General features: G+C 40.4%; 58 protein-coding genes (2 of these 58 cut by a window edge). 15 read left to right on the forward strand and 43 right to left on the reverse strand.

Translation table 11 applies throughout. The annotated features are described in order from the left end of the window. From BTR25_RS08400 to leuD, 4 genes are all read left to right on the forward strand, one after another. Nucleotides 1-1,185: the 3' portion of a 2-isopropylmalate synthase gene (locus BTR25_RS08400; RefSeq protein ID WP_075687619.1), read on the forward strand. 357 nt of this gene lie to the left of the window's left edge; the window shows 1,185 of its 1,542 coding nt (coding positions 358-1,542); the start codon falls outside the window, past its left edge; the stop codon is at nt 1,183-1,185. 95 nt (nt 1,186-1,280) lie between these two features. Continuing rightward, complete coding sequence (gene leuB, locus BTR25_RS08405) at nt 1,281-2,387, forward strand: 3-isopropylmalate dehydrogenase (RefSeq protein WP_075687620.1); 1,107 nt, start codon at nt 1,281-1,283, stop codon at nt 2,385-2,387. A 716-nt stretch (nt 2,388-3,103) separates the two neighbouring features. Then, nucleotides 3,104-4,522 (forward strand): 3-isopropylmalate dehydratase large subunit, encoded by a 1,419-nt coding sequence (gene leuC / locus BTR25_RS08410; RefSeq protein WP_075687621.1) that lies wholly within the window; start codon nt 3,104-3,106, stop codon nt 4,520-4,522. 2 nt (nt 4,523-4,524) lie between these two features. Next, nucleotides 4,525-5,109: a 3-isopropylmalate dehydratase small subunit gene (leuD, locus tag BTR25_RS08415; RefSeq protein WP_075687622.1), complete on the forward strand. Its 585-nt coding sequence runs from the start codon at nt 4,525-4,527 to the stop codon at nt 5,107-5,109. Nucleotides 5,110-5,135: 26 nt separating this feature from the next. Here leuD and BTR25_RS08420 read toward each other — a convergent pair whose 3' ends face one another. The 5 genes from BTR25_RS08420 to BTR25_RS08445 all read right to left on the reverse strand — a co-directional run bounded on the left by BTR25_RS08420 (nt 5,136) and on the right by BTR25_RS08445 (nt 8,477). Further along, a complete protein-coding gene (locus tag BTR25_RS08420; RefSeq protein ID WP_075687623.1) occupies nt 5,136-5,564 on the reverse strand; it encodes a hypothetical protein in 429 nt (142 codons plus the stop codon). Nucleotides 5,565-5,681: 117 nt separating this feature from the next. Continuing rightward, a complete protein-coding gene (locus tag BTR25_RS08425; RefSeq protein WP_075687624.1) occupies nt 5,682-6,257 on the reverse strand; it encodes a GNAT family N-acetyltransferase in 576 nt (191 codons plus the stop codon). Nucleotides 6,258-6,488: 231 nt separating this feature from the next. Then, nucleotides 6,489-6,779, reverse strand: coding sequence for a DUF2085 domain-containing protein (locus tag BTR25_RS08430; protein ID WP_254842665.1), 291 nt, complete (start codon nt 6,777-6,779; stop codon nt 6,489-6,491). 411 nt (nt 6,780-7,190) lie between these two features. After that, entirely contained in the window at nt 7,191-7,505 is a 315-nt protein-coding gene (locus tag BTR25_RS08440) for a DUF3892 domain-containing protein (RefSeq protein WP_075687626.1), read from the reverse strand. Nucleotides 7,506-7,583: 78 nt separating this feature from the next. Then, complete coding sequence (locus tag BTR25_RS08445) at nt 7,584-8,477, reverse strand: hypothetical protein (RefSeq protein ID WP_075687627.1); 894 nt, start codon at nt 8,475-8,477, stop codon at nt 7,584-7,586. A 161-nt stretch (nt 8,478-8,638) separates the two neighbouring features. Between BTR25_RS08445 and BTR25_RS08450 the strand changes: the two genes are divergently transcribed. Next, complete coding sequence (locus BTR25_RS08450; RefSeq protein ID WP_083652299.1) at nt 8,639-10,207, forward strand: glycosyl hydrolase family 28-related protein; 1,569 nt, start codon at nt 8,639-8,641, stop codon at nt 10,205-10,207. Between the two features lie 15 nt (nt 10,208-10,222). Here BTR25_RS08450 and BTR25_RS08455 read toward each other — a convergent pair whose 3' ends face one another. Then, a complete protein-coding gene (locus BTR25_RS08455) occupies nt 10,223-10,813 on the reverse strand; it encodes a DUF1836 domain-containing protein (protein ID WP_075687628.1) in 591 nt (196 codons plus the stop codon). A 131-nt stretch (nt 10,814-10,944) separates the two neighbouring features. On the opposite strand from BTR25_RS08455, the gene trhA reads away from it, so the two are divergent. Next, nucleotides 10,945-11,592: a PAQR family membrane homeostasis protein TrhA gene (gene trhA / locus BTR25_RS08460; RefSeq protein ID WP_075687629.1), complete on the forward strand. Its 648-nt coding sequence runs from the start codon at nt 10,945-10,947 to the stop codon at nt 11,590-11,592. A gap of 67 nt (nt 11,593-11,659) precedes the next feature. Here the strand turns inward: trhA and BTR25_RS08465 are convergent, their stop codons facing one another. The 17 genes from BTR25_RS08465 to BTR25_RS08545 all read right to left on the reverse strand — a co-directional run bounded on the left by BTR25_RS08465 (nt 11,660) and on the right by BTR25_RS08545 (nt 26,735). Further along, nucleotides 11,660-12,163 (reverse strand): hypothetical protein, encoded by a 504-nt coding sequence (locus BTR25_RS08465; protein WP_075687630.1) that lies wholly within the window; start codon nt 12,161-12,163, stop codon nt 11,660-11,662. Between the two features lie 358 nt (nt 12,164-12,521). Next, complete coding sequence (locus tag BTR25_RS08470) at nt 12,522-12,752, reverse strand: excisionase family DNA-binding protein (RefSeq protein WP_075687631.1); 231 nt, start codon at nt 12,750-12,752, stop codon at nt 12,522-12,524. A gap of 14 nt (nt 12,753-12,766) precedes the next feature. Further along, nucleotides 12,767-13,786, reverse strand: a complete 1,020-nt coding sequence (locus BTR25_RS08475) for a DmpA family aminopeptidase (protein WP_075687632.1) — start codon at nt 13,784-13,786, stop codon at nt 12,767-12,769. After that, complete coding sequence (locus BTR25_RS08480; protein WP_075687633.1) at nt 13,783-14,718, reverse strand: dipeptidase; 936 nt, start codon at nt 14,716-14,718, stop codon at nt 13,783-13,785. Before BTR25_RS08480 ends, BTR25_RS08475 begins: the two co-directional genes overlap by 4 nt. 124 nt (nt 14,719-14,842) lie before the next feature. Next, complete coding sequence (locus BTR25_RS08485; RefSeq protein ID WP_075687634.1) at nt 14,843-15,661, reverse strand: urease accessory protein UreD; 819 nt, start codon at nt 15,659-15,661, stop codon at nt 14,843-14,845. Beyond that, nucleotides 15,661-16,272, reverse strand: coding sequence for an urease accessory protein UreG (gene ureG / locus BTR25_RS08490; RefSeq protein WP_075687635.1), 612 nt, complete (start codon nt 16,270-16,272; stop codon nt 15,661-15,663). The genes BTR25_RS08485 and ureG overlap by 1 nt, the downstream gene beginning before the upstream one ends. 26 nt (nt 16,273-16,298) lie before the next feature. After that, entirely contained in the window at nt 16,299-16,985 is a 687-nt protein-coding gene (locus tag BTR25_RS08495) for an urease accessory protein UreF (protein ID WP_075687636.1), read from the reverse strand. Further along, nucleotides 16,978-17,424: an urease accessory protein UreE gene (gene ureE, locus BTR25_RS08500; RefSeq protein WP_075687637.1), complete on the reverse strand. Its 447-nt coding sequence runs from the start codon at nt 17,422-17,424 to the stop codon at nt 16,978-16,980. Before ureE ends, BTR25_RS08495 begins: the two co-directional genes overlap by 8 nt. 12 nt (nt 17,425-17,436) lie before the next feature. Next, nucleotides 17,437-19,149 carry an urease subunit alpha gene (ureC, locus tag BTR25_RS08505; protein ID WP_075687638.1) on the reverse strand — a complete coding sequence of 571 codons (1,713 nt, stop codon included), beginning with the start codon at nt 19,147-19,149 and terminating at the stop codon, nt 17,437-17,439. After that, nucleotides 19,146-19,475, reverse strand: coding sequence for an urease subunit beta (locus BTR25_RS08510; RefSeq protein WP_075687639.1), 330 nt, complete (start codon nt 19,473-19,475; stop codon nt 19,146-19,148). The genes ureC and BTR25_RS08510 overlap by 4 nt, the downstream gene beginning before the upstream one ends. Nucleotides 19,476-19,506: 31 nt before the next feature. After that, nucleotides 19,507-19,809, reverse strand: coding sequence for an urease subunit gamma (locus tag BTR25_RS08515; RefSeq protein ID WP_075687640.1), 303 nt, complete (start codon nt 19,807-19,809; stop codon nt 19,507-19,509). A 140-nt stretch (nt 19,810-19,949) separates the two neighbouring features. After that, the gene (gene allB / locus BTR25_RS08520) at nt 19,950-21,350 is read right to left on the reverse strand and encodes an allantoinase AllB (RefSeq protein ID WP_075687641.1); all 1,401 of its coding nucleotides are present in this window, start codon (nt 21,348-21,350) and stop codon (nt 19,950-19,952) included. Next, entirely contained in the window at nt 21,347-21,904 is a 558-nt protein-coding gene (locus tag BTR25_RS08525) for a (2Fe-2S)-binding protein (RefSeq protein ID WP_075687642.1), read from the reverse strand. Before BTR25_RS08525 ends, allB begins: the two co-directional genes overlap by 4 nt. Beyond that, nucleotides 21,895-24,165 carry a xanthine dehydrogenase subunit D gene (gene pucD, locus BTR25_RS08530; protein WP_075687643.1) on the reverse strand — a complete coding sequence of 757 codons (2,271 nt, stop codon included), beginning with the start codon at nt 24,163-24,165 and terminating at the stop codon, nt 21,895-21,897. The genes BTR25_RS08525 and pucD overlap by 10 nt, the downstream gene beginning before the upstream one ends. Further along, nucleotides 24,149-25,057: an FAD binding domain-containing protein gene (locus BTR25_RS08535; protein WP_075687644.1), complete on the reverse strand. Its 909-nt coding sequence runs from the start codon at nt 25,055-25,057 to the stop codon at nt 24,149-24,151. The genes pucD and BTR25_RS08535 overlap by 17 nt, the downstream gene beginning before the upstream one ends. After that, a complete protein-coding gene (locus BTR25_RS08540) occupies nt 25,054-25,692 on the reverse strand; it encodes an NTP transferase domain-containing protein (RefSeq protein WP_075687645.1) in 639 nt (212 codons plus the stop codon). The genes BTR25_RS08535 and BTR25_RS08540 overlap by 4 nt, the downstream gene beginning before the upstream one ends. After that, on the reverse strand, nt 25,689-26,735 hold the full coding sequence (locus BTR25_RS08545) for an XdhC family protein (protein WP_075687646.1): 1,047 nt from the start codon (nt 26,733-26,735) through the stop codon (nt 25,689-25,691). Before BTR25_RS08545 ends, BTR25_RS08540 begins: the two co-directional genes overlap by 4 nt. 448 nt (nt 26,736-27,183) lie before the next feature. On the opposite strand from BTR25_RS08545, the gene BTR25_RS08550 reads away from it, so the two are divergent. The 3 genes from BTR25_RS08550 to BTR25_RS08560 all read left to right on the forward strand — a co-directional run bounded on the left by BTR25_RS08550 (nt 27,184) and on the right by BTR25_RS08560 (nt 30,204). Next, a complete protein-coding gene (locus tag BTR25_RS08550; RefSeq protein WP_075687647.1) occupies nt 27,184-27,654 on the forward strand; it encodes a nucleoside deaminase in 471 nt (156 codons plus the stop codon). Nucleotides 27,655-27,656: 2 nt separating this feature from the next. After that, the gene (gene ade / locus BTR25_RS08555) at nt 27,657-29,435 is read left to right on the forward strand and encodes an adenine deaminase (protein ID WP_254842658.1); all 1,779 of its coding nucleotides are present in this window, start codon (nt 27,657-27,659) and stop codon (nt 29,433-29,435) included. A 379-nt stretch (nt 29,436-29,814) separates the two neighbouring features. Continuing rightward, the gene (locus BTR25_RS08560) at nt 29,815-30,204 is read left to right on the forward strand and encodes an SET domain-containing protein (RefSeq protein ID WP_075687648.1); all 390 of its coding nucleotides are present in this window, start codon (nt 29,815-29,817) and stop codon (nt 30,202-30,204) included. Nucleotides 30,205-30,238: 34 nt separating this feature from the next. Here BTR25_RS08560 and htpG read toward each other — a convergent pair whose 3' ends face one another. The 5 genes from htpG to BTR25_RS08585 all read right to left on the reverse strand — a co-directional run bounded on the left by htpG (nt 30,239) and on the right by BTR25_RS08585 (nt 35,500). Then, nucleotides 30,239-32,119: a molecular chaperone HtpG gene (gene htpG / locus BTR25_RS08565; protein ID WP_075687649.1), complete on the reverse strand. Its 1,881-nt coding sequence runs from the start codon at nt 32,117-32,119 to the stop codon at nt 30,239-30,241. A gap of 148 nt (nt 32,120-32,267) precedes the next feature. Then, the gene (locus tag BTR25_RS08570) at nt 32,268-32,630 is read right to left on the reverse strand and encodes an ArsR/SmtB family transcription factor (protein ID WP_075687650.1); all 363 of its coding nucleotides are present in this window, start codon (nt 32,628-32,630) and stop codon (nt 32,268-32,270) included. Next, nucleotides 32,631-33,050, reverse strand: a complete 420-nt coding sequence (locus tag BTR25_RS08575) for an SRPBCC family protein (RefSeq protein ID WP_075687651.1) — start codon at nt 33,048-33,050, stop codon at nt 32,631-32,633. A gap of 154 nt (nt 33,051-33,204) precedes the next feature. Continuing rightward, a complete protein-coding gene (locus BTR25_RS08580) occupies nt 33,205-34,518 on the reverse strand; it encodes a purine/pyrimidine permease (RefSeq protein WP_075687652.1) in 1,314 nt (437 codons plus the stop codon). 19 nt (nt 34,519-34,537) lie between these two features. Then, nucleotides 34,538-35,500, reverse strand: coding sequence for a bile acid:sodium symporter family protein (locus BTR25_RS08585; RefSeq protein WP_075687653.1), 963 nt, complete (start codon nt 35,498-35,500; stop codon nt 34,538-34,540). Between the two features lie 191 nt (nt 35,501-35,691). Between BTR25_RS08585 and BTR25_RS08590 the strand changes: the two genes are divergently transcribed. The 3 genes from BTR25_RS08590 to BTR25_RS08600 all read left to right on the forward strand — a co-directional run bounded on the left by BTR25_RS08590 (nt 35,692) and on the right by BTR25_RS08600 (nt 38,180). After that, a complete protein-coding gene (locus tag BTR25_RS08590) occupies nt 35,692-36,648 on the forward strand; it encodes a DMT family transporter (protein ID WP_483295244.1) in 957 nt (318 codons plus the stop codon). A gap of 159 nt (nt 36,649-36,807) precedes the next feature. Continuing rightward, entirely contained in the window at nt 36,808-37,656 is an 849-nt protein-coding gene (gene liaG / locus BTR25_RS08595; RefSeq protein WP_075687747.1) for a LiaG family protein, read from the forward strand. A gap of 110 nt (nt 37,657-37,766) precedes the next feature. Then, nucleotides 37,767-38,180 carry a YuzC family spore coat inner layer protein gene (locus tag BTR25_RS08600; protein WP_083652301.1) on the forward strand — a complete coding sequence of 138 codons (414 nt, stop codon included), beginning with the start codon at nt 37,767-37,769 and terminating at the stop codon, nt 38,178-38,180. Between the two features lie 77 nt (nt 38,181-38,257). On the opposite strand, the gene BTR25_RS08605 is transcribed toward BTR25_RS08600, so the two are convergent. From BTR25_RS08605 to BTR25_RS08640, 9 genes are all read right to left on the reverse strand, one after another. Continuing rightward, the gene (locus BTR25_RS08605) at nt 38,258-39,595 is read right to left on the reverse strand and encodes a putative bifunctional diguanylate cyclase/phosphodiesterase (protein ID WP_254842660.1); all 1,338 of its coding nucleotides are present in this window, start codon (nt 39,593-39,595) and stop codon (nt 38,258-38,260) included. 77 nt (nt 39,596-39,672) lie between these two features. Next, nucleotides 39,673-40,290: a PAS domain-containing protein gene (locus BTR25_RS28090; protein ID WP_254842661.1), complete on the reverse strand. Its 618-nt coding sequence runs from the start codon at nt 40,288-40,290 to the stop codon at nt 39,673-39,675. A gap of 151 nt (nt 40,291-40,441) precedes the next feature. After that, entirely contained in the window at nt 40,442-41,929 is a 1,488-nt protein-coding gene (locus BTR25_RS08610; RefSeq protein WP_075687655.1) for a glycoside hydrolase family 32 protein, read from the reverse strand. A 208-nt stretch (nt 41,930-42,137) separates the two neighbouring features. Further along, nucleotides 42,138-43,808, reverse strand: coding sequence for a glycoside hydrolase family 13 protein (locus BTR25_RS08615; RefSeq protein ID WP_075687656.1), 1,671 nt, complete (start codon nt 43,806-43,808; stop codon nt 42,138-42,140). A 24-nt stretch (nt 43,809-43,832) separates the two neighbouring features. Next, entirely contained in the window at nt 43,833-44,801 is a 969-nt protein-coding gene (locus BTR25_RS08620; protein WP_075687657.1) for a sugar phosphate isomerase/epimerase family protein, read from the reverse strand. Further along, the gene (locus tag BTR25_RS08625) at nt 44,798-45,817 is read right to left on the reverse strand and encodes a Gfo/Idh/MocA family protein (RefSeq protein ID WP_075687658.1); all 1,020 of its coding nucleotides are present in this window, start codon (nt 45,815-45,817) and stop codon (nt 44,798-44,800) included. Before BTR25_RS08625 ends, BTR25_RS08620 begins: the two co-directional genes overlap by 4 nt. Continuing rightward, a complete protein-coding gene (locus BTR25_RS08630) occupies nt 45,814-46,848 on the reverse strand; it encodes a Gfo/Idh/MocA family protein (protein WP_075687659.1) in 1,035 nt (344 codons plus the stop codon). Before BTR25_RS08630 ends, BTR25_RS08625 begins: the two co-directional genes overlap by 4 nt. A 2-nt stretch (nt 46,849-46,850) precedes the next feature. Continuing rightward, a complete protein-coding gene (locus BTR25_RS08635) occupies nt 46,851-47,573 on the reverse strand; it encodes a ThuA domain-containing protein (RefSeq protein WP_075687660.1) in 723 nt (240 codons plus the stop codon). A 130-nt stretch (nt 47,574-47,703) separates the two neighbouring features. Next, nucleotides 47,704-48,462 (reverse strand): sugar phosphate isomerase/epimerase family protein, encoded by a 759-nt coding sequence (locus tag BTR25_RS08640; protein ID WP_075687661.1) that lies wholly within the window; start codon nt 48,460-48,462, stop codon nt 47,704-47,706. A gap of 127 nt (nt 48,463-48,589) precedes the next feature. On the opposite strand from BTR25_RS08640, the gene BTR25_RS08645 reads away from it, so the two are divergent. Then, nucleotides 48,590-49,375, forward strand: a complete 786-nt coding sequence (locus BTR25_RS08645; RefSeq protein WP_075687662.1) for an AraC family transcriptional regulator — start codon at nt 48,590-48,592, stop codon at nt 49,373-49,375. A 62-nt stretch (nt 49,376-49,437) separates the two neighbouring features. Here the strand turns inward: BTR25_RS08645 and BTR25_RS08650 are convergent, their stop codons facing one another. The 3 genes from BTR25_RS08650 to BTR25_RS08660 all read right to left on the reverse strand — a co-directional run bounded on the left by BTR25_RS08650 (nt 49,438) and on the right by BTR25_RS08660 (nt 52,640). Then, nucleotides 49,438-50,742, reverse strand: a complete 1,305-nt coding sequence (locus BTR25_RS08650) for an ABC transporter substrate-binding protein (RefSeq protein ID WP_075687663.1) — start codon at nt 50,740-50,742, stop codon at nt 49,438-49,440. A 102-nt stretch (nt 50,743-50,844) separates the two neighbouring features. Then, nucleotides 50,845-51,672 (reverse strand): carbohydrate ABC transporter permease, encoded by an 828-nt coding sequence (locus tag BTR25_RS08655; protein WP_075687664.1) that lies wholly within the window; start codon nt 51,670-51,672, stop codon nt 50,845-50,847. After that, complete coding sequence (locus BTR25_RS08660) at nt 51,672-52,640, reverse strand: carbohydrate ABC transporter permease (RefSeq protein WP_075687665.1); 969 nt, start codon at nt 52,638-52,640, stop codon at nt 51,672-51,674. The genes BTR25_RS08655 and BTR25_RS08660 overlap by 1 nt, the downstream gene beginning before the upstream one ends. 219 nt (nt 52,641-52,859) lie before the next feature. Between BTR25_RS08660 and BTR25_RS08665 the strand changes: the two genes are divergently transcribed. Next, complete coding sequence (locus BTR25_RS08665; protein WP_075687666.1) at nt 52,860-54,680, forward strand: sensor histidine kinase; 1,821 nt, start codon at nt 52,860-52,862, stop codon at nt 54,678-54,680. Further along, on the forward strand, nt 54,677-56,260 hold the full coding sequence (locus BTR25_RS08670) for a response regulator transcription factor (protein WP_075687667.1): 1,584 nt from the start codon (nt 54,677-54,679) through the stop codon (nt 56,258-56,260). Before BTR25_RS08665 ends, BTR25_RS08670 begins: the two co-directional genes overlap by 4 nt. A 97-nt stretch (nt 56,261-56,357) precedes the next feature. Here the strand turns inward: BTR25_RS08670 and BTR25_RS08675 are convergent, their stop codons facing one another. The 3 genes from BTR25_RS08675 to BTR25_RS08685 all read right to left on the reverse strand — a co-directional run. Next, the gene (locus BTR25_RS08675; RefSeq protein ID WP_075687668.1) at nt 56,358-56,750 is read right to left on the reverse strand and encodes a globin domain-containing protein; all 393 of its coding nucleotides are present in this window, start codon (nt 56,748-56,750) and stop codon (nt 56,358-56,360) included. 149 nt (nt 56,751-56,899) lie between these two features. Further along, nucleotides 56,900-57,292: a VOC family protein gene (locus tag BTR25_RS08680; RefSeq protein ID WP_075687669.1), complete on the reverse strand. Its 393-nt coding sequence runs from the start codon at nt 57,290-57,292 to the stop codon at nt 56,900-56,902. 170 nt (nt 57,293-57,462) lie between these two features. After that, nucleotides 57,463-57,671, reverse strand: the 3' portion of a protein-coding gene (locus tag BTR25_RS08685) for an ECF transporter S component (RefSeq protein ID WP_075687670.1). The gene runs 343 nt beyond the window's last position; the window shows 209 of its 552 coding nt (coding positions 344-552); its start codon lies beyond the right edge, outside the window; it ends in the stop codon at nt 57,463-57,465.

Consider the following 57,671-nt stretch of genomic DNA (forward strand, 5'->3'; position numbering starts at 1 on the left):
ACAGCTGTTAACATGGTAACCTATGCAAGATCAAGATTTCCACATATTGAATGGTCAGCAGAAGATGCTTCCCGCTCAGACTTAGACTTTCTAGTAAAAATTATTACGAAGGTCATTGATGCTGGAGCTACGGTCATCAATCTGCCTGATACGGTTGGTTATGCGACACCACAAGAATACGGCAACATGTTCCGCTATATACGTGAACATGTTCCTAATATCCATAAAGCCGCTTTATCCTGTCACTGTCATGATGATTTAGGTATGGCAGTTGCCAATACGCTTGCTGCAATTGAAAACGGTGTTACACAGGTCGAAGGAACGATTAACGGAATCGGAGAGCGTGCTGGTAATGCTTCTTTAGAGGAAGTTGCCGTCGCTTTAAATATTAGAAAAGACAAATATCCATTTACTACGAACCTAGTTTTGAAAGAAATTAAGCGTACAAGTGACCTTGTCAGCCGCTTTACAGGAATGATGGTACCTGGAAATAAAGCCGTTGTTGGAAAGAATGCCTTTGCACATGAATCTGGCATTCATCAAGACGGAGTGTTAAAGCATGCTTTAACCTATGAAATCATCACTCCTGAAATGGTCGGAATTCAATCAAATGATCTTGTGCTTGGTAAGCATTCTGGACGACATGCTTTTAAGGATAAAATTGAAAAGATGGGCTTCCAATTATCTCCTGAGAAGTTAGTTGAAGCATTTACTGCTTTTAAACAACTAACAGACCGGAAGAAAGAAGTCACTGATGAAGATTTATTTGCCATCCTAACCGATATTCAAACAAAAGTTGCTAATATAAAAAAATATGAATTAGTTGCATTCCAAGTTCAATATGCTTCAGTGAACCTTCCTACAGCGACAGTGGCCCTTACCACACCAGAGGGAGATCGAATTGAGACAGCCTGCACGGGTTCAGGAAGTGTTGAAGCTCTTTATAACACGATTGAAGCCTTAGTCAAAGAAGATATCCATCTTACCGATTTTAAATTAAACTCAATTGGTCAAGGCCGCGATGCACTTGCTGAAGTTCATGTGAAAATGACAGTCAATCATACACAGGTTAGCGGCCGTGGTTCAGCACAGGACGTATTAGAGGCCTCAGCCAAAGCGTTTATCAATGCAGTTAATCGTGTATTTTTTAATCAGAAAGCAGCCCTACAGGTTGAAACGGTATAATTTATTTTTCAAAGGGAGGCGCTATTGCCCCCTATCCCCTTTGGGCGAAGTATCAAATGGTAAGATGCTTAAAAAATGATGAGGAGGTTGCTTCGATGAAAAAACGTATTGTATTACTACCTGGTGATGGGATTGGCAAGGAAGTTATTGAGTCTGCAAAAGATGTTCTAAACGCCGTTGCTGAAGAATTTAATCATAGCTTTCAGTTCGAAACCCATGAGATCGGAGGGGCAGCCATTGACCTTTATGGCACCCCGCTGCCTGAAACAACGGTTGATGCTTGTAAACAGGCAGATGCTGTATTACTTGGTGCAGTAGGCGGACCAAAATGGGATAACAACCCCTCCCATTTACGCCCTGAGAGAGGATTACTTGGCATTCGGAAAGCACTAGATTTATATGCCAATTTACGGCCAATCAAAGGCTTTAAAAACATGCTGCATGCCTCTCCTCTTAAAGAAGAAGTAGTCGCAGGAAGTGATTTATTGATCGTTCGCGAGTTAACCGGAGGTCTTTATTTCGGAACACCGAGCGAACGTCGTGACGGTGGCAATTCTGTTGTAGATACTCTTAGCTACACACGTCATGAAATTGAAAGAATTGTAGACAAAGGCTTCCAGGCCGCACAGGTACGCCGCGGTCACCTAACTTCTGTCGACAAGGCTAACGTTCTCGAATCTAGTAAGCTATGGCGCGAAGTGGTGGAAGAGAAAAAGGCTCAGTATCCGGATGTTACCGTAGAGCATGTTTTAGTCGATGCCGCTGCTATGAAGTTGATTACAAATCCAACTCAATTCGATGTAATTGTTACTGAAAATTTGTTTGGTGATATTTTAAGTGATGAAGCCTCGGTTTTAACGGGTTCGCTTGGTATGCTCCCTTCTGCCAGTGTGCGTGCAGACGGTCTCGGACTTTATGAGCCTGTTCACGGTTCAGCACCTGACATTGCTGGAAAAGGCGTAGCAAATCCAGTAGCGATGATTTTGTCATCTGCTATGATGCTGCGTTATTCCTTCAAAATGGAAGACGAAGCTCAATTGATTGAAGAAGCAGTTCAAGCTGTCTTAGATGCTGGCTTCCATACATCTGATTTACAAGTTACGGATGGCCGTTTAGTCGGCACTGGAGAAATGACTCGTTTGATCGCTGATTTCATCAAGTCACAGAATGCTTCCAAATGTATCATGAGCTGCTACATCTAATTGATTTTGTGCCGCTGGGTCTTTGTGGGCTTGGCGGCTTGTCTATATTCTCTTGGTTACCTTGAACTACGAATAATTGTCGGTTCGGGCATCAGTAGTCCTGTTTGGTTACCGTAAACTGCGAAATTTGGCTAGCACGGGCATCAGTGACCCTCTCTGGTTACCATAAACTGCGAAATACGGCTAGCACGGGCATCAGTGACCCTCTTTGGTTACCGTAAACTGCGAAGTACGGCTAGCACGGGCATCAGTGACCCTCTYTGGTTACCGTAAACTGCGAAGTACGGCTAGCACGGGCATCAGAGGCCGTCTTTGGTTACCGTAAACTGCGAATTGCGGCTAGCACGGGCATCAGTGGCCGTCTTTGGTTACCGTAAACTGCGAATTGCGGCTAGCACGGGCATCAGTGACCCTCTTTGGTTACCGTAAACTGCGAATTGCGGCTAGCACGGGCATCAGAGGCCGTCTTTGGTTACCGTAAACTGCGAAGTACGGCTAGCACGGGCATCAGTGGCCCTCTTTGGTTACCGTAAACTGCGAATTGCGGCTAGCACGGGCATCAGTGGCCCTCTTTGGTTACCGTAAACTGCGAATTGCGGCTAGCACGAGCATCAGAGGCCCTCTTCGACATTAGACAAAAGTTTTCTTACCAGCCTAAACCATATTTGAGGGCCTCTCCCCTCTTTAAAAATCTATTAACGTGAGGAAGGACGATTATGCAAACACCTAAAAATATCATTCAAAAAATTTGGGAACGGCATGTTGTACATCAAGAAGAAGGAAAGCCTGATTTACTTTATATTGATTTGCACCTTGTTCACGAAGTAACTTCCCCACAGGCTTTCGAAGGGTTACGTATTAACGGACGTAAGGTACGCCGCCCAGATTTAACATATGCGACGATGGATCACAATGTTCCCACCCGCGACCGCAGCGTTATTAAAGACCCTGTTTCCAAGAACCAAATTGATACACTACAACAAAACTGCCAGGAATTCGGAATTGAACTTTCTGACATCCACCATCCGGACAATGGAATTGTTCACGTTATCGGTCCACAGCTGGGTTTAACTCAGCCTGGTAAAACAATTGTTTGTGGTGATAGCCACACTTCTACACATGGTGCATTTGGTGCCCTGGCATTTGGGATTGGGACAAGTGAAGTGGAACATGTCCTTGCAACCCAAACATTATGGCAAGCACCTCCAAAAACAATGAATGTCAAAGTAAATGGAAAGCTTGGTGTCGGGGTAACAGCAAAGGATTTAATATTAGCGATCATCGGTAAGTTTGGCGTTCAATTTGGAACTGGCTATGTCATGGAATATACAGGTGAAGCGGTCCGCAGCCTTTCAATGGAAGAACGTATGACCGTTTGTAACATGTCCATTGAAGCTGGAGCTCGCGCCGGCTTAATTACTCCAGATCAAACGACTTTTGAATATTTAAGAGGACGTCGTCATGTTCCTAAAGGGGAGGCGTTCGATGAAGCTGTTGCCACTTGGCGTGCTCTTGCTACTGACGAAGGTGCTTCTTATGATACAGTAGTTGAAATCAATGCTGCTGAAATTGAACCGCAGGTTACTTGGGGAACTAACCCTGGTATGTGTCTTCCGGTTACGGCTTCTGTTCCTAGCCCTGATGATTCCGTTAAAGCAAATGAAAAGGACGAAATTGCCCGTGCCCTTCAATACATGGGACTTGAAGCAGGTCAGCCAATTTCAAGTATTGAAATTGACCATGTGTTTATTGGTTCCTGTACAAACTCCCGCCTAAGTGATTTACGAAAAGCGGCTGACGTGATTCGCGGCAAGCAGGTTAACCCTAATGTTAAAGCAATTGTTGTACCTGGATCTTTCCTAGTAAAAATGGAAGCTGAGAAAGAAGGAATTGATCAGATTTTTAAAGATGCTGGCTTTGAATGGCGTGAAGCTGGATGCAGCATGTGCTTAGCAATGAATGATGATATCGTTCCTCCAGGTGGACGCTGTGCCTCTACTTCAAATCGAAACTTTGAAGGCCGTCAAGGAAACGGAGCACGTACACATCTTGTCAGCCCTGAAATGGCAGCAGCGGCTGCAGTTGCGGGTCATTTCGTTGATGTCCGTAAATTCACTGCACAGGAGGTTTACTAATCATGGAACCATTACGCAAACACCAAGGTCTTGTTTATCCGTTAAACCGTTCAAATATTGATACAGACCAAATTATTCCTAAACAGTTCCTTAAGCGTATTGAACGCAGTGGTTTTGGCCAATTCTTGTTCTATAACTGGCGGTTTGATGATGACGGCAATCTGCGTGAGGATTTCTCTTTAAATGATCCGAAGTATAAAGATGCCTCTATTATTGTTTCTGGTGAAAACTTTGGATGCGGCTCATCGCGTGAGCATGCTCCATGGGCTGTACAGGACTTTGGTTTTAAGGTTGTGATCGCCCCAAGTTTCGCTGATATTTTTAAAAACAACTGTGTTAAAACAGGGATTCTAACTGTTCAAGCATCCGAAGAACAAGTTCAACAGATTATTAGAAAAGCAGAAGCTACAGAATATACTTTATCAGTTGACCTTGAAGAACAGGTTGTGTACGATAACGAAGGCTTAACAATATCCTTCGACATCGCACCATATCCAAAGGAAATGCTTTTAAACGGCTGGGATGAAATCGGAGTTACCTTAAACTACGAAGATAAGATTAAAGAATATGAACTAGCCCATAAATAGTAAAAATGAGTCTGGCTTTTCCAGACTCATTTTTTTGTTTTATTTGTTAAAACCACTGTCTCTGGTTTTTCTTCCCATCGATTAATGATGAATATGACACGTTTTTCTTTGTCCCAATACTGGCATCCGTAACAATCTTTTATTACCCCGCTTTGATACTGGTTGAATTGGTCCAAGTGAAAATCCCATGCCCCGATTTCGTAGACTCCTTTTTTGTCTAATTGATGAAGGAGAAATGTTTTTGATTTTACCTTTTCATCCTTACCTTTGTATTTAATATTAAATTCATAGCTGACTTCTGTTCCCTTTAAATACATTCGATAAACCATATCCCAATTTTGTGATCCGCCTGTAAAGGTTACTGACTTGGGTCTAAAGAAATGAATTGTTTCGGCATACGTCGTTGAATTTCCGCAAAATAGTAATAAAATAAAAACTGTAAGGTACTTTTTCATGACAATAACTCCGTTTTTTTTCTTATTATTCTACAGATTTTAGTTCCTATTCAGTGCCTTAAGAGAAGCCTTTACTCTCTTGTGAGTAAGGCTTAAATTCTTGCTTATGTTACTAAGTTAGATGTCCTCCAATATGTCTTGATTATCTGCATCCTTGTTTAGAGTCAGCACTTCGTCAACCGGCTGGTACGATTCACCATAAAAGTGCTGATCCTTATACGTATGAATTAAGTTATAGGTCTTCTTCATCGCAGAGTAAATTTCAGCTTCCGACTCATTGTTCGGTGCCCAGTAGAGTATTTCCATTTTATTAATCTCATTTGTAGCAAGGGACCTTCTTGCATACCCAACGGACTGAGCATGCTCGAATCCTTCACGTTTATAAAAGCTCAGCCGTTTTTCCGTATCACTGTCACTATAATTAACAGGTTCTACCTCAAGAATGATCGGTTTTCGTTTTTGCTTCATTTTTTCAATTAGCTTATGTCCAAGCCCCTGCCCACGGGCATTTTTTGAAACAAACAGATAGTCAATAAAGACAAAATTATCAAGCTCCACATACATCAAAACATGGTTAGGTCCTTCATCCTTATGATAAATATCTGCGCGTTCCTTTAACAATGTCTCCATGTGCTCTTGGGATTTCATCTCTTCAACTGGAAAATATTGATTTAACTTCTCATACCAATGCATTGAACTTCTCCCCTATGAAAAAATCTTATTGAGGGAAGTATTTGTTAAATTACCTTAAATCATACTTAACCGCTACTGCTCGGCACTCAACTGAATTCAACAAAAATTCCCTTGATTGGCCTGCGAAATTTCTCAAGACGTTTTACGAGGCAACTTTTTTGTTTTGTTTTGGCTAGCATCAACGACATGATTAATATACGCTTTTTTCATCAGGAATGTGATAGCCTCCTTCTAAACCAAAGAAATGATAGTATGACTCACGCTTACGATAATCATGCTTTGCCCAGCACCACTTATTATCCCAGTCGTCAATCTCAGCGTATTATTGCTCATTCGAAGATTCTTTTTCTGTGTCCAGCCGTCAAGGACCATTGGAATATTTAACAAAATCCCAAGCCACAAAGGGAATAGTAAACCAGCCACTAAGAAAAAGGGAAACAACAAATAGCCCGATAAGATCCCCATACATCGGGCACATAATGGAAAGGTATGTCCTCTCCATGATAGACTCCTAGTTTTCATTCGGTGACAGGGAACAATCTCGAAAACTTTCAATATCTTAATCACAGTTTGGCCCACAATCACAGTCTGGCTTGCAATCAGAATCAAAATTGGGACAATCCGGAAAACAGTCAAAATCCCACTTCTTCCTCTTGCGATATTTCTTCCTTCCGTACGCAAACAATATATACAAGAGCAATAGAATTCCGATTACAACGCCTATAGAACCAAAAAGCATTTCCCCTTTGACAAGAAAAGTCGTTCCCACAACAAATGCTATCAACATGCCAGTTAGTAAAAGAAAAAACATCGTTTGTCACCTTCTGTTAGTCTAGTCACTTCCACATCCCATGTATATTCCATTTCCCTGCCTAAAAATCCTCTTTCTGTTTCAGCCCAGATACACCTGAACGGCGTAGGCCGCTCAGGTTTTCAAAACTCTGGCAGCCGGTCAAGGTTATTTTCTTTAATCCCATCTGGCTCGCTGCGAATAATATCTCTTCCGTATTTATGAAATACATCAATGTGGGCAATCTGACCTGATTTTGCTTCACTTAGGGCCGTAACATAATCCAGCTCGCGGCCAGAATTTGTTTTAAAGGCGATGATATCTCCGTCATCGTTTTTCCTTACTGCTACAAATTCTTCCTTCCCTTCAGGATTGGAAAGACCAGCTTCTCTTTGTGCCTGTTGTTCGCTTTGCTGTTTATAGTCATGATATATTTTTTCAAAATCCTGTTGTTCCATCATTTCACCTCCGAACATACGTTTAGTATTTTGAGGATATCTGATGTAAAATATTCACTACACAGGTGAAATCTCATTTTACATGGACAGTTCTTTTGATACTGATTTTGGTTCTTCGTTCAAATTTTTCATAACTAAGACCAAACAAATGATGATAAAAAGATTAAACAATAGGATGGATATTATAATTAAATAGCCAACTTTTACCCCTGCGTTCATTTGAAGAAAAATCATTGCTGTCAGTGCAGTTAGCAAAGTGACCTCTTTCATGATAATAACAGGGGCAAGTAAAAAGCCAAAAGGTCTTTTTAGTATTAGTAAAATCCCTGCCAAAAGCCCAACTGGAACTACAAATCCAAGATCCATGGCTTGGATCACAAAGGTCGTATAGTGCTGGAGATCTGGCGGAGGCGTGCTGCTCAGCAGTGGAAACCCAATTTTTGCTGTCCACATCATTCCAAACACAAATGAAACAAACAGTAAAAATATCCCTAAAAATTTGACAGGCATTCTGTCTGAAAAATACAAGGGCAAATTTTCGATATCAAACGACATCATTGCAAGAGTGAAGGCAAAAAAACTAGCTGACATAAGAGCCACATAGACGAGGAACAAGGAATTGTACATGGAGAGAAAGGAATAGGATGCATAGGTGTATAAAAAGTATCCTAAGGTTCCTGTAAGAAGCAGCCTCCCTTTTAAAAGCCCTTTTCTCGAAAAAAACAGAGAGAGTAGAAGCAATGGCACTCCTAATAATAATGTGACATAGTCCTGCCCTATTGCTTGTGCTGCCATAGATACTGAATCATGTTGGTAGATGCCTTTTCCATGAATCTGGACCGTTTCTCCGTAGATAGACGTATACTCAAATTCGCCTTGTCCTTGGTTAGAAAAGATTCCAATGGATGCTGCTGAAATAGATAAAATAGAAATGAAAACAACGAGTAAGCTAATCGACTTTTTGAACTTCATAGCTGACTCCCCCTTTCAGAATAGACGTCACCATAATAGTTCGATATATTTTTGCTATCGCCTTTATGTTCACAAAAAGTTCATTTATCGGGGAATTAKTTTGTTTATTTCTCTTAAGGCTATAATAAAGACAACGGAAGACAATTTGGAGTGAGTACAAGTTGCTAAAACTAAGTAAAACACATGACCCTATGAAAAATGCCGAAATTCTAGATGAATTATTTGAAAATAAAAGACAAATAAAAGAGGCAGTGCTCCAAACCAACCAGCTATTTCTACGCTGCCATGGTAAAAATAGACCTGACCATGAAGTAAAGGTAGCGGGCTCTTCTCTCTCCTTACTTCAAAAGATCGTATCTGGTTTATTTCGTCTCCTCGCCAAACCCTCACAAGTATTACCGCAAACTCAAACCATTCTTGAACCTGACGGAACGATTTCTCCCGACTGGAAGCGGAAGTTGGATAAAGAGTACGCAGCTCTATTACAAAACATAACCCGAGAAGTGAATGTTGCCGATTATGGCGCAATAGGCGATGGCCTAACAGATTGTACGGCAGCTTTTAAAAAGGCAATCGGCAATGGCCGGGTGAAGGTATCTATTCCAGAGGGGGTTTACGTGACGAAAGGAATTCGTTTGCCTTCTTGGACATATTTAGTTGGTGCCGGCAAAGGGATTACCACCATTAAATTACATCATCGTGCAGCAAAAGGTGTCCGCCTGATAACCAATGCAAACCACTGGAAAGGAAATACCCACTTATTAGTTCAAGGAATGAGTCTGGACTGGAATGTACTGAGACTTGGTGAGGTGACAAAAACGAGTACGTGGGGAAATCATTCCAGCTGTTTAACTTATGCCAATGTAAGCTATGGATGGGTAAAAGAAGTGGAAGGAATCAATCCAGGGCTACATTGCTTTGACATTACTTCAACAATGTATAACTATGCCGGTGATGGTTATCGCGCGCGAGGCGGAAGCAGATTTATATGGCTTGACCAAGTAACAGGGTATGGCTTTGGCGATGACGGTATCACCACACACCATAGTGACTATATCTTTATCTCCAATTCGCATATGTGCGACCCTAGCGGCCGGGCACACAAGAGCGGTTTTTCCAATTCAAATGGGATTGAAATCGATGATGGCACCCGCAATGTTTTACTAGTAAATAATTCTACTGCAAGATGCTTTGGCGGTGTGGAAAGTAAGGCACATGAAAATTCTTCAGCTGCATCGAACGTTGAAATAGTTGGTCATATTTCCGTAAATGACAACAGGTCCTATAATTTCCGGCATATTGGGCATCACAAGCGGACAGATACAGAGTCAAAAACTGCTTACAATATAAAGGCAACTTATCTCGCTTCCATTGAACCTATTTTTACAGAGTTATATAAAGAATCATCGCCGAGAGCGATGGTTGTTTCTGCCTATAAAAATGTCGTAGTCAGCCAATTTATAGCAGTTGGTGACCCGGATTACGATTATAAAAGTAATCCAGTTGTCTCTATTCAATTTCAGGCTCAAAACGTATCTTTGCAGAACCTAAAGTTTAGAGACTTTGTGACGGCTGGTTCAGATATTAAGGTATTTGGCGGAGACAATTACGCGGACAATGTCTCTATAGACAATGTGTTAAGTTTTCACTCGGCACCAAAAGTAGTAGCTTCTAGTGAAAGACATGATGTAACAAATATAAAAATTCTTGAAAAGTTAACAAAATTTTAACCCAGCGTCAAAGTGCTACCTTTGACGCTTTACTTCTTTCTCGATTTCAATTTCATCTACAAGCTTTTCTGCAACTTTCCGGTAGAGGCTACTCATATGTACAAGTGAAGAAATCATTAATAATTGCTCCAAATATTGAGGATCAGCAGCGTTCAGTTTTGCTGTTTCTTCCGCTACAAGGGTAGCTCGCTCCCCTATATCCTGTTTGAATTCCTCCACATTTTTTTCCGCAAGATTCAAATAGGTTGTATAAAAGGAATCTAGATCAATCTCATCTTTGATAATTTTTTTGTTGATTCCGTCTAAAGATAATTTAATATCATTTATTGAAAGAGCCCCTTTGAGCTGATAAATTAAGCTGATTAAAATGAGGTGCTCTTTGGAATATTTCTTATTTTTTATCGGAAAAATCAACTTTCCTTTTGCATAGTTGTTAATCATCGTTTTCGTCAGTACTTTTTCCTCATCATTTCGTTTTGAATCGGCAAATTTATTTTCAAATAATTGAATCACTTGATCCATATATAAGTCAATATGTGGAATGTCATCAAGCGTTAGGTTTGCTTCTAATCCTAACTTTTCAATAAGCTGTTCAATATTTCCCAAGTATACTCCTCCCCTTCACATAGTATTTCTTATTATTATACATGATTAAATAAGAGTTGACTATATCATGTTTTATCGGTATCATTATAAGTAGTTATTAAAACTACATAATATCGTAGGAGGTATTTATAATGCATCAATATATTCGTGAACCCATCAATGGATTGACTCATTTAGCTGGGGCTTTGTTGTCTTTTGTTGGACTGCTAGCCATGGTTATAAAGGCATCGATGACAACAGCCTCACCTATGACCATTACTGCTGTGATTATATTTGGAATTAGCATGATCTTACTGTATTCAGCCTCGGCCACCTACCATATGGTAAAAGCAAAAGATCATGTGATTGCGTTCTTAAGACGGCTTGATCATTCGATGATTTTCATCCTAATTGCCGGTACCTATACCCCTTTTTGTTTTATTAGTTTGAATGGAACTATTGGAAATTTACTTTTTTCGATTATTGCCGCAGTTGCATTAAGTGGTGTTGTGTTCAAAATGGTTTGGTTTAACTGTCCACGCTGGATTTCAACGGCATTGTATATTGTTATGGGCTGGATGATCGTATTTTTTTTCTCACCCTTAGCGGGCAGCTTAAATCCTACGGGTCTATTTTTACTAATATTAGGCGGAGCCTTCTACACGGTGGGCGGGGTAATATATGGAGCAAAGCCTAAATTCTTGCAATCAAAATTCATGGGATTCCATGAAATTTTCCATATCTTTATTCTGCTCGGCAGCTTGTCTCATTTCTTATGTGTGTTTTTATATGTCATCTAGCCTCATGAATGTCTTCATGAGGCTTTTTTATGGGGAACCTTGAGATTAGGGGGAATTTCTTTTTATACTAATTATCTATGGGGATGATATCCGCAATGTAAAGGGCATCTTCGGAAAAAATGCAATATAGGTCGGTATGATTATTGTGCAAAATCGTATTTCGAATGAAGAAACCATCGTAGTTTTGCTTTAGTATACTTTTTCTAAATTCTCCATTAGCCTCTTCCTTATTTAAAAGGATGGACCCTAAATAATCACAGTACTTGTTTCGTTCACTTATAAATAAATCGTATGATGGGTATTCCTTAAGATTTGGTTCATCGATAAATACTTTGTAAATGAAGCCGCTGACTGGTCTTTCGTATTGAATAACTTTAGGTTCTCCATCTTCCCAGAACTCAGTTTTCGATTTTTCAATAACGGTCTCTGTTCCAACTGTAAAAGGTTTTGCCACATGGATATTGGATGTAAACCAAAAGCCGATTGTATCGATACCATCACTCAAATTTTGTATAACTACTTCTTTATGGAAGCGATCAAATTTTTTTATAGATCCATGGTAAAGTATCATTCGTATCCCCCTTTATATAGATTATCCAAATCTTATGTATTCAATAATGGAACGCTATATTAGGAAAAACAAGGCCGCACGTTAGCATGCGGCCCTTTATAGTAACTGTTGAATACTTTGTAAGACAAAAAGAATAAATTCGTATACCAAATTTATAAGCTCATACAGAAAATTAAAGAGAGCATCAAACATGATAATACACACCCTTCCAGCCATCATACAATAGCGTATGCTAGCTTGGACAAAACGGAAACGGATAGGAGTTTATACCCTCCAAAAATATTTAGCTCCCCTAAGAATGTCCACCCCAGGCGTACAAAATGAGGTGTTTTGTCCACGAGCGGTGACAGGCACCAAACTAATCCTCGTCTTTGATGTTTATGTCCTCAGGGATGGGCTGGCTTAGTATTTCTTCTATGAGTTCTTTGTAGTTTTCGATTTGTTTTAGGTGGGTGTTGAATTGTTCTTTGTTGATTAGATATTCTTGGCCGTCGTGGATTGCACGGATTTTTCTTTGTTTGATTAGTGCTTCGATTGCTGCTTCTGTCGTAGATAAGTATTCTGCTGTGTCTTTAATTGTTAAATACATATGGTTTTCCCTCGCTAGTTTACATTCATTTTTTCGACGACTCTATCGGCTCTACCTTTAGTGGTAACCGCTTGTGACAAGGAATTTAGAATTGCCTCCTCAACTGTCTCTGCAGCACCTGCAAATAGTAAATTCATGATGTGGTGATCATCTCGGAGAATCGTTTTTGTCTCCAAGCTCGCCTCTGAAAAGTGTTCAATTTTATGGGCGGTTGAAAAGGCAATGACAATATCACCACTTCCATGGCTGAAATGGCTTCCCGTTCTTCCGAGACCAATTCCACAGCGTTTAGCCACCCGCAATAGCTGACGCTCGCTTAACGGAGCATCGGTTGCCAAAACCATCATAATCGAACCATCTGTAGGATCAGACAGCCCTCCTCCACATTCATTACGGAAAAACTGGAAATCTTCCTTACGTCCAAAATTACTCAAAACTAGACAGCCAAGTGTGTAATTTTCGATCATACGAGAAGAAGTCCCAATTCCTCCCTTATAGCCAAAACAAATCATTCCCTTGCCGGCGCCAACCGCGCCTTCCTCCGCCGGCCCCTCGGAAGCATTTTTAATGGCTTCTATCGCATGCTTTGATTTAACCGGAAACAATCGAATTGAATTTAGGTAGCTATCATTACACTCTCCAACGACTACATTTAGAGTACCTGTGGAGTCACCAATTTCAGGTGTAACACTAAACATATATTCTAACGTCCCTTGGGTTACCGCAGGGACAGCGAAGGTATTCGTCAGCATAATCGGTGACTCTAAAACACCCAGTTCATTAACCTGAACAAGACCAGTTGTTTTCCCAAAGCCGTTGAGGACATAACTCGCCGCTGTTACCTTTTGTTTAAATACATTCCCCTGATGAGGCAAAATCGCCGTTACACCTGTACACGCATATTCCTTTCCTGTCTCATCAAGCGGGTAATCAAGTGTCACATGCCCCACCATCACCCCCTTGACGTCCGTAATACAGTTCTTTTTGCCTGTTGGCAGTTTTCCAAGCGTCATACCTGATTCCCCTATCTTCATCTTTTAACTCCCGGTCGATGATTAAGAAAGTTTTGATAGGCAAACCCTCTAACCTCATCTTCACTAAAATGTTTTAAAAGCTCATTAATTAAATTTTGTGTTTTAGAGGCATCCTCTAAGTCTTTAATGAATACCGATATCCCATCAAAATCTGAGCCTAAACCAATTTGCCTGACACCGCCTAATTCACAAAAGTGGTCAATATGCTTCACAAGGTCAGGTATTACCACCTCACCGCTCTCCTTCACAAATGGCGGATGATAGACAACATGAATCAGACCACCCTTTTCAAACATCGCACTTGCCTGTGAGTCAGTAAGATTACGGGGATGATGGCAAAGTGCACGGGCATTGGAATGACTGGCAATTGGGTACTTGGCAAGTTCGATAACCTCCCAAATTCCCCGATCACTTAAGTGTGATACGTCGGTGAAAAGCTGGTGTTCGTTATTAAAATCCACAATTTCCTTTCCTAAAAGCGTCAGTCCGCCGCCTCGTGGTTCGCCGGCACCATCTGCAGCAAGGTTAGCATTATTCCAAGTCAATCCAATAGATCGTACCCCTAGTTGATAAAGGACATGGAGCTTCATTAAATCGTTGCCAATCGCATCTACCCCTTCAAGTGTTAACATCGCGCCAATCTGGCCGACTTTTAACCAATCGAAATCAGACCAATCCTTAAGATGTACCATATCAGGATTTTTCCCCAGGACTTCTTTATAAAAATAATCTACTTGCTCCAGTGCAGCTTGGAATTTTTGATCTGATGGAATATCCGGTTCAATGAAAATAGCAAAGCACTGGACCATGATTTTCCCTTGGTATAATCGGCATTTATTTGTATGTAATTGTGGTGCATCAGCAAACCTTAGCGTCCCTTTGCCTTCCCAGAGTCTAAGCAAAGCATCACAATGCAGGTCAATTATCTTCATAAAATGGTGACTCCTTTTTTTAAAAATTTTATCATAAAAGATTATGAAAAGGTAAAAAGCTGTGTCCTTTGTTCGCTTCATGGCACAAAAAAACCGGCGGTATCCAAGGGGACTCCGCCGATTTTTAATATTTTCTTAGAAATACAGGCTCTTTCACCAATAGTTTTTTGCGAATGTTTTCGTGACAGACAAAGAGGACTTTTTCAATCTCCTGTGTGGTATTAGCCAAAACTCTTAGGGAAAACCCAGGAATAGAAAGCATTGAAAAACCAATTCTTGCTGTCTTTATAGGCTCTAGAAGTTCATACATTTCTTCTAAGAAAATCTGATTAATACGTTCATCAATCACAATCATCGTTCCAAAATGGGTATACCCCTCCATATATCCAATACCCAAAATATCCTCGTCCGGTTTTAATTTTAAGTGGTCAAACAAGACAAGGGTATCTTCCATATACACTTCCATCTTTGATTGTAATAGATCATATGAAAACAAGCTACCATCTGGGGCCCAGCCCGGAGTAAAGATATCAGCGAAAATCAGCGCAGCTCCTTTCTCCATTCTGACAACCGTACTTTGTTTGAAACAAGAGTCCTGATAAGCGATAACTGGATCTGGCAAATATTCAAGAATACTTCCACTCTTTAAGTGAATGTTCATCTGCTGAAATGCAGGATTACTTCTAGTTTTATAAATCTTGGTCGATGATTGAGTGGTAACCACCGCCTCTGCATTCTCTTCTAGTAGGACCTCAATTATATAAGAATCGCCGTTAATATATCCCCCGCCAGGACTCATAATATAAAAATAGGCCTCGCCTGTTTGAGTTAAATAGACAGGTCTAGTAATCTTAAAAGCACCCTCCGAATAGGATTCCTTTAAGTAGGTTTTCTTCTGTTTCCTTGCACCCGCGAGCCTTATGTACCCCGTAGGTGCAGCCACTACCCTAACCCCACCAGTAAGGCTTCTTTTTTTAACCAATCAATGACATCATGAATGCCCGTATCGTCTTTTAAATTTGTAAAAATATATGGCTTACTGCCCCGCGCCACCTTTGTATCGGCTTCCATTACTTCCAAGCTTGCACCGACGTAAGGTGCTAAATCAATCTTATTAATGATAAACAGGTCAGATTTAATCATCCCTTGACCGCCTTTTCGGGGAATTTTCTCCCCTTGGGCGACATCTATAATATAAATAGAAAAATCTACAAGCTCAGGACTAAAGGTGGCAGCCAAATTATCACCGCCGCTTTCTACAAAAATAAGTGAAAGATCAGGATGCTGCTCTTTTAATTCATCGATGGCTGCAAAATTCATTGAGGCATCTTCACGAATCGCAGTATGTGGACAGCCGCCTGTTTCCACCCCAATAATCCGGTCTGCTGGAAGTACACTATTTTTTATTAAAAATTGAGCATCTTCCTTTGTATAAATATCATTCGTGACGACCGCCATTTTAAACTCCTCATGTAGATGTCTGGTTAATCTTTCAACCAGCATCGTTTTCCCGGCCCCAACAGGACCTCCAATTCCAATTCGGATTGGTTCCATTAGCTCCCCTTCTTTCCATTGTATTATCATGACATAAACAAACGTACATATAGCCTTTCATGGCGCATTTGCGCGATTTCGATTCCTGGAGCAACGGCTCCAAAGTCATCGACATCCAATCCCTCAATCCGTTTCACTGTTTTAAGTAAATAAGGCTGAATCTCAAAAATGATCCGTTGACCATCGGTTTGACCTAACGGGATTCCACGAACGCCGTTTTGAACAAGTGTTACAAGAGTAGAATATAAATAAGTCAAGATGGCCTGTTTTGGATTTATTTTTAAAAAATCACTGATTATTGCAAAAACGATTACGGGATGACCATATGCCTCGTTTGCACGAATCTTTTTCAAATATACGTCCAATAAAGGAATTGAATATAAATCAATTCCCATTTTAATAAATCTTTCGCCGATACGTCTGGAAGCTTGGCGTGATTCCTCAGGCAAATTTTGTACGAACAACCTGCGGTCAATTGTCCAAATCTCCACTAAATCATCTTTAGCTAAGCTAGACATAGTGAGACGGTAGGCCAAACCGTCCGTATAAGTTAATTGTTTCTCTAAGTAAATCCTCATCCATTCAAGAAACGTTTTCTTGTCATGAACAAATCCTTCCTGGATATAGGTCTCTAGTCCAAATGAATGTGAAAATGCACCCGAGGGAAAATTGGAGTCTCCTAATTGCAGTAATGCTAACAGCTGATTATCCATGGGAATGACCAATATGACGGAAGGCCTTTTTCACCTTTCGCTCTTCTCTTGAATAAGGTACACCTAATTGCTCAAGCAACTCCTCGACAAGATAATCATATTGGACAAGCATGACATTTTCTTCAAATTGAGCAGGCAGGTGCCGATTGCCTAATTGATGGGCGATTTCCCCCATTTGCTTAATAGTTACAGGTCGTAGCACTAGTAAATCATCACTCGTTACACTGACGACGATCATATTCCGGTCATCCATGTATAAAATATCGCCATCAATTAAATCCTTTGGCTCTTTCAGCCGAATCCCGACTTCTTTTCCATGGTCGGTTGTTACCCGTTGAATTCGTTTTACTAAATCATCACTCGAAAGATACACTTTTTCAATATGACGACCTTCGGTAGAAACCTTTTCAACGTTACCAATAACTTTTTCAATAATCATCATTAATCACCCCTAAAATAAGAAATAGCGCTGTGCCATTGGTAGAACCTCTACCGGCTCGCAGGTCACAAGCTCCCCATCTACCATGACTTCATATGTCTGGGGGTCAACATCAATCTTTGGCATTTCCGCATTTAGCTTCATATCTCTCTTTGAAAGATTGCGAATTCCATGGACAGCCTTGATTTGTTTTTTCAATCCTAATTTCTCTGGTACACCTAGGTCAATCGCTGCTTTTGACATAAAGGTAATCGAGGTTGAGTACTTTGCTTTACCGTATGAAGCAAACATCGGTCGGTAGAGGACCGGCTGTGGTGTAGGAATCGATGCGTTTGGGTCACCCATTAAACTGTGGGCAATCATTCCGCCTTTGATGACCATCTCTGGCTTAACTCCAAAAAACGCCGGATCCCAAACCACGAGGTCAGCAAGTTTTCCTACTTCTATCGAACCAACCTCTTCTGCCATTCCGTGAGCAATAGCTGGATTAATCGTATATTTGGCAACATAACGCTTCACCCTAAAGTTATCACCGACACCTTTATCCTCAGCAAGCTTTCCACGTTGTTTTCGCATCTTATCTGCTGTTTGCCACGTCCTTGTAATGACTTCTCCAACACGCCCCATTGCTTGGGAATCGGAGGAAATCATGCTGAATACGCCCATGTCGTGTAGAATATCCTCTGCTGCAATCGTTTCTTTGCGGATGCGCGAATCGGCAAAAGCGATATCCTCCGGCACTTCAGGGTCTAAGTGATGACAAACCATTAACATATCTAAATGTTCGTCTAATGTGTTTTTCGTATAAGGACGTGTTGGATTAGTGGATGAGGGTAAAATGTAGGGATAGCTCGCCACCTTGATAATATCAGGAGCATGTCCTCCGCCCGCTCCCTCTGTATGATAGGTATGAATGACACGTCCATTAATCGCGGCCAAAGTGTGCTCTACAAACCCTCCTTCATTTAGCGTATCTGTATGTATCGCTACCTGGATATCATATTGATCTGCAACACGGAGACTATGGTCGATTGCTGATGCGGTCGTTCCCCAATCTTCATGTAGCTTGAGCCCGATGACACCTGCATTGATTTGTTCAATGAGCGGGGCCTCAGCCGAAGCATTTCCTTTTCCTAAGAAGCCGAGGTTCATCGGAAATTCCTCCGCGCCCTCTAGCATACGGTGAATATTCCACTCACCTGGCGTACAAGTCGTTGCGTTCGTTCCTGTTGCTGGTCCTGTACCTCCTCCTAGCATCGTAGTAATCCCTGAGGATAAAGCTGTTTCAATTTGCTGCGGACATATAAAGTGAATATGAGCATCAATACCACCTGCTGTTACAATCATTCCTTCACCAGCTATCACTTCTGTGGAAGCCCCAATAATCATGTCAACTCCATCCATCAATAACGGATTTCCGCTTTTACCAATACCTGCAATTCGTCCATCACGAATCCCGATATCTGCTTTATAAATACCACTATAGTCGACAATAATCGCATTTGTAATGACGGTATCTAGCGCTCCATCTGCTCGTGCTGCCAGCGGATGCTGACCCATTCCATCACGGATGACTTTACCGCCGCCAAATTTCACTTCATCCCCATAAACGGTAAAATCCTTTTCAATTTCAATAAATAAATCGGTATCTGCAAGTCTGATGGCATCTCCTGTGGTAGGACCAAACATGTCGGCGTATTGTTTCCGTGACATCCGATAACTCATGACGCGCTCCCTCCTTTTTGATCCAAACTCCCATCTGTTTTGTTATTTAACCCATATACTTCACGCTTACCAGCAAAGGGAACCAATTCAATTTCTTTCGCATCCCCTGGTTCAAAACGGACAGCCGTTCCTGCCGGGATATTTAAACGCATCCCGTAGGCTTTGGGACGTTCAAAATCAAGAGCAACATTCACTTCATAAAAATGGAAATGGGATCCTATTTGGATGGGTCGGTCCCCTTTATTTAACACCCTGACCTTGGAAACTTGTCTACCTTGATTACAAACAATCTCCTCTTGCCTTAATCGATATTCGCCAGGAATCATCCCTTCAGCCCCTTTCTTTTAAAATAATAATCTAGCGAATCGGCTCATGAACGGTTACTAGCTTTGTTCCATCGGGAAAGGTTGCCTCCACCTGTATTTCACGGATCATTTCCGGAATTCCTTCCATAACATCCTCAGTGGTTAATATGGAAGTCCCTTCGCTCATCAGCTCTGCGACTGATTTTCCATCGCGAGCTCCCTCCAAAATCTCGTAAGTTATGATGGCAATCGCTTCGGGATAATTTAATTTCAAACCACGATTCTTCCTTCTCCTTGCAAGATCTGCGGCAACTACAATCATTAATTTTTCTTGTTCACGTTGAGTTAGCTTCATCCTTCTCCCCCTTCCTATATGGTACTTTCTCTTTCTGCTCCTTGATGTACGTAATTCTTAAATCGAATCATGACAGAGAAAGGGGAACCTATTGATGTTTCCCCTTCTTTACGACACTATGTGCTATTCAACACACTCAGCTAGAGTGGGTGGGAAATGGTTGATACTCCCTCCTTTGGTGATAGACAAATTCCTAGTTTTTCTTTGATAACCCCGAGTTGGTCATCATAAATAACTCTTCCTCGTAAAATAGTCTTTTTTACTTTTAAAAGAAATTGCATATCCTCATAAGGAGTATAGCGGTTGCGAAAACCCATTGACTCTTTATCTACATAGGTCGATTCGTCTAATCGAATGAACACTAAATCTGCATCTAAGCCTTCACGGATCCTCCCTTTTCTTCCTGCTATTTCAAAGCGATCTGCGACATTTGCCGTTCCTAGAGGAATGATTTGTTTGAGGTCGATTCCGCGCTTTAAGGCTTGGTCGAGTACAGCAAGCCATGTATATTGAACTCCCTGTATTCCACCCCAGGCATCCCAGATAGACGGGGTTGCTTTCATCGAATATAAGCATGGCGAATGATCTGACCCGATCGTATCAATCCACCCTTTATCAATACATTCCCAAAGTCCTTCGACCTCCTTCCGCGGACGAAGAGGCGGGGCACATTTAAGCAGAGCTCCTGTTTGAAGGAAATCATTTTCATCAAAAATTAAATAATGAGGGCATGTTTCAACGCTCACGTTTACTCCAGTTTCTTTTGCTTGTTGAATCATTGCAACGACTTTTGGTGAACTTATATGAACAAAATGCAGCGTTGTTCCATACTTAGCAGCCAGTTCTAAAGCGTAAGCTACCGCTTTTTCTTCCGCTAGCACAGGTCTGCTCGCTAAAAAGGCCCACCGTTCATTCATCGTATTACTATATTTATATACAGCTGTTAGTCTCTCAATCAGTTCATCCCATTCGGCATGCAGAGCTAGAATTTTATTTTGTCCTTTCGCGATTTTCATGGCCTGCTCCATTTTTTCAGGTAATAACAAGGCAAAATCTTCAATCCCACTTTCAGACATAAAGCTCTTCCAACCGATAATGCCCTCACTCATTTTTGATAGCTCAGCTTGATTTTGTACCGAATCACCAGTGATCCCGCCCCAAAGAGCATAATCGATATGCGACAGCGAGCTTACATACTCTTTTTTATACTGTAAATTTTTCAGATTGGTAACGGAGGGGGAGGAGTTCAATGGCATATCAAAAATAGTAGTGGTTCCGCCGATAGCGGCTGCACGGCTTCCTGTTTCCATCCCTTCCCAATCGGTCCTGCCCGGGTCATTAAAATGGACATGTGCATCAATAAAACCCGGGACGACAAGACATCCGCTTGCATCAATGGTATTGTCATCAACTTGGTTTAATGGTCCTGCATCATTCTCAACAAGCGAATCAATCTTTTCATCCTTGATGTTGATCGTTACTTGCCGAAATCCTTGGTCCGTAAAAACAAGACCGTTTTTCACTGTTACCTCCTTCTTCATGCAGGTCCTCCTTTTACTTCATTCAAGGCATGATGACTTCTGTCAACGCTCGCCTTCAAATTTTCAATAGCACTTTGTACCGCTCGGATGATTCCGCCATACCCTGTACAACGGCAAAGATTACCAGAAAGTCCTTCCTGAATTTGTTCTGGTGTAGGGTTAGGATTTGAATCGAGTAATGCTTTGACAGCCATTACCATTCCTGGTGTGCAATACCCGCATTGAAAACCTCCTTCTTCAAGAAAAGCCTTTTGTATAAGTTGAGAATCAGCCGCTTCTACCCCTTCAACAGTACGTATGGAAGAATGGTTAGCTTGATAGGCCATGACTAGACAGGAGTTAATCAATTTATTATCTATATGAACAGCACATGCCCCGCAGCGTCCAATCTCACATGAAATTTTTGGACCAGTCAGACCAATGTTTTCACGTAAAAGGTCGACAAGCCGTGCTGTCGGGGATGTTATGACTTTCACTTTCACACTATTAATCTCCATTGCCAGCTCAATTTGAGGAGACGGCTGGATGATTGCTTTACTTTTCTTTACATCCATGTTGTCACCTCTTCCATACTGTTTATAGACTTTAGCAGGTTTTCTGGAGAAACTGGCAATTTGTTTACCCAACAGCCCGTTGCATCATAAATAGCTCTAACAATTGCAGGGGCTACTGCCACCGTTCCGATTTCTCCCACCCCTCTGGGTCCAAACGGATCTCCTTCAGACAGCTTTTCAATCGCTTTTACATTCATTTGGAAGGGGACATCACAAATGGTAGGAATCATATACGAATCAAGGTTATCCGTTAAATAAACACCTTTATCCATCATTACGTCTTCCATTAACGTGTAACCTAATGCCATTACACCTCCACCTTCGATTTGTCCCTGATACCCCATTGGACTTACAATCGGTCCGGCCGCTACTGCTTGATCAAGCCTAGTCACCTTAACCTTCCCTGTTAATAAATCCACCTCTACATCGGCAATTACTGCAGCAAATGCATATAAAAAATGGCTGCCAGCCACCGTGGCATCGGGACTGGTTGGAAAATCAAAAGCAGTTTCAACCACAATGGTAGAATCCGAGGGAATTTGCCCAGCTAGTTCATTAAACGTAATACTTAGGTAATCGTGGTTCCAGATGCCACCAGGACCAATTCGAAGCTGGTCGATTTCAATCCCTGTAACTTGCTCTGCACTCAAAAGAATCTGCTTCCGGAATGACTCTTTCATTTTTTGCAGAGCCTGCCAAACCATACTGGTAGCCCTAGAAGCTGTTGAAGAGCCAGAGGCTGGTACCAAAGCGGTGTCACCGACAATGATGCGGATATCATCTGTTGTACATTCAAACTCTTCGATTAGTAATGTTTCAATTACAGCTAAAAGCCCTTGCCCACATTCTTCAAAACCAAAGGCGGCTTCAATTTTTCCCTCCTTTGAAAAAGTTAGGCGTCCGCCTGCTGGATCAAGCCTGCCTGCACCTAAACCGCCTCCATGCATCGTAAGTGCAATCCCTGTCCCCTTTGCCTTCCATCTGTCCTTCAGCTCTACCTTCCTTTTTTCAGTAAGAGATTTCTGTACTTCCATAAGGACCTCAAAAGCACCACTTGTTGGCGCAATTTTTTGCCCTAACGGACCCGGATCTTCTGCTTTTCGTAAATTCTTCAAGCGGAAAGCAATCGGATCCATTTTAATCCTCTCGGCAAGGCGGTCAATCTGCCCCTCAAGAGCAAAGGTAATCTGATTTCCACCAAATCCTCTAAACTCACCAGCCACACCATTATTGGTAAAAACAGAAACACCCTCGATTTCGATGTTAGGGATCATGTATGGGCCGGGAGCATGCTCAACAGCGAAGTCTAAAACGGCAGGACCTAATGTGGCATAGGCACCAGTATCAGCTATGATTTTGACCTTATGAGCTACCAGATATCCTTCTTCATCAACACCTGTTTTCATTGTGATTTTCATAGGATGACGCTTTATACCTGCCCTTACCGATTCCTGCCTGCTTTGATGAATCTTCACCGGACAGTTTGTAATAAGCGCAAGTAAAGCAGCATAGGGCTGTATGTTTAATTCATCCTTCCCCCCAAAAGAACCACCCATTGGGCTTGAGATGACCCGGATATCTGTTTCCGGAATATTAAGAATTCTCGATAGTTGAAAACGGTCTTTGTAGCCATGCTGCGTTCCTACGTATACCGTGATTTCTCCATTCTGCTCAGGGACGATCACTCCTCCCTCTGTTTCCATATACGCATGCATCTGTCTAGGAAGCTCGTATGTTTCCTCAATCACAAGTGAACAAGCTTGAAACCCTCGATCTGTATCACCCTTTTTATAGTTTGCTTGATGTAGGATATTACCGCCTGGATGAAGCAGCGGGGCATCCGGCTGGAGTGCTGCTTCAGGACTGCTCACGATAGGGAGCGGCTTGTAGGCAACCTCAATTAACCGAATCGCCTGCTCTGCAATTTCTTCTGTATCTGCAGCCACAGCGGCAATCGCATCACCAACACAGCGAACCCGCTCCTCACATAGAACAGGCTGGTCAGGAAAAATAAGCCCATAGCCATTCAAACCAGGAACATCCTGATAGGTGATGACCGACTTAACTCCTGGAAACTGCTTTGCCTGTTCCGTTGAAATAGACAGAATCTCTGCATGGGGTTCAGAACTTCTAAGGATTTTTCCGTATAACATCTTTGGAAAGGTAAGGTCTGTCAAGTACTTTAACTTGCCGGTCACTTTTTCAGGACCATCTGGGCGTATTCGTCTCTTCATTTCCGAGAAGCTAGTGTGTAATGACATAAGACCCCTCCTGTCCGGCAATTCTAGCAAGCTCCGAAACAATGATATTCGCTGCCACCCTTTGTTTATAAACAGCCGAGAAAAAGTGATCAACACCCGGTGTGAATTCCTGTTCCACCATTTGCGATAGCCTTTGTAATAGGTTATTAGACAATACCGAGCCTTTTATCAAGGCTTCACTCTCTATCAATCGTTGGGGCGGAGTCGAACTCCCGCCTACAGCCAATCTAATACTCTCCACCATTCCCTCACCGTTTCGTTGACAGCAGCCAGAAACCGTCACAATACTTGGACAAAAGGCCTCGCGTTGGCCAATTTTTTTATAAAAAAAAGCCTCTTTATTCGGCTTGATCTTGTCTGGCAAATACACGCAGACGAGTATATCATTTGATGTTGAAACGTCTGTTTGAATCCAATCTGAAACCGAAATTCGCTTATAATCCTTCCGATCAAAAAAGGATAGCTCAGCGTCCATGACTAATAGGGCTGGAATCAAATCCCCAAAACCGTTTGCAATATTTCCTCCAACGGTTGCTCTATTGCGAATTGCCGGAGCAGCAATATTTCTAGCAGCTTCCACTAAGAGCAGGTGCTCATTCAGATACGGAGGGGGATTTCGGCAAAAACTGATGGGCGTCAATGAACCCACACGAGAGGAGGTTTCCCCAGCAACCATAGATTTCCCTATACCTTGGAGTTCTTTTATCCTTTCTAGGCTGATTAAATTGGCTGGACATAGCACACCCTTTTCCCAGTGTGTCTGCAAAAGTGTACCTCCAGCAATATAACTTGCTTCAGAGCCTAATTGCTGTTTTATTTGCCAGGCCTCTTCAAGGTTGTCTGGCATCCAAACAGCGGGAGAAGATTTTGCCGCTATCCCTTGCCTCATCATGACTTGACCTCTCCTTTCACTCGTTGGTAATCATCTTTTGTATCAATATCAAAAAAGTCCTGTGAATTTTCATAGTCTACGAATATACCATCTAGTACACTCTGGTTACGGAAAAGCTGTCGTGCTCCTTCATCACCTTTTAATTTCAAAATTTCCGGGAATGTTTTTGGAGAAAAAAGAATCGGCGGTCTCGGGATTTCTTGCAGCCGTGAAGCAATAAAAGAGATGGGGTGATCAGATGGCAACTGCGACTCATATTGTGAGATCAAATCATTAATGATTGCTTCAGCTAAATACGGCTGATCAGCAAGAAGCACCATTACTCCTTTTGGTTTCATTTTTATCGCGAACCGCAATCCACAGCTTAATGAATGCGCCTGACCTAAATCTGCTTCCTCACAAATAACAGCTGTCCATTGATTTTTAACGTTCGGCTGGAAAAATTCGTTGCCCATCCATTTGAGCGAGTCACTTTCTCGATGGACAACAAGAATGTGGTCAAGATTTGAATTGAGCGCTTTTTGTAAAGCGGAAGCACCGATTGTCGCTTCTCCTAACGGAAGAGCAAGCTTATTTATCCCCATCCGGCTGCTTTTTCCCGCCGCAAGTAATATTGCAATGATTCCTCCCTTCATTTACAGGAAAACACCTTTTCAGACATGTGCACCCGCTGCTGTATTAACTCTGCGGCAACACTAATGGCAATTTCTTCTGGACCTTCCGCCCCAATCGACATCCCCACCGGGCTGCTAATTTGTGGTGGAATTGGCTTTCCATCAAAGAGCCGCTCTGTCCGTGCTCTCGACCCGAGTATTCCGATATAATTTAAATCTTTCTCTAATAAATAGCTCAGTATTTCCTTATCCCTTTGAAAATTATGGGTAAGGATTAATATGAAATCCTTAGTAGTTAAATGAAGTGTTGGAATTACTTCACTTGGAAATCCAACGATTAGCTGGTCCGCATCCGGAAAATTGTCCTCCGTACACCAATCAGAACGCCAATCTGTAACCAGAACAGAAAATCCAGCATTTGAAGCCAGTTTGACCAACGGAATTGCATCCGTTCCGGCCCCAAAAACTCGTAGACGCGGTTTTGGTTCAAAGGTATGGTTATAAATTTCCGAAGATAGTTTAGGACAATAGGTGACACCACTTTTAGGTTTAGAGTTATGAATCTGAGTGATTAACTCTTTCACACTATTTGCCACTCCACCATGCCATTTTCCAAAAAACTGATTGTGATCGGCGAAAAACAAATAATCCGACACAGAGTGCTCAGTTGATAATTTTTTTAGAATCGTTACTCGACTCCCATTATCTAAAAAGTACTTTACTTTACTGAGATGGTCACGTAGACAAGCATCGATCGGTTCTAACAGAACTCGAATTACTCCATTACAACCTGCTCCCTGTCCCCACTGTAAATCATCCTCGTCCCTCATATCATAAACCACAGTGTGACTCGTCATATTTTCTCTGTTTTCTAGCACACGATATTGTAAGTCCGTTTCTAGACATCCAGCACTTAACAATCCCACTTTTGTACCATCTTTTCGAATCAACATCGAGGTTCCTTCTTTCCGATAGGCAGAACCCTCCACATGAATAATGGTTGTCAGCACATCCTCTTCAGATGATAAATAAACGGCGTCTAGTATTTCATGAATTCCATCCATATAGATCCTCCTTCCTATACTTCCTTAGCCGCCCATTTCATTACAGCAAGCGATATATATTGATAGACCCCCTAATATGAAACTCACTTTTCTCTATTTTTACAATGGTGTTTGGCTGTAACGTGAGAAATGATAACAAACGATTATTTACCTATGTTATCCAAAAGCTAAACCTCCATCTACAAACGTGTCATATAATCTGACGTAGAAAATTAGTTTTTTCAGAAGAACTTTTAGGATTTGCGGAATCTGACATGCCTTTTTCAGATCTTATTGGATTGACCTTCCTAATTTCTTTTTTGAAAAAGCTTGGTATATTACCTAACAATAAGAAAGCAATTAACGGAAGCATGATATAGAATAATGTAACTCAAGCTATCTAGAATTTTAAAAAGTGGAGCAGTTAATCACCTAATAGATTAATTGACGAATAGAATGGAGAGATACTATGTCAGATTACCATCTAATGGGAAAAGCAGTTGAATTAGCACTACAAAATGTTATGACCAATCAAGGGGGACCATTTGGAGCCATTGTCGTAAAAGACGGCCAAGTTATTGGTGTTGGACGAAATGAGGTAACCTCTTCAAATGATCCAACAGCACACGCTGAGGTACAGGCGATTAGAGATGCCTGCCGTCATTTAAATGAATTTCAGCTAACCGATTGCGAAATCTATACGAGCTGCGAACCTTGTCCAATGTGCATTGGCGCGATCTATTGGGCCCGGCCAAAGGCAGTTTATTATGCGTGTACAAAACAAGATGCCGCAAAAATTGGTTTTGATGACCAATTCATCTATGATCAGCTCGCCCTCCCAATGGAATTTCGTAAAATACCCATGACACAAATCTATCCTGAGAAAGGTGACCTTCCTTTTCGCACATGGGAAAAAACAAAAGATAAGGTGGAGTACTAATCATGAAAGAAGGGGTGGAAATGTCCAGGAATCGATTAGAGAGAAGAATCTCTGTGGCTTCCGGTAAAGAGCTCGCAGATACAGTTATTAAAAATGGAAAAATCATTGATGTCTTCAACGGTGAAATCATTGAAGGTGATATTGCCGTTGTCGATGGATATATTGCTGGTGTTGGACAATATGAGGGGAAGAATGTTGTTGATGCAAAGGGCCGCTTTGTATCTCCTGCTTTTATTGACGGCCATGTCCATATTGAGTCCTCCCTGGTTACAGCAGCCGAATTCGCAAAGGTCCTTTTAATCCATGGTGTTACCACTGTCATTGCTGACCCTCATGAAATTGCGAATGTATTAGGTGCAGCTGGGATCCAGTATATGCTCGATTCTTCAGAAAACCTTCCGTTTGACTTTTACTTTATGCTGCCATCGTGCGTACCAGCGACAAAGTTTGAAAACGCTGGCGCCCAGCTGTTTGCAGGGGATTTAAATCCTTTTTATCAACACCCACGGGTCTTAGGCCTTGCTGAGGTCATGAATTTCCCCGCAGTGCTAAATGGTGATGAGGATATGCTAGCGAAAATAAGTGACGCTAAAAAGGCCGGAAAAAAAATAGATGGGCATGCTGCAGGCCTAACTGCACAAGATCTAAATGTCTATATGGCTGCCGGTATACGCACAGATCATGAAAGTACAACTGCGCGTGAGGCCAAAGAGCGACTTAGAAAAGGAATGTATTTAATGATACGCGAGGGCACAGTGGCCAAAGATTTGCTGCAATTAATTTCAGTGGTGAATGAGCGTAACTCTAGAAGATGCTTATTTGTTACAGATGACAAGCATTTAGATGACTTACTTCATGATGGAAGCATTGACCACAACGTTCGATTGGCCATTGCCGCTGGAATTCCCCCTGTAACAGCGATACAAATGGCAACGATCAATGCGGCCGAATGCTTTGGTTTTGATGATAAGGGCGCGATTGCCCCAGGGTACAAGGCAGATTTCCTATTCTTAGATAATCTAGAGAATGTCAGGATATCTGATGTTTTTAAGGATGGCAAAGCAGTTGTAAAAAATCAAAAGCTCATGATTGAAATTACCTCCCCCGTACTGCAAAACGAAATGAGTCCCATCACATCCACTGTCCGATTTCACGAACTAACAACTAATCACTTCGATATTGTTTTACCATCAGCCTCTGCCAATATCATAGAGATTATCCCTAATAGTTTGGTAACAAAACATGTAATTGAAGACGTGGTAATCGATCATTGTGGAAAGTTTCAGCCATCCACTTCAGCTGACCAATTAAAGCTGGCGGTTATCGAACGCCATCAGCTGACTGGAAATGTAGGCTTAGGTATTGTGAAAGGATTAGGATTAAAATCAGGTGCTATCGCTACCACTATCGCGCATGATTCCCATAACTTAATTGTTGCTGGAACGAATGATCAAGATATGCTAGCTGCTGCTAACGCCATCAAAGAGATACAAGGCGGCATGGTAGTGGTCAATCATGGAAAAGTGGTTAGTTCATTAGAGCTTTCAATCGCTGGATTAATGACAGACCTGCCCTACCAAGCCGTATATTCTCGGCTCACGGACCTCAACCGTGCCCTCCTTGAATTAGGAGCATCATCCCTTTTCAATCCGTTCTTAACCTTATCATTTTTATCGCTTCCTGTTATTCCTGAATTAAAACTAACCGACAAAGGATTATTTCAGGTCTCTAAGTTTGAACACATAAACATCGAGCCTGCAGCGGATTTATCAAAGCGTTGAAAGAACTTTCGATCACCGGTTTGGATTTGTTATATCCCTCCACTTTGTTGATATCCTGTTCGTGTTTTTTTGTTTTGAAATGACTTCATGAGGACCGAATCGGGGAGCTTTCTTGGTTTTCGGGCTTCATGAGCGCTTCATAACGACCGAATTGAGGAGCTCGCTCGGTTTTCGGGCTTCATGACCACTTCATGACGACCGAATTGAGGAGCTCGCTCGGTTTTCGGGCCTCATGACCATTTCATAACGATCGTAATTTCGGATTACATAAACTAACTATAAATTAACAATTTTTAAAGTAATTAAACGGTTGCGTTCTTGCCTTTTAACTGTCAAACTAAGAAGATGACTTCTAATGAATGAATTGTAGGTGAGGAACATGATCGAGGTAAAAACTTCTGAACTAAGCGATGGTGAGTTCAATAGAGGAGTATTTGCAACACGTGATATTAAAAAAGGCGAACTTCTCCACGAAGCACCGGTTATTGCTTATCCAAATGCAGAGCATGAGCACATCGAAAAAACACTTCTGGCTGATTACGCATTTGAATACGGAATTAATCACACATGCCTCCTGTTGGGATACGGGATGCTGTTTAATCATTCCTACCAGCCAAATGCGACATATGAAATAAATTTTCCGAACCATACCTTTGACTTTTATGCTTACAAAGATATAAAAGCCGGTGAAGAAATTCTCATCAACTATAATGGCGATGAAGAAGATCAAGAATTGCTATGGTTTGATAAAGAGGAACAAGAAAAATAACAGCCCAAGACGGGCTGTTATTTTTTTGTGCAGCTTATACCATTACCTTACAAATGTCATTCGTGAATTCGACTGGATCCTGGATTGGCAGTCCTTCAATTAATAAGGCTTGATTATATAAAAGCTTGGTATATAAATCTACCTTTTCTTTATCCTTTGCAAATGCAGTTTTCAAGGATTGGAACACCTCATGATTGGCATTAATCTCTAATACCTTTTCTGCCTTTACATTTGGGTTATCTGGCATTGAATTTAGGATCTTTTCCATCTCAATGGTGATTTCACCTTCAGTTGATAGACATACCGGATGTGATTTTAACCGTTTAGAAATTCTGACATCCTTTACTTTATCTGAGAGAATATTTTTCATAAAGTCAAAAAGCTCTTTGTTTTCTTCCGTTTCCGCAGCTGCATCCTCTTGTTTGTCCTCTGACTCGATTCCTAAATCACCACTAGATACAGATTTGAATTCTTTATCCTTATAGTTCATAATCATTTTGATTGCAAATTCATCGATATCCTCAGTGAAGTAGAGAATTTCGTAGCCTTTTTCGGCAACCATTTCTGTCTGAGGAAGCTTTTCGATTCTTTCAACCGATCCTCCAGAAGCATAGTAAATGAACTTTTGATCTTCTGTCATTCTAGAAACATACTCATCAAGAGTAACAAGCTTTTTCTCCTTAGAAGAATAGAACATAATGAGATCCTGTAATACTTCCTTGTTCGCACCAAAATCACTATAAACCCCAAACTTTAACTGTCTGCCAAATGATTCGTAGAATTCCTCATACTTTTCCCGATCATTTTTTAACAAGCTTTGCAGTTCACTTTTGATTTTCTTATTAATATTCTTTGCAATCAGCTTTAATTGGCGGTCATGCTGAAGCATTTCTCTTGAGATGTTAAGTGATAAATCCTCAGAATCGACCATTCCTTTGACAAAGCTAAAGTAATCCGGAAGAAGATCAGCACATTTGTTCATGATCAATACGCCGTTAGAGTATAGCTCCAGTCCTTTTTCAAATTCCTTTGAATAGTAGTCAAACGGAATCTTCTCTGGAATATATAAAATAGCATTATATCTCACAGTACCATCTACGCTGATATGAATATGTTTAATCGGCTTATCGAATCCGTAATGTTTTTCAGCATAGAACTGTTCATAATCCTCTGTTGTAAGCTCGCTCTTATTTTTCCGCCAGATTGGCACCATGCTATTAATCGTCTGTTCTTCCATATAATCTTCTAATTCATTCTCACTGTCTTCTTTAGGACGCTTACTGCTCACGTCCATCTTGATTGGATAGCGAATAAAGTCAGAGTATTTTTTGATAATCGCCTTTAAACGATATTCTTCTAAGAACTCATCATAGTTTTCATCTTCGGTATTCTCTTTAATTTTTAAAATAATTTCAGTTCCATAACTGTCTTTTTCGACAGGTTCGATTGTATATCCATCAGCACCCGTTGATTCCCACTTGTATGCCTCATCACTGCCCACTGCCTTACTGATTACAGTGACAACATCGGCTACCATGAACGCTGCATAGAAACCAACACCAAACTGACCAATAATATCGTGTCCATCTTTACTTTCATTTTCTGTTTTAAAAGCTAAAGAGCCGCTCTTGGCAATTGTGCCGAGGTTCGTCTCAAGCTCTTCTTTCGTCATTCCAATACCAGTATCAGTAATTTTCAGGATTCGATTTTGCTTGTCCGGTGCCACTTTAATAAAGTAGCTTTCTTGATTAAACGTTAAATTGTCATCTGTTAACGCCTTGTAATAGATTTTGTCAATTGCATCACTAGCATTAGAGAGCAACTCTCTCAAAAAAACCTCACGATGCGTGTAGATAGAGTTAATCATCATTTCTAGCAGCCTTTTAGACTCTGCTTTAAATTGTTTTGTAGCCATTGCAGCCTCTCCTTACACATTGATTTAGCTGGTTTTAACCATTAGCACTCTCATTCAGTGAGTGCTAAAACACTATATACTTTTAATACCATATCCTATTTTTCGTGTCAATAGCCATTGTTCACTACAAATATTAAAAGACCGACAGTTATTTTCTGTCAGTCTGATTTAGTAGCTTTATGCCACTATCTTCTTTTTCTTCAACCAAGTGCTTCAGTATAGAAAGTTTGTTTTCCCAAAACTTCTCGTAATAAGAAAGCCACTGCTTCAATTCTGTTAACGGCTCGGGCTGTAAGCGATAGATTTTTTCACGCCCCACCTTCCGGCCGCTAACTAGTTCAGCTTCCGAGAGGACCTGAAGATGTTTGACAATCGCCGTCCGGCTCACTGAAAAATGTGAGCTGATTTCTGAAATCGGCCGTTCTTTTTCAGCAAGTAAGCGCAGTACCTCTCTGCGAGTCGGATCCGCAATCGCTTGGAATACATCGTGCTTTTGAGCGGATGAGGACATTTATCTCTCCACAGTCTTACGAAGTTTTTCGATAATTCCTGTCCAGCCATGAGACATCCGGTCACGAATAATAGATGCTTTTTCCCCAGCTTTGCCCACAATCTCGTCTGCCTGCTTCCAGCCGCCATGAATTAAAGTGAATTCGGTGGATTCACCGAGTTCTTTTAAAATGAACGACACAAACCAACCATCTGTATCCCATGTAAATGATAGACGGTTTGGCGGCTCAACTTCTGTCACTTTACAGGGAGAAGGACCGAAAGGGGATTGAATATGAAACAGGTGTCCTACTACGGGCTTAAGATCATTTGGCATAAACCATTCTGAAACCCCTTCAGCAGTTGATACTTGTTCCCAAACCTTTTGAATCGGTGCTTTAAACACAACTGTTTGTTTAATATCCTGTAATGTACTTTCCATAAAACACTCCTACTTTCATCGTTTTAATATAACACCTTTTAGTTTTACTTCGTTAAGTATATATAACCTTTTGGTGTTACGTCAACCATTATTCACATAAATTAATTTTACCCATCTAAAAAGATAAAAACCCCTCTTAAAAAAGGGGTTCATGTTATTTTGGCAAGCTAATCGCGCTATTCTTTTCACGAAAAAAGACATGTTCGAGCAGCAGGCAGACCATTAATCCGATGAGCAGACCATTTGTGAAGATGTTTCGCAGCCAAGGAGCAACTGCTTCAAAAGCGGATACTGGCATAAACATCATACCGATTCCTACCATTAAAGAAAGACCAATTACTAGTAAATTCCTTGACGAGGGCTCCTGCCCCATTAGGTCACGAATACCAAAGCCCATCATCTGGGCAAACAGAATAAATAATGAAGCATATGCTACTTCTAAAGGAAGTCCTGAAAAGAAGCTTCCGATAAAGGGAAAAAAACCACTGACTAATATGAGCAAGGCACCGATGATGAGTGGACGTTTCGCTTTAATTCCAGTCGTTCCAATGAAACCAGCAGAAACAGATAATGGAACAACTCCTACTACCGAAAAAAGTCCTGACATCACCAACCCTAATCCATTCCCGAATATACCCTTCTGATACTGCCTCAAGTGTAACTCTTTCTCTAGGCTTATACTAACTACTAAAATACTAGCAATGACATTCGAGATTAACACTACTGATGTAATCAAAGAAGTCAGTACTATACCGGCATCAAATTGCGGCAGTCCCCATTTAAACATCTCCGGGAGGGCAAACCAAGTCTCGGGCTCGTAGGAGTGGGTTGAATCTATTATCCCTAACCACCCAAACAGAAGCCAGCCCACTGCAATTCCAATTAAGGGCCCCATACTTTTCCATGTCCCTTTGGCTTTAAGCGACACCGTCAAAATGATTAGAATTTCAATTAAACAGATAGCCAAAATGTTCCCATTGATTTGCCCGGTTGCTGAAATACCGAGCATACTATTAAAAAACATCCCGCTCATTTGACTGACCAGTAAAATAAGGTATACCCCGGTTACGATTGGGGTAAAAAGGATTTTTATCTTTTTTATAATGGGTAATACACTTAGGATTGCTAGAAACACCCCTGATAGGATTAGTCCCATTTCTAATTGTTGCAGCAACAATTCATGCTCAAAAGGGGCACTCATCGTTCCAAGTAGTATAAAGATGGCCCACCACAATCCCGCAGCCCCTTCCACAATCTGAAGGCGATGACCGATAAAAAGCTGTATTAGGGTTGCTGCACCACTTACAAACAGCATTCTTTGCATAAATGTAGAGATATCCGCTGCAGTCATGTCAAAAGCTGCTCCAACAACAACCGGAACAGCAATAATATTCGTCAGCATAAATACCGTCCATTGTAGTCCTTGTATCCCTGTTAGGATTACATTTCCACGATTTATCCTCTTCATTTTCATTACACCTTCTTGCTTAAAGATAGGCTGATTCTCTATGTTCTTTGTTTATATAACGTTCCAAAAAGTAGCCGTTTAGAGAGGCCAATATTTGTTGAAACAGCATACCTACAACCACAGGAACAGCCACTGCTGGTGGGAAATAGGAAACTGCGATCACCGCCCCAGCACTGATATTTCTCATCCCGCCTGTAAAAGTCAGCGCTACAAGTGTATCATGGTCACTTCCTAATAGTTTCCCGATTAGGAACGCAATGACATATCCTGATAATGCGATAAAAAAGACTACTAGTGTGATACTTACTAATTTCAGATTAATATTTTTTAGATAGGGCGCAACCATTGCCCCATTCAACATGACGACTATACCAATACAGATTTTCGAAAAGGGTGCCAAACGAGGACTCAAGGATCCTGAAACTTTTCCTTTTGTTACTGTATTTAAGAACATCCCCACTAGAGACGGAATGACAATCATACCTAAAAGCCCGCTCATCATACTTAAAAAATCTATTTCTACTTTCTCGCCGATGATAAGTGAAAGTGAAAAAGGAACAATAAAAGGCGACAGCATCGTATCAATTAGAATGAGTGCTAACGTCATCGGAATATTTCCTTTATATATTGAAACCCAGATAAAACTAGTAATACCGGTTGGGATGGCCATTCCCAGGACCATCCCTGTAATCGTGTAGACATCCCCCCCAAAGGTTAAATGGCCAACTGACCAAGCCCAAATCGGCATGATGATATGAAGCAAACACATTGCGGCTATGATGGGTAACGGGTGTCTAACTACATCTGATAGTGATCTGAAATTGGAATTCAGGCTCCCTGCAAAGGTCATAAACGCAAAAATCCATGGGATTAAATAAGAGAAATCCTTTATACTATCCGATAATAATACGCCTAATATTACACTTGACGGCGTAATGAATGGCATTATTTTTTCAAGTCTATGATTAAGCTTTTGAAGCATTAGAATTCATCCCCAATAAAATTATTCAAGTCCATTACAAAGAATAACATATTATGATTATTTCGGTAATCGAAAAAAAGGGGATTATTTTCAATAAACGCTGATGTATAATAAGTACATTATTATTTACCATTTATTTGCCCGGGCATATTGAAAACATCACGCCCCTCTACATTATGGTAAAGAAAGAAGTGGAGAATTTGGCAAAAGGTCCGCAAATTCAAATTTATATTTTATTAGTTTTCGTGATGTTGTCCTGGGGACTCAATGTCACGGCAACGAAGATCGTGGTAGCGGCCTTTCTGCCTGTAACGATAACCGCCCTTAGAATTTTTACAGCCGCTATTGCTGTTTTTATCATTCTTTTCTTTCTAAAAAAAATCAGGATCCCTACTCGATCGGAGCTTGGCTACATTATAATTGCAGCATTTTTGAATGTGGTGGGTCATCATTACTTTTTGTCTCTAGGTCTAGCAAAAACCTCTGCCTCAAACGGAGGCCTTATCTTAGGGCTTGGCCCCATACTTACCACCATTGCGGCCTTTTTCTTTTTAAAAACAAGGATTACTTTCATTCAGCTGTTTGGAATTATCTTAGGTTTGACGGGGGTTTCCTTTATTGTTTTAATCGGCCAGGGCGGGATTAGTACGATTTCTATTGGCGATGTCTATGTTTTCATATCAATATTTACCCAAGCTTTTAGCTTTGTCATGATCAAAAAAATCTCGAACACTTTAGACCCTCGGCTGATGACAGGTTATATGCTGCTGATTGGTTCAGGGATTCTATTTTTGATTAGCTTAATACAGGAACCTAATGGGTTAAGTCAGCTACAGCATGGGAGTTTTGGTATATGGGTGATCTTTCTAAGCTCTGCAGTCATTGCCACTGCCATTGGTCATACGATTTACAATTATGCAATCGGGAAGGTAGGAGTTTCAGAGGCTGCCATATTTATTAATCTAAGCCCGTTCTTTTCTCTAGTTGGAGCAGCGTTTATTTTAGGTGAAAGGATCACCATGACACAAATTCTAGGATTTCTATTCATCATATTAGGTGTTTTACTTGGATCGGGTGCCTTAGAAGAATTTAGTAAGCATATAAAGAAGAGGATGAACTTACCGTATAAATTTAAAAGTTCCATCTGATGTGTAAGCCAGGTAGTGTTAAGTCACTACCTTTTTTATGCTTATTAAGAAACCTGCAATTACGTCTTAGGTCTTAGAGGTAATTAAATCTCAAGTTCATTGGTGGCACCTTGGGACTGTTATATGATTGTTTTATCAGAAAAGAAAGAAGGGGTTTTTATGAAAAGGATTTTTATTCTCCTCTTGGTGATCACAGGGTTATATATTGTTTTTAACTTCAGCTTTAGTTTTGATGGGTTGGCTTTTAACGGAAATAAAGAAGGAAGTACATCGATAACTAATCGTACAGATAAAATTCAAATCGAGGCGGCAGGAGTTCGAGCAGACATTATTCCTGAAGACCGTGATGATCTTACTGCCGTACTGACAGGAAAGGGAAATTTAAAAGTAGAGAAACAAGGAAATACAATCCAGGTATCACTTAAGAAAAACTGGTTCGATTGGTTCTCATCAAATAAAAATGAGAATCTTAAAATCTATATCCCAAAGGACTATTCGAAAAGTATGCATATTACTCTTGGATCTGGAAGACTTAATTTTTCAGGTGAGTCGATGCAGTTAGAGGAGTTAACGTTAACTATCGGCTCTGGAAGTGCAAACCTCGGTCATTTAGATGTTAAAACATTTAACCAAAACCTGTCATCTGGCGATGTTCAAATTGAACAACTAACAGTGGAAAAAGGTGACTTTGAGGTCAGCTCCGGGAATGTAAATATCAAGCACTATATTGGTGCCATTGATGCTGACATTTCATCTGGAGACTTTAAAATCCAGCTAGATAAGCTTATTGATTCGCTTGATATCGACTTAAGTTCCGGAGATGTGGTTCTAGATTTACCAGAAGATGCTGATTTTGAATTAGAAGGTAAAGTTAGCAGCGGAGATATCTCAAGTGACTTTCCTTTAACTTCTAAAGATACGAGCGGTAAAAATATTTATGGCAAGCACGGATCAGGTGAACATAAAATTGAAATATCCGTCTCAAGCGGAGAAGTTCAAATTAAATAATACTAAAAGTACTTGGGGATAAATTTCCAAGTACTTTTTTGCTGAGTAACAAAAATAGTCCAATTTACATACGGTATAGTGTTTTATGTCAATGTGGAAGGAGCATGTCCATGTACTATTATCAAAATCCTTACCCTGTGTATCCCTCACATCCAGGTTATCAAGACTTCTCTCCGTATCCGTACCAGCAAGCATATGGGCCTTATCAGCCTTATCGCCAATATCCACCTGTAAACACAGAAACCTTTACGAAATCAATCAAGTCCTTTCGACTATTAATGGAGCAGGGGAGTATACTTTTAGACCACTTAGGAAATCAAGATTTTGATACAAAAATTATGGAGGCCGCCCAGCAGGGAAATAAAACCGAAGTTGACCGGTTAATTAAGTCCATTGGCCTTAAGGTCCCTGTAAATACCAAGTTTACCCCAACAGGAATAACCTTTGAGCTTACAACAAACCCCGACCCAAACATTCCTGCCAATTGCTGTACATTGTCTGTACACATGAAATGGGGCAATTAATCGACCTTCAATTTGAAGGTCTTTTATTAATAAACATGAAAACAGACGGATTTCTCCGTCCATTCATAACCATCCTATTAGTCTGGGTTCCTGTTACTATAGAGGACTTCTTCGAGCTCCTCTGCTGGTATGGGTTTGCAATAATAATACCCTTGTCCAATCTTGCAGGAATTCTGTTTTAAATAATTTACTTGGACTTCAGTTTCGATTCCTTCTGCTATTACAGATATTTCTAAATTATTCCCCATATCTATGATCGTTTTTACCATCATTCCTTGATTAGAATGATAAAGTATATCATCAACAAAGGACTTATCAATCTTGATTTTATCAATAGGAAGATGTTTTAGCGTACTTAAAGACGAATAGCCAGTTCCAAAATCATCAATCGTAAGAATGATACCAAGATCCTTTAACTGATTGAGTAAAATCATCGAATTCTCTAAGTTTTGCATTAAGCTTTCCGTGATTTCCAGTTCTAAATAGCAGGCATTAAGGCCCACCTCGTTTAACAGGTTTGAAATATAGTCAATAAAGCGCTCATCTTGAAATTGGCGGACAGAAACATTCACAGCAATCGGAAAATCATCAAAACCTGCATCCATCCAAGCTTTTCTTTGCTCACACGCTTGTCTCAAAATCCATTTTCCTAATGGGACAATCATACCCGTCTCTTCTGCTAATGGAATAAACTCACATGGCGGGATCCAGCCGCGCTCCGGAATATACCAGCGAATCAAGGCTTCCACCCCTACCACCTGGCCTGTATCTAAATCGAATTGGGGCTGATAATGAAGCCTTAATTGATTACGATCTAATGCTCTTCTTAGTAAATTATCTAACTCCATTTTTCGATTTGATATTCCATCCAAGTGATTCGAATAAAATTGATAATTATTCTTTCCCCGTTCTTTTGCTGCATACATTGCTGTATCGGCATTTTTTATTAACGTTTCCTCATCATTTCCATCCATTGGATAAATACTGATTCCGATACTAGGGGTTACATAGAAATCATCATGATTAACCTCAAAAGGCTTCAAAAATTCATCTAGAATGTTTTGAGCTACCTTTACTGTCTTTTCCAAGCTGATATCTACTAATAAAATGATAAACTCATCTCCGCCTTGTCTAGAGACAATCCCGTCACTACAAACGGCTTCCTCTAGCCTTGTTCCTACCCTTTGAAGAATGATATCACCAACTGAATGGCCTTTCGTATCATTAATAATTTTAAATCGATCAAGATCCAAAAACAAAACCGCATGCATCTCATTGGCCCGGAACTGCAGTACTTCGTTTAGGTTCCTTCTAAATTGATTACGATTAGGCAGGCCTGTTAATGTATCATGAAATGCCATATGTTGAATCGTTCGTTCTGAGTTTTTTCTTTGTGTAATATCCCTGCCTACCACTTGAACAGCAAACCTGCCCTCGTAAAGTATAGATGTAGCAGCCGCCTCTACATCAATCGTCTTCCCGTCAATTCGTTTTATCTATCAGGTGACATTTCTACTAAGCTATAGTATAGTCCCTGACTTTCTTTACGGTCGGTAATATCAAATAATACACTATTAAAATCAATTAACTCTCCTTCTTGATTAAACCTAGGAATCCCAATATCCTGAATCCATCTAACCTCACCCTCAGGCCGAATAATCCGATATTCAGATGATACGGTTTCACCTGCAGCAATCCTTTGAACTCTATCCTCTAAAACGGGTAAATCCTCGGGGTAAATAACCTTCTTCCAAAAATCAAAGTCTTCATAAAATTTTTCAAGCTTATATCCATATAACTTCTCAATCCCCGGAGTGATTAACAATTTATTTGCTTTAATATCATGTGACCAAATGGCGACATCTAAGGTATCAAAAATATTTTGTAACTTTTGCTGGCTCTTTTCCAGCTCGCTAGCATTCTTATCATATTTTCGAACCAAAATAAAAAGAGTATAAATGACTCCTAAATAAAAAAGACCTGAAACAACATTAAAATACTTTATGGAATGAAAAAGGGCAGGGAATACAGTATCTAATACTTCTAAAAAGACAAAAACCCCAAATAACAAAATTAATAAAAATTGTTCTTTATCCCTTTTAGCATTCATACAGTAACCCCATCTCTAAAATCAGCTGTCATAATACCAAAATAACAGATACTGCGCTTGTTAACAATTTGTAATTTTTATCAAGTACAGACAACCCCGAAGTTTGCCAGAAAAAAACGATTCGTTGATCCACGAATCGTTTTTGCCTATGTTATTGGATACTCCTTGCTAGGTTCCAATTCGATAAGCTAATTAATTCAATTTTTTGGTCAGCAAAAAATTGGATACCCTTTGCTTGTTCTCTCGGATAAATTCTTGCCGTCATCACACATTCCCCATGGTTAATAAAAAGTTCAACAGAAGATTTGTCGATAAAAACGCGGAGATATAATTGGTTGTCCTTAAGTGGTAAAAGTGCCTGTCGTTCTCCGCCTGGTCCTTCCCCAGAATGTTCACGATTGAGCGTAAATAGGCTTGTTTCACGGTTATAGCTGAGGACCGTTTCCTGCTTGCTCGCTTCATCTACTCTTACTTTTAGTCCGAATGTAGAAGCATTCTTTGCATCAATCACCATTTCTAGCTCACAGCAATCACCAGATATCCCCTCAAAATCCTGCAGCCCATTAACCATAACATTTCTCAGTTCAACGGAGTTTTTTCGGAGCGTTTTTAATTCTTCAATCGGATTTGAAAAGATTTTTCCGTCTTTCAGCCTTAGTTCACGAGGGAGTGTCATTGCACCAGCCCATCTATGCTGCTGATCAGGCATTTCACTTTCCCACATCGCCATCCAAGCAATCATTACCCTTCTACCGCTTGTATCCTCCAATGTTTGCGGCGCATAAAAGTCAAACCCATAATCAAGAAGTTCTAAATCTCCATGGGTAAGAATGCCTGTTTCATAATCTAATTGGCCGGTAACATAGCCTGCTTGATGGAGATTATGATAAAGATGTCCTTCTGGTTTCACTCCTTGCGGTGACATCATCAATATGTCCTTCCCCGCTAACTCAAACACGTCAGGACATTCCCACATAAATCCAAGGTCACCACTGCTTTTTGCCATAATACTAATAAATTCCCAATCCATCATGTTTACTGAACGATACAGCAAAACCTGTCCATGATGATCTTTTGTTCGAGAACCGAGAACACAGTAAAAATAATCACCCTTTTTCCACACCTTTGGATCGCGAAAATGAAACGGATGAATATCACCTTCTGGTGCTTCGGAAATAACTGGGTTCTCCGCTATTTTTTCAAAACGAACTCCATCCTCACTGACTGCAATACATTGAACCTGCTTTAAATCCTGATCATGGTCAGGACCAGTCCATTCATTTCCAGTGTACATCAGATAGAACTTTCCATCCCTTTCAATCGAGCTACCCGAAAAACAACCATCTTGATCATATTCTTCACTCGGCGCAAGCGCAATCGGGAGCCGTTCCCAATGAACTAAATCCTTGCTCTTAACGTGGCCCCAAAACATCGGTCCCCACTGTGGTGAATAAGGATGATGCTGATAGAATAAATGGTACTCTCCTTGAAACATGCCTAAGCCGTTTGGGTCATTGATCCAATTAGCCGGAGCAGTCACGTGATAATATAATTTCCAATGGCTCTCATCCACTGATTTCTTTAGCGTACGTAAAGTTCCCTCTGCCTTTTCTATTTCAACTTGGTGGTTTTTTTTCAAAAGTAATCACCCCTAGTTTCCGTCTGAAGTTATTCATTTGTTGATATCGACCAAAAATTTGTTGATATCACCCTAAAATTTGTTGATATCGGCCTAAAATTTGTTGATATCACCCTAAAATTTGTTGATATCGACCAAAAATACGTTCAATCATTCATAGTCTATCTCTTATATAAATAGAAAAAGGGCCAGAAGCCCCTTAAATGTTTTACTTTAATAAATATACCCTTGTCTCATATGGCTTAAGTGTAAATTCCTTTCGCAGTTTCTGATCAGCAACATCATAATTATTGAGAACCAGCTCAGATTTGGAATACTTTACACTGCTAGGAACACTAAATCTTGTGGATTGTTCACTAAAATTGTTTATAACAATCGCTTGGCGGCTTCCCAACTTCCGAGTGTAGGCAAACAGTCTTGGATGATTGGCTAATAACAACTCATACGTTCCGTAAACAAACAACGGATTGTCTTTTCTTACTTGAATCAATTTCTTATAGAAAGAAAGAATCGAATCTGGATCGTTTACTTGGGCTTCCACATTAATTTCCTGATAATTAGGGTTAACGCCTAACCAAGTATCATCCCCACTAGTAAACCCGCCTTTGTTGCTGGAATCCCATTGCATTGGAGTCCGTGCATTGTCACGGCATTGCTTCCAAATAATCGACATAATTTCCTCATGCGGTCGGCCCTTTGCTGTTTCAATCCGGTAGTAATTGACCATTCCGACATCGTTGTAGTCTTCAATCGAAGGGAACTGAACATTCGTCATCCCGATTTCCTGTCCTTGATAAATAAATGGCGTCCCTTTCATTAAGAAATACATCGCTCCAAGCATTTTTGCACTTTCTTTCCAGTACTCCTTGTCATTGCCCCAGCTGGAGACGCGGCGCGGCTGGTCATGATTTTCGATAAATAACGCATTCCAGCCCCTGCCTTCGAGGCCCTTTTGCCATTTTGTAAGATTCTTTTTCAATGCCCGAACGTCAACACGTCCTTCTGCATCTTTGTCCCATAACCCTAAGAATTCAAATTGAAAAATCATATTAAAATAGCCGTTTTCTTCGCCTACCCAGCGGTCGGCATCGTCAAGACCAACACCGTTTGCTTCACCAACGGTCATTACATCATAATTTTTAATCGTTTTTTGTGAAAGCTCTGTTAACCAATCGTCAATTCCCTCTACATTCATCATATATGGGAAACATGGGACATAGTCTAAACCTTCTGGATTTGGCATGTCCGGGAATCCAGGCTCTTTCTTAATATGAGAAATCGCATCAACACGGAAGCCGTCGATTCCTTTGTCCAGCCACCAGTTCACCATGTCATATAGGGCATTGCGTACATCAGGGTTTTCCCAGTTCAAATCAGGCTGACGTGTCGAGAATATGTGCATAAAATACTGTTCAGTTTGTTCATCAAATTTCCAAGCGGAGCCGCTGAAGATCGATTCCCAGTTGTTCGGCTCTTGGCCATCCTTACCGTCTCGCCAAATATACCAATCGCGTTTTGGATTGTCCTTTGAGGAACGTGATTCAATAAACCATGGATGTTCATCACTTGTATGATTAATGACCAGGTCTAGGATTAATTTCATTCCACGTTTGTGAACCCCTTCAAGCAGTTCATCGAAATCAGCCATCGTTCCAAACTCATCCATAATATCTTGATAGTCAGAAATGTCATAGCCATTATCGTCATTTGGAGATTTGAACATCGGAGACAGCCAGATGACGTCAATTCCCAGCTCTTTCAAGTAGTCTAATTTATTCGTAACCCCTTTTAAATCGCCAATTCCGTCAGCATTGCTGTCCATGAAGCTTCGGGGATACACCTGATAGGCGACACTTTCTTTCCACCATTTTTTGTTCATATCTGCACCTCTATTCGTAGATGTCTATACCCACCACATTTGTGATACAGGCTCTTGAATTAAAACCGTCTGTAAATTCGTTACTGCACGTTTAAAGCCTTCATCAATTGACATGATTGGATCCTCATGTTCAATACTGACCACATAATCATATCCATATGTTCGAAGTGCACTCATCATGTCTGACCATTCTTTTAAACTATGTCCGCATCCTACAGAACGGAACGTCCAAGCCCGTGTGCGAACTTCTCCGTATGGCTGCATGTCCGTTAATCCGTACATATTCACATTTTCTTGGTCAATGTATGTGTCTTTTGCATGGAAGTGGTGAATAGCATTTTCTTTCGCTAAAATTTTGATCGCCGCAACAGGATCAATCCCCTGCCACCATAAGTGACTCGGATCTAGATTAGCTCCAATTGCATCACATGTTTCCTCACGCAATTTCAACAATGTATATGGTGTATGCACTAAAAAGCCGCCGTGCAGCTCAAGCCCAATTTTAACATTGTGCTCCTTAGCATATTGACCAACTTCTTTCCAATATGGAATTAGTTTCTCTTCCCATTGCCATTTTAAAACATCACCATATTCATTCGGCCATGGTGTAACCGGCCAGTTTGGATATTTCGCACCTTCGTGATCGCCTGCAGTACCGGAAAAACAATTCACCACTGGTACTCCTAAAAGGGAAGCGAGTTTAATTGTTTTTAATAACGTTTCATGAGAATTTCTCGCAAATGCTGCTTCAGGTGAAATTGGATTTCCATGGCAACTGAAAGCACTGATAGTCAAGCCACGCTCTTCTACTTTATTCATATAGGTTTTGCGAGCTTCTTCGCTACTTAATAATCCATCTAGGTCACAATGGTTATTACCTGGATAGCAGCCTGTACCGATTTCAACAGCATGTAGACCAGCATCCTTTACAGTATCGAGCATTTCTTCAAAAGTCTTCTCCGCAAATAAAACAGTAAAAACACCTAGTTTCATATATTTTTTCCCCCGCTCTCATATATCTGATCGATAATCCGTGAAACCTGCAATGCTTCCTCAGGCTTTACGACAAGCTCTTCAAGGCCTAAGCAAGCATTAATGAAATTCTGTGCCTGCGGTAAACCAGCTTGCTCTTCCCCTGGAATCCAGGCCGCTTCACTGTTAACTAGCATTCCATATTTTGATGTATATATCTCAAAAGGGAACACACTTAACCCGCCATCTACGCCGGAGATACTTAAATGCTCCGCATCATCCTTAATATTTGCCGCCCAAGATGTCTCAAAAAGCATCGACGCTCCATTATCAAATTGAATATAGGCCGTTACATGGTCATCAACGTTAAATGTTTGATGGTCAAAGGATCCCCATTGATTCACTTGATTCGGCATCTTACTTAGATTATTATACGCACTCCCTAAGACCGTCTTATGCTTTGGATTACCCATCAGCCATAGTGCTAGGTCAAGCAAATGACAGCCATAATCAATTAAACTTCCGCCGCCTTGGAGGTCTTTGTTGGTAAACACGCCCCATCCCGGTACTTTACGGCGTCTTAGTGCCTGGACTCTAACAACTAGCGGAGTTCCGACCTCTTCCATTGCCTTTTTCGCTGCCTGTGAGGCCTTCATAAAACGGTAATGATAGGCAATCGCGAGAACCTTATCCGCTTTTTTCGATGCATCGATCATCCTCTCGCATTCCTCTTGACTTAATGCCATCGGCTTCTCACACATAACATGAACGCCCGCTTCAAAAGCTGCAATCGTAATCTCGGCATGAAATTTATTTGGTGTACAAATACATACGGCATCAACCACTGAAAACAGCTCACGATAGTCTTCAAAAACGTGGGCGATAGTATATTCTTTTGCTGCCTCCTTCGCCCGCTCCAGGTTAACATCGCTTAATGCTGTTAGTTCACAATGATCACGCAACTGTAAAAAGGCAGGGATATGGCGGCCCTGCGCAATACCACCTACCCCAATAATTCCTATGCGTAGTTTATTCATCGGTCTCTCACTCTTACGATTTGTTTTGTTTCATTGGATTCTAAGGCAGCAAGAATAACCTCCAATGATTTCATTCCTTCTTCACCTGTGACAGGCACCTCTTGATTTTGAATAACAGCTTCCACAAACTTCTCAATAACATGTGAGTTGTTTTGACCGCCGGAATCATTGGACTGAATCTTACCAAGTTGATAGTTCACAACTTCTCCGTTCGCATACTGGACAACCAGGGAATTGGTTGGGTCATCCTCTAAACGAAGGATGGCTTTTTCTCCATAGATAATGGTTGAATTATCTTCACTGCTAACATAAGCCCAACTTGCTGCCAGTGTGCCGATTATACCGCTTTCCGTTTTCAAGACACAGACAGCATTGTCGTCTACATCTGCAAAGTCTTTCGCACTTGTTTCCACAAAAGATCCTACTTCTGTAATTTCTTCACCAAGTACATATCGTAGTAAATCTGTCTTATGAACACCTAAATCGCCCATCGCACCGACAAATGCTTTTTCCTTTTGAAAGAACCAGCCCTCTTTTCCCTCTACACTCCATCCTTCTGGACCTCCATGACCGAATGCAGTACGGAAACTGTAAATTTTGCCGATTTCACCGTTAGCAATTAACTGGCGGGCTCTTTGGTGTGAAGGTACGAATCTCTGATTATGGGCAATCATTAACTTCTTGCCACTTATCTTAGCTGCTACAATCATCTCTTCTGCTTCTTCCCAAGATGTTGCCATTGGCTTCTCACATAGTACATGAATGCCAGCGTTTAATGCTGCAATCGAAATGGGAGCATGAAGATAGTTTGGTGTACATACGCTGACCACATCAACTAAACCGCTGTTTACTAACTCTTCATAGCTTGTAAACGCCTTAGCACCGTATTTTTCAGCAACTTCATTAGCACGCTGTTCATTGCTATCACAAACAGCAACAAGTTCTACATGGGTATTCATTTTATATTCTGGTAAATGGCGATGCTGGGCAATACTGCCGCAGCCAATGACGCCAACTCTTAATTTATCCATTCTTACTTCCCTCCAATAACTTCTAAAGGTTTTGCGTTTCCATAAACTGGACGTTCGCGTTTTACTGGCTTTGCCCAATTTACCGCATTGATAATGACACGTTGAATTTCTTTATTGTGATATGTTGGGTACGTTTCGTGACCTGGACGGAAGTAGAATACTTTCCCATTCCCGCGCGTATAGGTACAGCCGCTGCGGAAAACTTCGCCGCCTTCAAACCAGCTTGTAAAAATCAGTTCATCTGGCTGCGGGATATCAAAGTGTTCACCATACATTTCTTCTTTTTCCAATTCAATATATTCAGAGATCCCTTCTGTAATCGGATGGCTCGGACTCACGACCCAAAGTCGTTCCTTTTCATCTGCTTCGCGCCATTTTAAATCACAGCTAGTCCCCATTAATGCCTTGAAAATCTTAGAAAAGTGGCCGGAATGAAGGACAATCAGACCCATGCCATCTAGAACACGCTGCTGCACCTTTTGAACAATCTCATCTTTAACTTCTCCATGTGCAAGATGACCCCACCAGATTAGTACATCAGTACCTGCTAGAACTTCATCTGTTAGACCGTGTTCTGGCTGGTCAAGAGTAGCCGTTCCTGCTTCAATCCCTTCAGCCTTTAAGAATGACGCTATTGCACCGTGAATGCCGCTAGGATATATATCCCTTACAACTGGATTTTTTTGTTCGTGACGATTTTCATTCCATACAGTAACTTTCACCATTTTTACCTACTCCTTTTTACGTTTAATCTATCTTTTATTTTAGAGAATACACATCATAATGAAACTGCTTACATTGACAGAAAGGGTGTAAAATATTGAACCTGTCTATTTTGCCACCCTGATATCCCTTTTATTTTTGAAATTGTCTTTTTAGGTAATTCATGCTAATTTCGATGCTTTCAAAAGCTGTAAGACGGCTTATATCCTGTTCAATGATCCACCACTCTACACCAGCTTGTTCACCTTTATCAAGAATCGCTTCAATCTCAACACCGCCTGTTCCAAGTTCTGCAAAAAACTTCTCTTCATCCAGCGTCATGTCCTTTAAATGAACAAGCGGTGTCCGGTTCTTATATCGTTCCAACCACTCGACAGGATCCTCTCCTGCTTTTTTGAGCCAATAGACATCGAGTTCTGCCTTTACATGGTTTGCATTCGTCTTTTCATATATTGCTTCTAGTACGGTTCTACCATTAGGCAGGCGTTCTAATTCAAAATCATGATTATGGTAGCATAGAGTGATGCCTTCCCGGCGGCATGTTTCACCCGCCTGCTCTAAAAAAGATATAAGAGCATTGTAATCACGGATGCTGCGGCGCTCTGGCTGTAGGTAGGGGCAGACAACATATTTGCTATCTAATGTTTTCTGGTCTTCAATCACTTGATATAGATTGCTTTCCAATACTTCCAGTGGCACATGACTTCCTGCTGCCTTAAGACCATATTCATTCAATAACACTCTAACTTCCTTAGCAGTCAATCCGCCATATCCGGCAAATTCCACACCATCCAAGCCAAGTTCTGCCACTTTTTTTAACGTACCAGCAAAATCCTTTTCACTTTCTTTCCTTAATGTGAACATTTGTACAGCAATCGGAATCCTTTTCATACACAACCCCCACTTTTCAAACCTTACTTATTTGATTACATCTTAAATGGTATGCCAGTAATTAAACATAGATGATATAATTAAAACATCTACTATTTTGCTTTTTATTTTAAAAAAGAGGAAATCTATGACGACAAATATATTATTTTGCGGCTATTCGCACCACACAAATGGATATTATTCACAATATAAAAATGGATATCCTTCCTATCTATTTCGACTGCAAACAGAAGGCACTTGCGAAGCAGTAGTGAAGGGAAAAAAAACAGAGATTGAGCAAGGCGACCTATTACTTATAAAACCTGGGGATTACTATGAATTGCTGATAAGGGCAGGTCAAAACAGTGGAGACTATCATATTGTCTGTGATGGCATTTGGGTTGACCAATGGTGGAACCGCTCAGTTAAACCAGAGGTTTCTCATATTGGACTCGATGAAAAGCTGTTGGCTCTATGGCGCCATATTATGATTGAAAAACGCCGGCCTGCATCTAGTCAAAACGAAGAACTCAGCGGTTACTTGCTAAGGGCCCTTTGTATTTCTATGGAACGGGCTGTAAATGAAACGGTTCCGTCTAGCAGTCAACACCCCTATCTGGTTACACGGATGATGAGATACATCGAAGAGCATGCTACCTCTGCAATTAAAGTGGAGGAGGTAGCACAGCATGTAGGCCTCAGTGTCTCAAGGTCTGTTCATCTTTTTAAAAGCAGCATTGGTAAAACGATTATCGAATACGCGCAGGAAATTCGCTTATCCACTGCCATCGAGCGAATGAAATACACCACCATGACCCTTGAACAGATTGCTGTGGACTGCGGATTTGGAAGTTACTCCTATTTTCATAGAGTATTCCAAAAAAAATATAGTGTATCTCCAGGAGTCTTCCGGAAGCTTGAGATGGAATTTTAAGAATATGATATGAAATAATAAAAGCCCCCCGATTTTTCGAGGAGCTTCTACTATTCATTCCATTACTTCTTCAGTTTAGCCCATGTTGCATCTAATTTTTTCATAGCATCTTCTTTAGAATGTTGTCCGCCAATATACCCTTGTAGTGTTGCACCAAACTCTTGACCAGCACCATCAGGATATTTCATGAACTGCCATTGGTATGCCTTGCCTTCTTTTGAATACTTAAGAAGGTCAGCACCTAGTGGTCCAATATCTTCTGCTTTTGCATCAATTGTTTTGAAGGCAGGAATATATTTGAATTCTTTTGTGATCGCTGTTTTACCTTCTTCAGAAGAAACCATCCAGTTTAAGAAGTCCTTTGCTGCTTTTTTGTCCGCATCAGGGGCCCCGTTATGAACTACCCAGTTACTAGGTACATCAATCATTAGCTTATCAGATTGTGCTGCGTCATCACTAAGTGCTAGTGGAAGGAAACCAACCTCCAGTCCAGGGGCGATTTTATCTAACATCGGCTGAATCCAGTTACCTTGCTGAATCATTGCTGCTTCACCAGTCGCAAACAATGTTACTTGTGTGTTGTAATCTGTTGTTAACGGATTTTTATTACCATACTTCATTGTTAAGTCTAAGAAGTCGAAGAACTTTGCAAACTGCTCGTTGCCAGCAATCGTAGCAGTGCCATCATTTAACCCTTGGATAAATTGATCCGGATCTTCCTGGTAAGCAAATGGTACGTTCATTCCGTGGTTCGCTAGTACCCACCACTCACCATAACCAATAGCAAATGGAGTAATCCCTGCATCCTGCAATTTCTTCGCTGCAGCCTCTAATTCAGAGATCGTAGTTGGAATCTCTTTAATACCTGCTTTCTCGAATAATTCTTTATTGTAAGCTAGTCCATAGCCTTCCATATTTAAAGGCATGCCGTAGACTTTTCCATCAAGTGTCATACCATCTAATGTACCTTCAAACGCATCACTCACCCAAGGCTGGTCAGATAAATCTTCAAATTTATCCTTCCAAACTAATAATTGCTGATCACCATCATTCGTAAAAATATCAGGTGCCTGGTTTGAAGCAAATTTCGCTTTCAGAGCTGCTGCACCGTCTGCACCGCCGCCTACTGTTTCAATATTAAAGGTTACATTTGGGTTTTGCTTTGCATATTCATCTGTTAACGCTTTCAATTGATCTGCAATTTCAACCTTCCCTTGGAAGATATCAACTACTACTTTATCTTCTTTGCTGCCACTGCCTGCATTTTTTCCCCCAGAAGTACTGTCGCTTCCTCCACATGCTGCTAATAGAAGCGAAGCTGATAAGATACCTGCTGCAAGAGAATATTTTTTAACTTTAAAAGCCATTTGAGTTTCCCTCCTGAAATATATAGCTTATTTTTTTATATTGGTCTCTGCTGGCTACAATCGCTAGTATTAGTCGAACCTATAGACAGCAGAGTTTTAAAACTACTTGATTGAACCGCTTGTGATCCCTTTGATAATGTGCTTTTGCATAGTAAAGAAGAAGATTAATAATGGAATAATACCGATTACTAAAGCTGCTAATGCCAAATCCCACTGCTTTGTATACTGTCCAAAGAAGAAGAAGGTTGCTAATGGAATCGTTCTTAGTGATTGATCTTGCAGTACGAGTGATGGTAACAAGAAATCATTCCAAATCCATAGGCTGTTAAGTATGACAATCGTAACCGTAATCGGCTTTAATAGTGGGAATACAATTCTCCAAAACACACCGAATCTAGTACATCCATCGATAATCGCGGCCTCTTCAAGCTCTACCGGGATTCCCTTAATGAATCCATGATATAAGAAGATTGTCATCCCTGAACCAAATCCTAGATACATAATGACAAGGCCCCAAATGCTGTTTAATAAGCCAAAGTTCCCTGCCGTTTTAATAAGCGGAATCATAATCGATTGAAACGGAATAATCATCGCTGCAACGAAAGTCATAAAAATGATATTACTAATTTTCTTTTTAGTCCTAACGAGCATGTACGCTGCCATAGAGCAGAAGATTACTAGGACGATATTGCTCGAAATCGTGATAATTAAAGAATTTGTAAATACATTCAAAAAGTCCAATTTCTCAAAGGCATTTGCATAGTTCTCAAACTGCCAGATTTTTGGTAAAGCCGAGGTGCTTGTTAGAATTTCAGCAAACGGCTTCAAGGAGTTCGAAAGTACATAATAGAATGGGACTAAAAAGATGAGGCCAACCAGGATGGCCAGGATTTCAACAATAAATGTTCTGCCTGTATACCTGTTTCCCATTATGATTCAACCTCCCTTTTCTTTGAAATCGACACTTGGATAACTGTAATTAGTGCAACAACAATGAAGAAAATTAATGCTTTTGCTTCACCGATCCCGTAACGGTTATTTACAAATGCTTCCGTATAAATGTTAAGCGCTAACATCTCAGTTGATTTAAATGGACCGCCATTTGTTAATGAAAGGTTCGCATCAAAGATTTTGAAGGATGATGCCGTTGTTAAGAATAAACAAATGGTAACCGCTGGTGCTACTAATGGCATGGTGATGTGTCGCAGTACTTGAAATCTATTAGCGCCATCAATTCTTGCAGCTTCTATTAGTTCTTGCGGAACATTTTGCAGTGCAGCGATATAAATGATCATGATATAGCCTGCACCCTGCCAGACACTAACAATAACGATTCCCCAAAATGCCGTGCTTGCATCTCCAAGCCAAGCAAGTTCAAATAATGGAATCCCTGTCAGCTCTCCAATAGAAGCAAAGCCTTTTACAAAAATAAACTGCCAGATAAATCCTAGTAATAATCCCCCTAGCAGGTTAGGCATGAAGAAAACCGTTCGTAATATATTTCTTGTTTTCAACATTTGCGTTACTAGTATAGCCAGTGTGAATCCTATTAGGTTTGTTAGCAAAATCGCTACTACTGTATATTTGGTCGTAAGCAGGAAGGAAGCATGAAACTGTTTATCCTCTGTAAAGATATAAATAAAATTATCCAATCCAACCCATTTGACTTCGCCAGTTATCCCATTCCAGTCGGTAAAGGCATAATAAATACCTGTGATGAACGGAATTAGGACGATCATAGTAAAGGCCAAAAACACCGGTCCAACAAAAAGGGTAAACAATCCTGCATCTTTTAATTTCTTTTTATTAAATTTGGAAACAGACCGAGAGACTCCTACATGTCCTTTATTCTTTAACACTGAAGCTTCTGGATTATCCAATTTAAGTTGATTACTCATTACCGCACCTCCATAACTTCATTTTAGAGAATTATAGAAATTATGAAACGGCTTACATTGACCACTAGGGTGTAAAATATTGAACTAATTAAAAAATACTTGTTTCACTAACGACCATAAATACTGCTATAATTATGGCTAATCCATACCATCTATGGAGACCTATTTGAGAAGGAGGAAGGTTAGTTTAGATACGAAACATAAACTAACCAATCTTTTATGCATTGGGGTATACGAAAGAAGCTTATTATTTTCTTATTATTAGTAACTGTACTGCCTTTTGGAGCATCCATTTTCATTACTTACTATCAAACAACCAAGTCACTAAATGATCAATTTGTATCAACCAATTATGACCTGATTGTAAAAGGCAAAGAAAGCATTGTTTCTTATTTAGATGACGTTGCACAAATATCAACAGTCCTCTACCGCTATACGCCCTTTATTACGATCATGCAAACAGGGGTATCTCAGGATATCTCGAACAACCAGGAAGAAGTAAGAAGGGTATTGGCCTATCTTTTTAATACCAGACCAGAAGTAGAGCAAATGCATCTTTATATTCATGAAGGGAAAGATTCCTACACTAACTATCATTCGGCCATAAGCGGAAGAGGTACATATGAGGATATTTTTTCACATTCTTACTATAATCAACTCAGACAATATGAAGGCTTTTCTTTAATTGAACCGCCGCATCAAATATATAGTTATAACAATCTTTCAGGAATACCTAATTCCCAAAAGAAAAAGGTAATTAGCTTTCACAATATCATTAGAAATATACCCTCTGATGAATTATTAGGATTTTTGTCTATTGATATTAATCTATCAAGAATAAATCAAATTGCTGTACGTGCTTTTACTAAGGACATAGAAGACCTTTATATCATGAATGAAAAAGGCGTTTATATTTATTCATCAAATGAAGCAGAAATTGGAACTCTCAATAAAGAAGATTGGTTCGGGTCTGTTAAAAACCAATCTCAGCTAGGGAAAGGTCTTGAATGGAAGGATTCACATTTTTCCGGTGTCATTGTTTCTGAAAAATTTTCAGCACCATACGAAAATTGGTATATTGTAAAACGCATTCCCTACGATGTCCTTTATCAAGGTGCCCGCGAAACAGCCTTTATCAATATTTTGATTGGAATGATTACACTAGTATTTGTGATCTTTGCAACCTTGTATGTTTCCCTTAAGATAACTGCCCCGATTAAAGTTTTGATTGCCAATATGAAAAAAGTTGAGAAGGGTGAGTTTGAGGCTGACTTTGACTCATTAGGAACCGATGAAATCGGCATGCTTGGAAGACATTTCAAGCTAATGATTGAAAAAATCAATGAATTGATCTTAAGAGAATATAAATTGGAAATTGAAAATAAATCATCTCAGCTGCGAGTGCTGCACTCGCAAATCAATCCCCACTTCCTGTATAATGCCCTGCAGTCGATTGGTACTTTGGCACTTAAATCTGGTGCTGTAAAGGTGTATTCTTTGTTAACCTCTTTATCAACGATCATGAGATATAGCATGAACATGACGGAAGATATAGTATCCATTAAGGCAGAGATTAAGCATGTACAATCCTATTTATCACTCCAGAAACAGCGCTTTGAAGAGCAGTTTGAGTTTGAGCTAAATGTTGAAAAAGAGGTTGAAGAGATCTTGGTGCCTAAAATGATTTTACAGCCGATCGTAGAAAACTGTTTTAAACACGGATTTGACCAACAGCTTGAAAATGCCAGTATTCTGATAGATGTTAGACTAACCAATGATGACATGGTATCCATCATCGTGAAAGATAATGGAACTGGGGTATCAGAAGATCGCTTAGAAGCAATAAAGAATGCATTGCGGAGTGGAAAGTTTGCAGAGAATAGTCATCGAGAAGCTATAGGCTTGAAGAACATTTATGACCGCCTGCAAATTTATTATGATCAACAAGCAAGCATATTTGTCAGCGGTAGTGTAACAGGAGGATTTGAGGTAACGATCAAGATTCCAAAGGTTATGGACCAAGAGGTGAAACATTTATGAGAGTGTTAATTGTCGATGATGAAAAACATGTGCGGGAAGGCATTAAGATTTTAGCAGCTTGGGAACAGTTCGGTATTGAAGAGATATTTGAGGCCGAAAATGGAGAAGAAGCCATTCACTCTATCCAAAAGTATAAGCCCGAGATTATTTTTTCTGATATGAAAATGCCGAAAATGGATGGTACACAGCTTTTGGAATGGATTAAAGAGAATCATCCAAAAAGCAAGACGATTGTGGTAACGGGGTACGATGATTATCATTATATGAGAAAAGCCATACATTTCGGCAGTTCCGACTATCTTTTAAAACCAATCGATCCGGAGATTTTAAATCATACATTAGAAAAAACAGTACATGAATGGAAACATGAAGAAGCTGAAAGAAAGAGAAAAGAAACTAGCTCGCAATTAATCAACGAAATGAAGCCTGTTTATCGCGATCGAAAGTTAACTCAACTGCTCAGTAGCGATATGTTCGAGAGTACTCTTTATGAAGAATTCGGGTTTCATCAATCTAGAACCTATAAAGTTGCTGTTATGCGGATCAATGGCAACACAATTGAATCTTTTCAAGGAGATCGTGATTTAACTTACTTCACCCTTTTGAATGTTATTAATGAAATGGTAATGGAAATGGAATGTGGAATTGGCTTTCGTAATTTATCCAATAAAGGGCAAATCGTCATGATTTTTTGGGACAAGTTTGAGTTAATTGAAAATCTTTTAAAGAAAATTTACAGGACATTAAAAAATGCGATGAATATCTCCTGTCCGATTGCCCTTGGTCGCTCTGTTAACGATCGCTCTAAATTGATTGAATCCTATCATGATGCACGACAAATATTATTAAATAGGAATATATTGGATGATAGAGAGTATAGAGTCTATTTGTGTGACAATTTCGAAGCCCGCGACTTAAAGAGTCTGATTGCCTATTCATCTCATTTAGAGCTGGCTATTCAAGCTGGTGAAATTGGGGCATTTGAGGACTTAATCATCCAAATCGAAAATGATTTTACTGATAAAAACTATCTGTCAGTAAGACAGCTGCTCCATTTTGAAAATGAGTATATGGTAATCAGTAATAAATGGTTTAAACATTACAATATTTCTGGAAAGGTTTCTGACGATATCGAAGCAAGGGTGGATTTGTTTTTCGAGCAAAACGGAACTTTTCAATTGGATCCATATAAGAAAAGAATACGGCGTGAAATTTCAATCTTCTTGAAAAAAGTGAAGAAGAATGCACAACAGAAAAGCAGTAACATTATTTATGATATTGTGAAGTATTTGCAGGAAAACTTCGACCGAGATGTAAAACTTCAAGAAATATCAGACCAGTTCTATATAAGCCGAGAATATATCTCAAGGAAATTCAAACAAGAATTTAATGTCAATATTTCGGACTATATTGTAAAGATCAGAATGGACAAAGCAAAATCGCTATTGAAGAATAGTCAGTTAAAAATCTATGAAATTGCTACGATGATTGGTTATCAGGATGACAAATATTTTCGCAAGGTATTTAAAAAGGTTGTAGGAGTTACTCCGAATGAGTATCGAGAAGGAATAGGTCAATAATAAGCTATTAGTTACCTGTTTAGGGCTTTTCGCTAGGAATTTTTATAACGAGGGTAACTTTTTAAGGGACAGTTTAACTGTCCCTTAAATGCTCACACTATTCTTTGTCAGGACTATTAATCATGATGCCGGCTACTTGTGTAAGCCGGTCATAGAAAGCCTGACCCGCTGGCTTGTCGTATAATCCGATTTCCTGGAAAGCTTCCTTCATACACCGAAGCCAGCACTGGGCTCTTCTTGGAGTTACTTCAAATGGAAGATGACGTTCCCTCATAGCAGGCGGTCCAAATTCCTGACTATATAAGGCAGGTCCTCCGAGAAATTGTGGAAGAAACATTCGCTGCTTTCTCTTAATTTCCTCCATGTCCCCTTCAAACAAGGGAGCCAGTTCTTGATCTGCATACACCCGCGGATAAAATGCCTCGACTAGCTTATTAATGGTTTCCTGACCGCCTATTTCACTATAAAGAGATTTAAATTTGTAATCCACGTCCCACACCTACCCCTTTTTTCTATGATTATAATGTTAAAAAAGGGATCGTTTCGTGATATATATCACTGACTCTGGGTTCTTACCATTTTTATTCCCGGGAATTTTTAAGTCGGAACTATTACAAAAAACCTCTGGACTCTTCCCCGTTAACTCTTATCTGGCGCAACTAATTCTACCTTTATTCGATCAGGATCTTCAAAAAAAACGGCGTAATACTGGTCTCCACCTGCGTGAGGATGCCTGTCCATGTATAGAATATGAATTCCTCTTTCCTTCAGCTTTTCAGTGACTTCGTCTACTTGTTCCCGCGACTTTCCATGAAAAGCAAGATGGTTTAAACCCACACGGCAGCGATGGTAAGGGATGTCCAAGAATCGTTCTTCTGTTTGAACAAATACAAGATACGTACCACCATATTTCCAGCTGAACCCGTTATCCCATTTTTGATAAAGCTCATATCCAAGTTCAGATAAAAACCAACTCCAGAACTCAAAGGACTTCTTTTGATCGGAGACGTAGATTTCAAGATGATGAAGCATTGATATCCCTCCTTTACTAGAATTGGATGTATTTATTGGTTTTCCCTTTTGTTGCGGGGTTCTCGAGGACCGAATTTCCACTGATCCCTCGTTTCCGGGCTTCATGACTGGTTCATAATTGTATAAAAGAAAAACCCCACTGAATCATCAATGGGATTTTATAAAGGAATCTATAGGTCACCAGATATCTTTGACTTTTTACCTTTGCCTACTTGCTTCCATGCTAAAACTACTGCTAAGGTGACAATGGTACCGACAATCGCTTCAGGAATTCCATTTGTGATTCCTACTGTCCATGCAACCTCTGATGGCAAATAACCGCGTATGACAGCCATTGTTAACACCAAAATAGTATTCGTTAATGTACCAAGGAATGCAG

This window comes from Bacillus sp. MRMR6, from assembly GCF_001940785.1.
GTDB lineage: Bacteria > Bacillota > Bacilli > Bacillales > Cytobacillaceae > Neobacillus.

What these genes read in the sequence shown, in the direction of transcription:
- leuB (WP_075687620.1), top strand. Translation starts at nt 1,281, where the DNA reads ATGAAAAAACGTATTGTATTACTACCTGGTGATGGGATTGGCAAGGAA.
- leuC (WP_075687621.1), top strand. Translation starts at nt 3,104, where the DNA reads ATGCAAACACCTAAAAATATCATTCAAAAAATTTGGGAACGGCATGTT.
- leuD (WP_075687622.1), top strand. Translation starts at nt 4,525, where the DNA reads ATGGAACCATTACGCAAACACCAAGGTCTTGTTTATCCGTTAAACCGT.
- BTR25_RS08420 (WP_075687623.1), bottom strand. Translation starts at nt 5,564, where the DNA reads ATGAAAAAGTACCTTACAGTTTTTATTTTATTACTATTTTGCGGAAAT.
- BTR25_RS08425 (WP_075687624.1), bottom strand. Translation starts at nt 6,257, where the DNA reads ATGCATTGGTATGAGAAGTTAAATCAATATTTTCCAGTTGAAGAGATG.
- BTR25_RS08430 (WP_254842665.1), bottom strand. Translation starts at nt 6,779, where the DNA reads ATGAAAACTAGGAGTCTATCATGGAGAGGACATACCTTTCCATTATGT.
- BTR25_RS08440 (WP_075687626.1), bottom strand. Translation starts at nt 7,505, where the DNA reads ATGGAACAACAGGATTTTGAAAAAATATATCATGACTATAAACAGCAA.
- BTR25_RS08445 (WP_075687627.1), bottom strand. Translation starts at nt 8,477, where the DNA reads ATGAAGTTCAAAAAGTCGATTAGCTTACTCGTTGTTTTCATTTCTATT.
- trhA (WP_075687629.1), top strand. Translation starts at nt 10,945, where the DNA reads ATGCATCAATATATTCGTGAACCCATCAATGGATTGACTCATTTAGCT.
- BTR25_RS08465 (WP_075687630.1), bottom strand. Translation starts at nt 12,163, where the DNA reads ATGATACTTTACCATGGATCTATAAAAAAATTTGATCGCTTCCATAAA.
- BTR25_RS08470 (WP_075687631.1), bottom strand. Translation starts at nt 12,752, where the DNA reads ATGTATTTAACAATTAAAGACACAGCAGAATACTTATCTACGACAGAA.
- BTR25_RS08475 (WP_075687632.1), bottom strand. Translation starts at nt 13,786, where the DNA reads ATGAAGATAGGGGAATCAGGTATGACGCTTGGAAAACTGCCAACAGGC.
- BTR25_RS08480 (WP_075687633.1), bottom strand. Translation starts at nt 14,718, where the DNA reads ATGAAGATAATTGACCTGCATTGTGATGCTTTGCTTAGACTCTGGGAA.
- ureG (WP_075687635.1), bottom strand. Translation starts at nt 16,272, where the DNA reads ATGGAACCAATCCGAATTGGAATTGGAGGTCCTGTTGGGGCCGGGAAA.
- BTR25_RS08495 (WP_075687636.1), bottom strand. Translation starts at nt 16,985, where the DNA reads ATGGATAATCAGCTGTTAGCATTACTGCAATTAGGAGACTCCAATTTT.
- ureE (WP_075687637.1), bottom strand. Translation starts at nt 17,424, where the DNA reads ATGATTATTGAAAAAGTTATTGGTAACGTTGAAAAGGTTTCTACCGAA.
- ureC (WP_075687638.1), bottom strand. Translation starts at nt 19,149, where the DNA reads ATGAGTTATCGGATGTCACGGAAACAATACGCCGACATGTTTGGTCCT.
- BTR25_RS08510 (WP_075687639.1), bottom strand. Translation starts at nt 19,475, where the DNA reads ATGATTCCTGGCGAATATCGATTAAGGCAAGAGGAGATTGTTTGTAAT.
- BTR25_RS08515 (WP_075687640.1), bottom strand. Translation starts at nt 19,809, where the DNA reads ATGAAGCTAACTCAACGTGAACAAGAAAAATTAATGATTGTAGTTGCC.
- allB (WP_075687641.1), bottom strand. Translation starts at nt 21,350, where the DNA reads ATGAAGAAGGAGGTAACAGTGAAAAACGGTCTTGTTTTTACGGACCAA.
- BTR25_RS08525 (WP_075687642.1), bottom strand. Translation starts at nt 21,904, where the DNA reads ATGGATGTAAAGAAAAGTAAAGCAATCATCCAGCCGTCTCCTCAAATT.
- pucD (WP_075687643.1), bottom strand. Translation starts at nt 24,165, where the DNA reads ATGTCATTACACACTAGCTTCTCGGAAATGAAGAGACGAATACGCCCA.
- BTR25_RS08535 (WP_075687644.1), bottom strand. Translation starts at nt 25,057, where the DNA reads ATGATGAGGCAAGGGATAGCGGCAAAATCTTCTCCCGCTGTTTGGATG.
- BTR25_RS08540 (WP_075687645.1), bottom strand. Translation starts at nt 25,692, where the DNA reads ATGAAGGGAGGAATCATTGCAATATTACTTGCGGCGGGAAAAAGCAGC.
- BTR25_RS08545 (WP_075687646.1), bottom strand. Translation starts at nt 26,735, where the DNA reads ATGGATGGAATTCATGAAATACTAGACGCCGTTTATTTATCATCTGAA.
- BTR25_RS08550 (WP_075687647.1), top strand. Translation starts at nt 27,184, where the DNA reads ATGTCAGATTACCATCTAATGGGAAAAGCAGTTGAATTAGCACTACAA.
- ade (WP_254842658.1), top strand. Translation starts at nt 27,657, where the DNA reads ATGAAAGAAGGGGTGGAAATGTCCAGGAATCGATTAGAGAGAAGAATC.
- BTR25_RS08560 (WP_075687648.1), top strand. Translation starts at nt 29,815, where the DNA reads ATGATCGAGGTAAAAACTTCTGAACTAAGCGATGGTGAGTTCAATAGA.
- htpG (WP_075687649.1), bottom strand. Translation starts at nt 32,119, where the DNA reads ATGGCTACAAAACAATTTAAAGCAGAGTCTAAAAGGCTGCTAGAAATG.
- BTR25_RS08570 (WP_075687650.1), bottom strand. Translation starts at nt 32,630, where the DNA reads ATGTCCTCATCCGCTCAAAAGCACGATGTATTCCAAGCGATTGCGGAT.
- BTR25_RS08575 (WP_075687651.1), bottom strand. Translation starts at nt 33,050, where the DNA reads ATGGAAAGTACATTACAGGATATTAAACAAACAGTTGTGTTTAAAGCA.
- BTR25_RS08580 (WP_075687652.1), bottom strand. Translation starts at nt 34,518, where the DNA reads ATGAAGAGGATAAATCGTGGAAATGTAATCCTAACAGGGATACAAGGA.
- BTR25_RS08585 (WP_075687653.1), bottom strand. Translation starts at nt 35,500, where the DNA reads ATGCTTCAAAAGCTTAATCATAGACTTGAAAAAATAATGCCATTCATT.
- liaG (WP_075687747.1), top strand. Translation starts at nt 36,808, where the DNA reads ATGAAAAGGATTTTTATTCTCCTCTTGGTGATCACAGGGTTATATATT.
- BTR25_RS08600 (WP_083652301.1), top strand. Translation starts at nt 37,767, where the DNA reads ATGTACTATTATCAAAATCCTTACCCTGTGTATCCCTCACATCCAGGT.
- BTR25_RS28090 (WP_254842661.1), bottom strand. Translation starts at nt 40,290, where the DNA reads ATGAATGCTAAAAGGGATAAAGAACAATTTTTATTAATTTTGTTATTT.
- BTR25_RS08615 (WP_075687656.1), bottom strand. Translation starts at nt 43,808, where the DNA reads ATGAACAAAAAATGGTGGAAAGAAAGTGTCGCCTATCAGGTGTATCCC.
- BTR25_RS08620 (WP_075687657.1), bottom strand. Translation starts at nt 44,801, where the DNA reads ATGAAACTAGGTGTTTTTACTGTTTTATTTGCGGAGAAGACTTTTGAA.
- BTR25_RS08625 (WP_075687658.1), bottom strand. Translation starts at nt 45,817, where the DNA reads ATGAATAAACTACGCATAGGAATTATTGGGGTAGGTGGTATTGCGCAG.
- BTR25_RS08630 (WP_075687659.1), bottom strand. Translation starts at nt 46,848, where the DNA reads ATGGATAAATTAAGAGTTGGCGTCATTGGCTGCGGCAGTATTGCCCAG.
- BTR25_RS08635 (WP_075687660.1), bottom strand. Translation starts at nt 47,573, where the DNA reads ATGGTGAAAGTTACTGTATGGAATGAAAATCGTCACGAACAAAAAAAT.
- BTR25_RS08640 (WP_075687661.1), bottom strand. Translation starts at nt 48,462, where the DNA reads ATGAAAAGGATTCCGATTGCTGTACAAATGTTCACATTAAGGAAAGAA.
- BTR25_RS08645 (WP_075687662.1), top strand. Translation starts at nt 48,590, where the DNA reads ATGACGACAAATATATTATTTTGCGGCTATTCGCACCACACAAATGGA.
- BTR25_RS08650 (WP_075687663.1), bottom strand. Translation starts at nt 50,742, where the DNA reads ATGGCTTTTAAAGTTAAAAAATATTCTCTTGCAGCAGGTATCTTATCA.
- BTR25_RS08655 (WP_075687664.1), bottom strand. Translation starts at nt 51,672, where the DNA reads ATGGGAAACAGGTATACAGGCAGAACATTTATTGTTGAAATCCTGGCC.
- BTR25_RS08660 (WP_075687665.1), bottom strand. Translation starts at nt 52,640, where the DNA reads ATGAGTAATCAACTTAAATTGGATAATCCAGAAGCTTCAGTGTTAAAG.
- BTR25_RS08665 (WP_075687666.1), top strand. Translation starts at nt 52,860, where the DNA reads ATGCATTGGGGTATACGAAAGAAGCTTATTATTTTCTTATTATTAGTA.
- BTR25_RS08670 (WP_075687667.1), top strand. Translation starts at nt 54,677, where the DNA reads ATGAGAGTGTTAATTGTCGATGATGAAAAACATGTGCGGGAAGGCATT.
- BTR25_RS08680 (WP_075687669.1), bottom strand. Translation starts at nt 57,292, where the DNA reads ATGCTTCATCATCTTGAAATCTACGTCTCCGATCAAAAGAAGTCCTTT.